40 protein-coding genes and 2 tRNA genes (2 of these 42 only partly in view) are annotated in these 57,671 nt (G+C 63.4%); 24 read left to right on the top strand and 18 right to left on the bottom strand.

Annotated features, from left to right (window positions below; all coding sequences use genetic code 11):
• Nucleotides 1-629, top strand: the 3' portion of a protein-coding gene (locus ABMC89_RS03820) for a DUF2855 family protein (protein ID WP_349565356.1). The gene continues 433 nt to the left of window position 1, outside the view; 629 of the gene's 1,062 nt are visible here — the last part of the coding sequence; the start codon falls outside the window, past its left edge; it ends in the stop codon at nucleotides 627-629.
• An 8-nt stretch (nucleotides 630-637) separates the two neighbouring features.
• Here the strand turns inward: ABMC89_RS03820 and ABMC89_RS03825 are convergent, their stop codons facing one another.
• Entirely contained in the window at nucleotides 638-1,585 is a 948-nt protein-coding gene (locus tag ABMC89_RS03825; RefSeq protein WP_349565358.1) for a radical SAM protein, read from the bottom strand.
• A 210-nt stretch (nucleotides 1,586-1,795) separates the two neighbouring features.
• Between ABMC89_RS03825 and zwf the strand changes: the two genes are divergently transcribed.
• The 3 genes from zwf to pgi are packed head-to-tail and all read left to right on the top strand — an operon-like array spanning nucleotide 1,796 to nucleotide 5,522.
• Nucleotides 1,796-3,265, top strand: coding sequence for a glucose-6-phosphate dehydrogenase (gene zwf / locus ABMC89_RS03830; protein ID WP_349565360.1), 1,470 nt, complete (start codon nucleotides 1,796-1,798; stop codon nucleotides 3,263-3,265).
• Nucleotides 3,262-3,933: a 6-phosphogluconolactonase gene (gene pgl / locus ABMC89_RS03835; RefSeq protein WP_349565362.1), complete on the top strand. Its 672-nt coding sequence runs from the start codon at nucleotides 3,262-3,264 to the stop codon at nucleotides 3,931-3,933. Before zwf ends, pgl begins: the two co-directional genes overlap by 4 nt.
• Nucleotides 3,933-5,522 carry a glucose-6-phosphate isomerase gene (gene pgi, locus ABMC89_RS03840; protein ID WP_349565364.1) on the top strand — a complete coding sequence of 530 codons (1,590 nt, stop codon included), beginning with the start codon at nucleotides 3,933-3,935 and terminating at the stop codon, nucleotides 5,520-5,522. The genes pgl and pgi overlap by 1 nt, the downstream gene beginning before the upstream one ends.
• 13 nt (nucleotides 5,523-5,535) lie before the next feature.
• On the opposite strand, the gene ABMC89_RS03845 is transcribed toward pgi, so the two are convergent.
• From ABMC89_RS03845 to speB, 5 genes are all read right to left on the bottom strand, one after another.
• Nucleotides 5,536-6,018, bottom strand: coding sequence for an acyl-CoA thioesterase (locus ABMC89_RS03845; protein WP_349565366.1), 483 nt, complete (start codon nucleotides 6,016-6,018; stop codon nucleotides 5,536-5,538).
• 50 nt (nucleotides 6,019-6,068) lie between these two features.
• Nucleotides 6,069-6,142 (bottom strand) — tRNA-Gly (locus ABMC89_RS03850).
• A gap of 34 nt (nucleotides 6,143-6,176) precedes the next feature.
• Nucleotides 6,177-7,019, bottom strand: coding sequence for a class I SAM-dependent methyltransferase (locus tag ABMC89_RS03855; RefSeq protein ID WP_349565368.1), 843 nt, complete (start codon nucleotides 7,017-7,019; stop codon nucleotides 6,177-6,179).
• On the bottom strand, nucleotides 7,016-9,064 hold the full coding sequence (locus tag ABMC89_RS03860) for an ASKHA domain-containing protein (RefSeq protein ID WP_349565370.1): 2,049 nt from the start codon (nucleotides 9,062-9,064) through the stop codon (nucleotides 7,016-7,018). Before ABMC89_RS03860 ends, ABMC89_RS03855 begins: the two co-directional genes overlap by 4 nt.
• A 158-nt stretch (nucleotides 9,065-9,222) precedes the next feature.
• Entirely contained in the window at nucleotides 9,223-10,182 is a 960-nt protein-coding gene (gene speB, locus ABMC89_RS03865; RefSeq protein WP_349565372.1) for an agmatinase, read from the bottom strand.
• A gap of 139 nt (nucleotides 10,183-10,321) precedes the next feature.
• On the opposite strand from speB, the gene guaB reads away from it, so the two are divergent.
• The 3 genes from guaB to ABMC89_RS03880 all read left to right on the top strand — a co-directional run bounded on the left by guaB (nucleotide 10,322) and on the right by ABMC89_RS03880 (nucleotide 15,409).
• A complete protein-coding gene (guaB, locus tag ABMC89_RS03870; RefSeq protein ID WP_349565374.1) occupies nucleotides 10,322-11,770 on the top strand; it encodes an IMP dehydrogenase in 1,449 nt (482 codons plus the stop codon).
• A gap of 45 nt (nucleotides 11,771-11,815) precedes the next feature.
• Nucleotides 11,816-12,982, top strand: a complete 1,167-nt coding sequence (locus ABMC89_RS03875; protein ID WP_349565376.1) for an RsmB/NOP family class I SAM-dependent RNA methyltransferase — start codon at nucleotides 11,816-11,818, stop codon at nucleotides 12,980-12,982.
• A gap of 120 nt (nucleotides 12,983-13,102) precedes the next feature.
• On the top strand, nucleotides 13,103-15,409 hold the full coding sequence (locus ABMC89_RS03880) for an ATP-binding response regulator (protein WP_349565378.1): 2,307 nt from the start codon (nucleotides 13,103-13,105) through the stop codon (nucleotides 15,407-15,409).
• Nucleotides 15,410-15,436: 27 nt separating this feature from the next.
• On the opposite strand, the gene ABMC89_RS03885 is transcribed toward ABMC89_RS03880, so the two are convergent.
• Nucleotides 15,437-16,036 (bottom strand): gamma-glutamyl kinase, encoded by a 600-nt coding sequence (locus tag ABMC89_RS03885; protein ID WP_349565380.1) that lies wholly within the window; start codon nucleotides 16,034-16,036, stop codon nucleotides 15,437-15,439.
• 200 nt (nucleotides 16,037-16,236) lie between these two features.
• Between ABMC89_RS03885 and recA the strand changes: the two genes are divergently transcribed.
• From recA to ABMC89_RS03900, 3 genes are all read left to right on the top strand, one after another.
• On the top strand, nucleotides 16,237-17,307 hold the full coding sequence (recA, locus tag ABMC89_RS03890) for a recombinase RecA (protein WP_349565382.1): 1,071 nt from the start codon (nucleotides 16,237-16,239) through the stop codon (nucleotides 17,305-17,307).
• Nucleotides 17,308-17,450: 143 nt separating this feature from the next.
• Nucleotides 17,451-20,108, top strand: a complete 2,658-nt coding sequence (gene alaS, locus ABMC89_RS03895) for an alanine--tRNA ligase (RefSeq protein ID WP_349565384.1) — start codon at nucleotides 17,451-17,453, stop codon at nucleotides 20,106-20,108.
• Nucleotides 20,109-20,111: 3 nt separating this feature from the next.
• Nucleotides 20,112-20,399 (top strand): DUF1330 domain-containing protein, encoded by a 288-nt coding sequence (locus tag ABMC89_RS03900; protein ID WP_349565386.1) that lies wholly within the window; start codon nucleotides 20,112-20,114, stop codon nucleotides 20,397-20,399.
• 132 nt (nucleotides 20,400-20,531) lie between these two features.
• Here the strand turns inward: ABMC89_RS03900 and typA are convergent, their stop codons facing one another.
• From typA to ABMC89_RS03920, 4 genes are all read right to left on the bottom strand, one after another.
• Nucleotides 20,532-22,349: a translational GTPase TypA gene (gene typA / locus ABMC89_RS03905; RefSeq protein WP_349565388.1), complete on the bottom strand. Its 1,818-nt coding sequence runs from the start codon at nucleotides 22,347-22,349 to the stop codon at nucleotides 20,532-20,534.
• A gap of 71 nt (nucleotides 22,350-22,420) precedes the next feature.
• Complete coding sequence (locus ABMC89_RS03910) at nucleotides 22,421-23,353, bottom strand: mechanosensitive ion channel family protein (RefSeq protein WP_349565390.1); 933 nt, start codon at nucleotides 23,351-23,353, stop codon at nucleotides 22,421-22,423.
• Between the two features lie 45 nt (nucleotides 23,354-23,398).
• On the bottom strand, nucleotides 23,399-23,731 hold the full coding sequence (locus ABMC89_RS03915; protein WP_349565392.1) for an SMR family transporter: 333 nt from the start codon (nucleotides 23,729-23,731) through the stop codon (nucleotides 23,399-23,401).
• Nucleotides 23,732-23,751: 20 nt separating this feature from the next.
• Entirely contained in the window at nucleotides 23,752-24,210 is a 459-nt protein-coding gene (locus ABMC89_RS03920) for an Lrp/AsnC family transcriptional regulator (protein ID WP_349565394.1), read from the bottom strand.
• A gap of 114 nt (nucleotides 24,211-24,324) precedes the next feature.
• Between ABMC89_RS03920 and ABMC89_RS03925 the strand changes: the two genes are divergently transcribed.
• On the top strand, nucleotides 24,325-24,531 hold the full coding sequence (locus ABMC89_RS03925) for a DUF6356 family protein (RefSeq protein ID WP_349565396.1): 207 nt from the start codon (nucleotides 24,325-24,327) through the stop codon (nucleotides 24,529-24,531).
• Nucleotides 24,532-24,533: 2 nt separating this feature from the next.
• Here the strand turns inward: ABMC89_RS03925 and ABMC89_RS03930 are convergent, their stop codons facing one another.
• The 5 genes from ABMC89_RS03930 to ABMC89_RS03950 form a co-directional block, all read right to left on the bottom strand.
• Nucleotides 24,534-25,148 carry a YitT family protein gene (locus tag ABMC89_RS03930; protein ID WP_349565398.1) on the bottom strand — a complete coding sequence of 205 codons (615 nt, stop codon included), beginning with the start codon at nucleotides 25,146-25,148 and terminating at the stop codon, nucleotides 24,534-24,536.
• A gap of 175 nt (nucleotides 25,149-25,323) precedes the next feature.
• Complete coding sequence (locus ABMC89_RS03935) at nucleotides 25,324-26,538, bottom strand: NADP-dependent isocitrate dehydrogenase (RefSeq protein WP_349565400.1); 1,215 nt, start codon at nucleotides 26,536-26,538, stop codon at nucleotides 25,324-25,326.
• 95 nt (nucleotides 26,539-26,633) lie between these two features.
• On the bottom strand, nucleotides 26,634-27,218 hold the full coding sequence (locus ABMC89_RS03940; protein WP_349565402.1) for an HD domain-containing protein: 585 nt from the start codon (nucleotides 27,216-27,218) through the stop codon (nucleotides 26,634-26,636).
• Entirely contained in the window at nucleotides 27,215-27,448 is a 234-nt protein-coding gene (locus tag ABMC89_RS03945) for a hypothetical protein (protein ID WP_349565404.1), read from the bottom strand. Before ABMC89_RS03945 ends, ABMC89_RS03940 begins: the two co-directional genes overlap by 4 nt.
• Nucleotides 27,448-28,101, bottom strand: coding sequence for an alpha/beta hydrolase (locus ABMC89_RS03950; protein ID WP_349565406.1), 654 nt, complete (start codon nucleotides 28,099-28,101; stop codon nucleotides 27,448-27,450). The genes ABMC89_RS03945 and ABMC89_RS03950 overlap by 1 nt, the downstream gene beginning before the upstream one ends.
• 176 nt (nucleotides 28,102-28,277) lie before the next feature.
• Between ABMC89_RS03950 and iscR the strand changes: the two genes are divergently transcribed.
• The 12 genes from iscR (at nucleotide 28,278) to ABMC89_RS04010 (ending at nucleotide 37,421) form a co-directional block, all read left to right on the top strand.
• Nucleotides 28,278-28,736: a Fe-S cluster assembly transcriptional regulator IscR gene (gene iscR / locus ABMC89_RS03955; protein ID WP_349565408.1), complete on the top strand. Its 459-nt coding sequence runs from the start codon at nucleotides 28,278-28,280 to the stop codon at nucleotides 28,734-28,736.
• Between the two features lie 106 nt (nucleotides 28,737-28,842).
• Complete coding sequence (locus ABMC89_RS03960; protein ID WP_349565410.1) at nucleotides 28,843-30,015, top strand: cysteine desulfurase family protein; 1,173 nt, start codon at nucleotides 28,843-28,845, stop codon at nucleotides 30,013-30,015.
• Between the two features lie 22 nt (nucleotides 30,016-30,037).
• Entirely contained in the window at nucleotides 30,038-31,558 is a 1,521-nt protein-coding gene (gene sufB / locus ABMC89_RS03965; protein ID WP_349565412.1) for a Fe-S cluster assembly protein SufB, read from the top strand.
• A complete protein-coding gene (locus tag ABMC89_RS03970; RefSeq protein WP_349565414.1) occupies nucleotides 31,555-31,734 on the top strand; it encodes a hypothetical protein in 180 nt (59 codons plus the stop codon). The genes sufB and ABMC89_RS03970 overlap by 4 nt, the downstream gene beginning before the upstream one ends.
• A complete protein-coding gene (locus ABMC89_RS03975) occupies nucleotides 31,731-32,045 on the top strand; it encodes a heavy metal-binding domain-containing protein (protein WP_349565416.1) in 315 nt (104 codons plus the stop codon). Before ABMC89_RS03970 ends, ABMC89_RS03975 begins: the two co-directional genes overlap by 4 nt.
• Nucleotides 32,046-32,094: 49 nt before the next feature.
• Nucleotides 32,095-32,913, top strand: a complete 819-nt coding sequence (locus ABMC89_RS03980) for a polysaccharide pyruvyl transferase family protein (RefSeq protein WP_349565418.1) — start codon at nucleotides 32,095-32,097, stop codon at nucleotides 32,911-32,913.
• Between the two features lie 56 nt (nucleotides 32,914-32,969).
• Nucleotides 32,970-33,725: a Fe-S cluster assembly ATPase SufC gene (gene sufC, locus ABMC89_RS03985; RefSeq protein WP_349565420.1), complete on the top strand. Its 756-nt coding sequence runs from the start codon at nucleotides 32,970-32,972 to the stop codon at nucleotides 33,723-33,725.
• A complete protein-coding gene (sufD, locus tag ABMC89_RS03990) occupies nucleotides 33,725-35,008 on the top strand; it encodes a Fe-S cluster assembly protein SufD (protein ID WP_349565422.1) in 1,284 nt (427 codons plus the stop codon). Before sufC ends, sufD begins: the two co-directional genes overlap by 1 nt.
• Nucleotide 35,009: 1 nt before the next feature.
• Entirely contained in the window at nucleotides 35,010-35,495 is a 486-nt protein-coding gene (locus ABMC89_RS03995; RefSeq protein ID WP_349565424.1) for a YIP1 family protein, read from the top strand.
• Entirely contained in the window at nucleotides 35,492-36,082 is a 591-nt protein-coding gene (locus ABMC89_RS04000; protein ID WP_349565426.1) for a YIP1 family protein, read from the top strand. The genes ABMC89_RS03995 and ABMC89_RS04000 overlap by 4 nt, the downstream gene beginning before the upstream one ends.
• Entirely contained in the window at nucleotides 36,075-37,295 is a 1,221-nt protein-coding gene (locus ABMC89_RS04005) for a cysteine desulfurase (RefSeq protein ID WP_349565428.1), read from the top strand. The genes ABMC89_RS04000 and ABMC89_RS04005 overlap by 8 nt, the downstream gene beginning before the upstream one ends.
• A 49-nt stretch (nucleotides 37,296-37,344) precedes the next feature.
• A tRNA-Arg gene (locus ABMC89_RS04010) sits at nucleotides 37,345-37,421 on the top strand.
• A 367-nt stretch (nucleotides 37,422-37,788) separates the two neighbouring features.
• On the opposite strand, the gene ABMC89_RS04015 is transcribed toward ABMC89_RS04010, so the two are convergent.
• Entirely contained in the window at nucleotides 37,789-38,598 is an 810-nt protein-coding gene (locus ABMC89_RS04015) for an efflux RND transporter periplasmic adaptor subunit (protein WP_349565430.1), read from the bottom strand.
• A gap of 7 nt (nucleotides 38,599-38,605) precedes the next feature.
• Nucleotides 38,606-39,388 carry a SapC family protein gene (locus tag ABMC89_RS04020; RefSeq protein ID WP_349565432.1) on the bottom strand — a complete coding sequence of 261 codons (783 nt, stop codon included), beginning with the start codon at nucleotides 39,386-39,388 and terminating at the stop codon, nucleotides 38,606-38,608.
• Between the two features lie 156 nt (nucleotides 39,389-39,544).
• Here ABMC89_RS04020 and ABMC89_RS04025 point away from each other — a divergent pair, with 156 nt between their 5' ends.
• Nucleotides 39,545-57,671: the 5' portion of a CLIPPER-2 domain-containing protein gene (locus tag ABMC89_RS04025; protein WP_349565434.1), read on the top strand. 6,371 nt of this gene lie beyond the right edge of the window; 18,127 of the gene's 24,498 nt are visible here — the first part of the coding sequence; the start codon lies at nucleotides 39,545-39,547; its stop codon lies off the right edge, out of view.

The following is a 57,671-nucleotide window of genomic DNA, read 5'->3' on the forward strand; positions in this document are numbered from 1 at the left end:
TGCAGCCGCTGCTGGCGACATCCTATCTGCTGTTCGACTGGTTGATGGACAACGATCTTTTCGGCGCGCGCCAGATCATCGTCGGGTCGGCCTCGTCCAAGACCGGTCTGGGCCTGTGCAAATACCTCGCCGAACCGCAGGAGCGGGACTATTCCATCGTCGGGCTGACATCGCAGCGCAACCGCGCTTTTGTCGAAGGGCTAGGTGCCTGTGACAGGGTGCTGACCTATGACGCCGTTGACCAGCTGCCCCGCGAGCCTTCCGTCTATGTCGATATGTCGGGCAACGGTCAGGTTAAACAGGCGGTCCACGCGACGCTGGGCGACCATCTGAAACATTCCTCGGCCGTGGGGATCAGCCACTGGGACCAGTTCCAGCCCGGTATCGCGCTGGAAGGGGTGAAGCCGCAGTTCTTCTTCGCCCCCGCGCAGATCGCCAAACGGCGCGAGGACTGGGGACCGGGGGTGATGGAAAAGAAGATCACCGCCGCATGGAAGCGGCTGGCAGAAGATGCGGCGGCCTGGCTGGAGGTCAAACCGCAGGCCGGGCTGGCGGCGGCAGAGGCGGTCTATCTGGATCTGGCCCGTGGCACAGCCGATCCGCGCCACGGTCACGTCATCACGCTCTAGCGCCGCCCTCAGGCGGAGCAGCTGGCCCCGCCGAGCACGCAGAACTTGGCGCAATGGGGGTGGTTGAGGGCGACATCGCGTTCGGCCTCCTCCAGCGTTTCGCCCAGTTCGAATTCGGGCGCGTAGGGCAGCAGCGTGCAGGCCAGAACGGCGGGTTTCGCCGCGCCGCGCCGTTTGACGACCATCCGCGAGCTTGAGCACATGACCGCATCGGGCGATTTGTCCAGAATACCCCAGCAAGCGGTGGTGATTTCGGGCACTTCCACGCTTTCGTCCATTTCCGGAAACAGCACAGTCATGCCGGGATCGTTGGCGTCGATGTCAAAGCCGTGTTCGGCGTAGAACGCGCCGTATCCCGCGCGGCTTTCGGCATCGCTGTCGCCAAAGACCGACCGTCCCGCGACCGCCATGCGAAAGCCGTTCTCGGACAGCCATTTCATGCCGGTCAGCGTCTTTTCGAACGCGCCCTTGCCGCGCTCGGCGTCGTGCAGATCGGCGCGGTAATGATCCACCGAAATGCGCAACGTCAGCTTGCCGGGGTAGGCGGCATTGAGCCGCAACAGTCCCGCGCGCATGTGTTTGCGCATCATCGGCAGCATCGCGTTGGTAAGGATCAGCACCTCGTATCCGCGCTCCAGCGCCGCCTCGGTCATCTCGATCATCTGCGGGTTCATGAAGGGCTCGCCGCCGGTAAAGGCGATCTCGCCCACGTTCCAGGCGCGGTCCTCGAGCTGGTCGAGATAGCTGCGCACCTCCTCGGCGGTGATATAGACCAGCGCGTCGTTCGTCGGGCTGGACAGGATATAGCAATTCGCGCACTCGATGTTGCACAGGGTGCCAGTGTTGAACCAGAGGGTTTCGGGATGGCTCAGCGCCACACGCGCGCGCGGCTCGCCCTTGGCGGTCACGCCGGGGTCAACGAATTTGCCCGCGTTGGCCAATACGTTGTCTTTCATACCGGATTACTTTCAGTCACAGTGTCGATCATTACAACTGACTTGGTACGCTATCGCAAAAGGCAAGAAAAGGGCGTGCACACTCTTGTGATATGGGAAGGATTCGCTAGGGTGCACGCGCATGTTTGCGCTAACACTTTTCCGCTGGCATGATCCGCATGGCACGGTAGATTTGAGCAACAAGGCAGGGCAAGGCCTGAGGGGGACGGCATGGTTTCACGCGTCATTCCGGTGGATACTTTCGATCTGGTGATCTTCGGCGGCACCGGTGATCTGGCGCGGCGCAAGATCCTGCCCGGTTTGTTCCGGCGGTTCTGCGCAGGCCAGATGCCTGCCGACGCGCGGATCATCGGCGCTGCGCGCAGCGAGATGGACAGCGCCGGCTACCGCGACATGGTGCGCGCGGCCATTGCCGAGTTCGGCGGCGAACAGGCCTGCGACGATGCCACGCTGGGCCGCTTTCTCGAACAGCTGTCCTATATCGCCATAGACGCGCGCGGCGATGGCGGCTGGGCCGAATTGCAGGAGGCGATGAAGGGCACCGACCGGGTCGAGGCCTATTATTTCTCGGTCGCGCCCGCGCTCTTTGGCGATATTGCGGAGCGTTTGCAGAAATGGGGCATGGCGGACGCCGGCGCGCGGATCGTGGTGGAAAAGCCCTTCGGGCGCGATCTGGAAACCGCGCGCGCGCTGAACAAGACGCTGGCGACCTATTTCAACGAGGACCAGATCTACCGGATCGACCATTATCTGGGCAAGGAAACGGTCCAGAACCTGATGGCGGTCCGCTTTGGCAACATGCTGTTCGAACCGCTCTGGAACAGCCAGTACGTCGATCACATCCAGATCACCGTGGCCGAAACCGTGGGTGTGGGCGGGCGCGGCGAATACTATGACAAATCGGGGGCGATGCGCGACATGGTGCAGAACCACCTGATGCAGCTTTTGTGCCTGATCGCGATGGAGCCGCCCGCGCGGTTTGCCCCCGACGCGGTGCGCGACGAAAAGCTGAAGGTCATCCGCGCGCTGGACCAGCCAGAGCCGCACCATGTGGTGCGCGGCCAGTATCAGGCCGAACCGATGAACGAGGCCGAGAACCCCGGCTATCGCACGGCGGTTGAAAATGCCCGCTCGCGCACCGAAAGCTTTATCGCGCTGCGTACCGAAATCAGCAACTGGCGGTGGGCGGGCACGCCGTTCTACCTGCGCACCGGCAAGCGGATGAGCGCGCGCAGCTCCGAAATCACGGTGGTGTTCAAGGACACGCCGCATTCGATCTTCGAGGAGGACGCAGGCCGCCACCGCAACGTGCTGTCGATCCGGCTGCAGCCGAACGAAGGCATCACGCTCGGGGTGACCATCAAGGAGCCGGGGCCGGGGGGGATGCGGCTGATCGACGTGCCGCTCGACATGACATTCGCCGAGGCGCTCAACCCCGAGGAGGTCGAGCAGGTCGACGCCTACGAGCGGCTGATCATGGACGTGATCCGTGGCAACCAGACCCTGTTCATGCGCGGCGACGAGGTCGAGGCGGCCTGGGCCTGGACAGATCCGATCATCGAAGGCTGGGAGGCGCGCAACGATGTGCCAAAGCCATATGACTTCGGCAGCGCCGGTCCCACGGATGCCGACCAACTGCTGCGGCGCGAAGGCCGCGCATGGCGTGAGGTGACGACATGAAGCTATCCGAATACGCAGACCGGGAAATGATGGCGCTGGACGTGGCAAATCGGCTGGGATCCGAGCTGCGCGCGGCACTGGCGCAGAACGACACGGTAACCTTTGCGGTGCCCGGCGGCAGCACTCCCGGACCGGTCTTTGATGCGCTGTCGGCCGTGCATCTCGACTGGGAGCGGGTAGAGGTGATCCTGACCGATGAACGCTGGGTGCCCGAGGCAAACGCGCTGTCGAACGCGGCGCTGGTCCGGCGCAGGCTGCTGACCGGTCCGGCGGCGGCGGCACGGCTGAGAACCTATTACTCCGAACGCCAGACCATCGCCGAAGCGGCGCGCACGCACGCCGAAGCGCTGCGCGACCTGCTGCCGGTGGATGTCATGGTCCTTGGCATGGGGGCGGACATGCATACCGCGTCGCTTTTTCCCGGCGCGCGGGGCTTGGAGCAGGCGCTTGCGCATAATGCGCCCGCCTGCCTGCCGATCCTGATTGACGGGCAGGAGATCCAGCGTTTCACCCTGACCGCACCGGTGTTGCGCGCGGCGGGCGAGGTTCATGTGCTGATCACCGGTCAGGACAAGCGCGACGCGCTGGAACGCGCGGCCGATATGCCCGACGAGGATGCGCCGATCCGCACCGTTATGGACCTTGCCACCTTCCACTGGAGCGCCTGATGACCGCCTGGAGCACCCTGCACGCGCTGCATGAGGCCACCGCGAAACGCCCGATCACGGAGCTTTTCGGGGCGGCGGACCGCGCTGCCGCCTTTTCCGCGCAGACCGGTGACATGCGCCTCGACTATTCCAAGACCAATATCGACGAAGACACCCGCACGGCCTTGCTGCGGCTGGCCCGCGAGTGCGATGTCGCCGCAAGGCGCGATGCGATGTTTGCCGGCGAGCGGATCAACGACACGGAAAACCGCGCCGTTCTGCACAGCGCGCTGCGCAACCTCGACGGGGGCGCGGTAGAGGTGGACGGCAAGGATGTCATGCCGCCCGTGCGCGACACGCTGGCCGCCATGCGCCGCTTTGCCGACGAGGTGCGCAGCGGCGATATCACGGATGTGGTCAATATCGGCATCGGCGGCTCCGATCTGGGCCCCGCAATGGCGGTCAAGGCGCTGAGCCCCTACCACGACGGGCCGCGCTGCCATTTCGTGTCGAATGTCGACGGCGCGGATATCGCGGACACGCTGGCGCGGCTCGACGCGCGGCGCACGCTGGTCATCGTCGCCTCCAAGACATTTACCACCATCGAGACGATGACCAATGCCCGCACGGCGCGCGCGTGGATGGGTGACCACGGCGGCGACCCGCAACGCCAGTTCGCGGCGCTGAGTTCGGCCACGGACAAGACGGCGGATTTCGGGATCGACCCTGCCCATGTCTTCGGGTTCGAGGATTGGGTCGGCGGGCGCTATTCCGTCTGGGGGCCGATCGGCCTGTCGCTGATGATCGCCATCGGCCCCGCGGCTTTCGACGCGTTCCTGCGCGGCGGGCAGGCGATGGACACGCATTTCCGCCACGCCGAGCTGCACGAAAGCCTGCCGGTGATGCTGGCGCTGGTGGGGATCTGGCACAACCAGATCTGCGGTCACGCCACCCGCGCCGTGCTGCCCTACGACGAGCGGCTGGGGATGCTGCCGGCCTATCTGCAACAGCTCGAGATGGAATCGAATGGCAAGGGCGTGCGCCACGACGGCACCGACAGCCCGCGCGACACCGGCCCGGTCGTCTGGGGGGCGGCGGGCACCAACGGGCAGCACGCGTTCTACCAGCTGATCCATCAGGGCACGCGGGTCATCCCTTGCGAATTCCTGCTGGCGGCAGAGGGGCACGAGCCCGACCTCAGGCACCACCACCGGCTTCTGGTGGCCAACTGCCTTGCGCAGTCCAAGGCACTGATGGAAGGGCGTGATCTGGGCGCGGCGATGAAGATTGCCGCCGACAAGGGGTTTGAGGGCGCGGAGCGTGAGCGGCAGGCCCGCCACCGGGTGTTTCCGGGCAATCGCCCGTCGACCACGCTGCTCTATCCCAAGCTCGATCCGTTCACACTGGGCCAGATCGTGGCGCTCTACGAACACAGGGTCTTTGTCGAAGGGGTGATCCTCGACATCAATTCATTCGACCAGTGGGGCGTGGAGCTGGGCAAGGAGCTTGCCACGTCCCTCCAGCCGGTGGTCGACGGGGAGGCGGGGCACGAGGGGCTGGACCCGTCGACGGCGGCGCTGGTGGATTTCATCCACCGCCACGGCGGCTAGAGCTCAGGCGGACTCAGGCGGGCGTCGCCCCGTCCACCGCGACGAACCGTTCGCGCACGGCATCGGGAATCGGCATCCGCCGCCCGCTGCCATCCGGATACAGCAGCACCAGCACGCAATCGAACGTGCAACGGATCGTGCCCCCCGACCAGATTTCCTGTCGCAGCGTGTAGGAGGTATTGCGAAAGGCGGTACAGCCGCAGGTCGCCACATAATCCTCGTCCATCACCATTTCCTGGCGGTAGTGGATTTCGCCGGAGCGGATCACGATGCGGGGCGCTGCGCCTTCGCCGCCGTAGGTCGAAATCCCGCATTCCTGCGAATAGCGCACGCGCATCCTCTCGAACCACTCCATGTAGCGCGAGTTGTTGACGTGGTTGAGCGTATCGAGTTCCGAGAACCGCACGCGGTCGGCCATCGCAAGCGGCTGGGGTGTTTCGATGCCAAGGCTGCGTTGCTGATCGGCGCTGAGCGGGGTGTGATAGGGAATTGTCATGCGCCCACATCTAGCCCCGCGTTCGGGGAAGGGCAATGTGGGGATGCGCATGGAGCGGGTAACGAGAATCGAACTCGTAACTAAAGCTTGGGAAGCTGCCGTGATACCTTTTCACCATACCCGCGCAGGGGAGTGACTATGCCCGCCCCGCGCCTGCGTCAAGCGGATTTGGTGGCGGTGAAGTAGTGGATCTGCGATCCCAGCACGATGCCCTGCGGTGTTCTGTGCTCCTCCAGCGCCTCGCGCAGGGCGGCGAGGGTCGCCGCGCGGTCGGCGGCAGAGGCGTTGTGGTGGCGAAAGGCGCCGGGGATGGGGCCGATCTCTTGCAGGGTGTCCGCGATCCGGCCTGTGTCCTGTCCCAAGGGCAGGGGTACGTTCACGGTATCCACCGAGGCCGCAAGGCCCGCACCGCGCAGCATCGCGCAGACCGCATCCGCGTCGCGCAGCGCGAAGGGGCCGGGCGCGTCCGGATCGCTTTTGGGGACCGGGCCCAGAACCTCGCGGGCGACGCGCGCGGGCAGGGTGAAGAACGGGTTTTCGGGGATCGCCCCCCATGTGGCAAAGACCATGCGCCCTGCGGGCCGCAGCGCGCGGGCCATATTGGCAAAGGCGGCGGCGGTGTCGGAAAAGAACATTACCCCGAACCGCGACAGCACTGCATCCGCGGATTGCGCGTCGAAGGCGTAGGATTGCGCATCGGCGATGAGGTATTCGGCCCCGCCGTTCTGCGCGCGCGCCTGCGCCAGAAGCGGCTCGGAAATGTCGAGCCCCGTGACATGCCCCGTCTCGCCAACGGCGGCGGCGATGGCGCGCGTGCTCGCCCCCGCACCGCAGCCGATATCGTAGACGCGCGCGCCCGTGGACAGCCGCGCGCGGGCCAGGAGCCCGTCCAGCACCCCCGCCAGCGTGGCATCCATCGCCTGCGCCTGCCGGGCCCAGACGTCGCCTACGTCCTCGCTCCAGAACTTGCGCTGCTCGGCATTCGTCGCGGGATCGGTCATCCGCGCCGGCGCCTGCGGCCACCGCCGCGACCGTTGCTTTCGCCACCGCCGCCGGTGTTGAACGTGCGGCTCGGCAGGGTGACGATGGAGTTGAGGATCGGGAAGGGCTCGACCGCGTTGGGGATCGCGGAGGCATTGACGAAATGCTCCTGAAAGCGCGGCTCGATCGCGGTTTCGACCTTGTGGATCTGGCGCACCAGTTCCTCGATCTCGGCGCGGGCATCGTTGTTGAGCAGCGCGATGCGCGCACCGGTGCCTGCGGCGTTGCCCGCCGACGAGACCTTGTCGAGCGGCGCATCGGGGATCATCCCCAGCACCATCGCATGCTTGGGAGAGATATGCGCACCGAAAGCCCCCGCGAGCACCACGCGGTCCACCTTGTCGACGCCGAACTTGTCCATCAACAGGCGCGCCCCCGAATAGAGGGCCGCCTTGGCCATCTGGATTTCGCGGATGTCGCGGTTGGTCACCGTGATCCGCGGCCCGCCCGTGGCGGTGCCGTCGTGCACCAGATAGCTGTAGGTGCGCCCGTCCTGGAACACCGCGTCCGATCCCGTCTGTTCGGGCGAGCCGATCAGGCCCGGCGCGTCGAGAATACCGTGGATGCGCATTTCGGCGACCATTTCGATGATCCCCGATCCGCAGATGCCGGTGATGCCGGTGCGCGCTGTCGCGGCCTCGAAGCCGTCTTCGTCCGACCACAGGTCAGAGCCGATCACCTTGAAGCGGGCGCGCTTGGTCTCGGGGTCGATCTCGACCCGTTCGATGGCTCCGGGTGCGGCGCGCTGGCCCGAGGAAATCTGCGCCCCCTCGAAGGCGGGACCGGTGGGCGAGGAGCAGGCCAGCACCTTTTCGCGGTTGCCCAGCAGGATCTCGGCATTGGTGCCCACGTCGACCACCAGCACCAGATCCTCGGATTCGTTGGGGTGTTCCGACAGGGCCACCGCAGCGGCATCCGCGCCCACATGGCCCGCGATGCACGGCAACATATAGACCCGCGCGGACGGGTGGATGTTGAGGTCCAGATCGTCGGCCCGGAGCCGCATCGCGTTGGAGGTGGCCAGCGCGAACGGCGCCTGTCCAAGCTCGTAGGGGTCGATGCCCAGAAACAGGTGGTGCATCACCGGATTACACACGAAAACCGCATCCACGATCAGCTGCTTGTCGATATTCGCCTCGATCCCGATCTGGGTGAACAGCGCGTTCATGCCCTCGCGCACCGCGCGGGTCATCTCGTTCGCGCCGCTGGCGTTCATCATGGAATAGCTCACCCGGCTCATCAGGTCCTCGCCGAAGCGGATCTGCGGGTTCATCACCCCGGCCGAGGCCATGACCTCGCCGGTTTGCAGATCGCACAGATGTGCTGCGATGGTGGTGGAGCCCAGATCGACCGCCAGCCCGTAGATCGTGCCATCGTAGAAACCGGGCCAGACATGCATGATGCGCTTCTTGTTTTCGTGATCGCCCAGATGGATCGCCACGGTCACCTTCCAGTCGCCCTTGCGCAGGACCGGCTGCATCATTTGCAGGATGTGCAGATCGGCGGTCACGTCTTCAAGCTCCCACTGCTCGAACAGGGCCGCGCGCAGACGTTCCAGATCACCCGAAGGGTCGTGCATGTCGGGCTGCGCGACCTCGACATAGTAAAGCTTGGTCGACGGGTTCAGGACGATATCGCGCAGCTCGGCGCGTTTGCGCACGACCTGCTTGTGGACTTGGGACTCCGCCGGAACGTCAATCACCACGTCCTTCTGGACCGTGGCCTGACAGCCCAGCCTGCGGCCTTCCTTCAGCCCGCGCTTGCTGTCATAGCGTTCCTCGACCTTGTTCCACGGCGAGAGCGCATCCGCCTCGACCGTGACACCATGTTTCGAGAATTCGCCGTAGCCGGGGCTGATCTGGCATTTCGAGCAGATGCCGCGCCCGCCGCAGACACTGTCGAGGTCCACGCCAAGCTGGCGTGCGGCGGTCAGTACAGGGGTGCCGACGGGAAAGCGGCCACGCTTGCCCGAGGGGGTGAAGATGACCAGTGGATCGTCGCTCATGTTCTTGCGTCCAATTTGCAGTCAGGTATTTCAGTTGCCCGCACCATAGCGATGCGCGGGCCGCAGGGAAGGCCAGCGGCGGCACAAATCGTCGCAAGGGCGGCATTTTACGGCAGCGGCGCAGAGGGGTCCCTCTGCGCAGGGGCGGCAAACCCGTCTCAGGCCTGCCTGCGTGCGTGAAAGATGAAGCCCAGCGTGTTGAGCAATATCTGTGCCGCAAGGATCGAGGTTGAGCCGGTCGGGTCGTAATCGGGCGCGACCTCGACCAGATCGAGGCCCACGATCTCGTGGCGCTTGGCCGTGGCCTGAAGCAGTTCGAGCACTTCGTAGTAGAGAAATCCGCCGTGGCTGGGCGTGCCGGTGCCCGGTGCGATCGACGGGCAGAAGGCGTCGATGTCGAGCGTGACATAGACGCGCGCGCCGTCGGGAATATGCGCCAGCACGCCGCTTGTCCCCATGCGGCGCGCCTGCCTTACGCTGATGATGTCCGATCCCATGGCGCGGGCGTCGTCGTATCCCTCGCGGGCGGTGGAGCTGACGTTGCGGATGCCCACCTGCGTCAACCCTGTGACGTGGTCCTGTTCAGCGGCGCGGCGCATCGGGTTGCCGTGGCCGTGGCGCACCCCGTGGCGTTCGTCGACAAAATCGAGATGCGCGTCGATCTGCAGGATATGGATGTCGCCCTGATCGTGAAAGGCGCGGATGCAGGGGATGTTGACCGAATGATCGCCGCCGATCACCACGGGCAGGGCGGCGGCATCGAGTGCGGCGCGCACGCCTGCCTCGATATTGGCGTGGCTGGCTTCGGTATCGGTGTGGATGATATCGGCATCGCCCATATCCACGATGTTCACATCGCCCGGCAGATAGATCGCATCATCCTCGTGATCGTAGGCGCCCGCATGGCCGAAGCTGAACAGGGTCGACGCCTCGCGCACACCGCGCGGGCCGAACCGCGCACCGCTGCGCCATTGGGTGCCAGCGTCGAAGGGCGCCCCGAGGATCGCCACATCGGCGTCGAGCTTCTGCCAATCGGGCTCATAGGGGCGCTTGCCGAAGGTCGAGATCCCCACGAAGGGCAGGTCGAGCCTGCCACCGTCGTATCCGTGCCGCGCCATCCGAGCCTCCGCATCCGTTTGCACCAGCTTTCAGCAGCCGCGCGCGGAATGCAAGCCGGCACGCGCGGCGGCTCTTTCCAAAGCCGCGCATCCGTGAAATAGCAAAGCGCCAAATGAAGCTTGCCAAGGAGTGACCCCCATGGAGATTCGTGAGGCCCTGACTTTCGACGATGTGCTGCTGGTGCCTGCCGCCTCGTCCGTGCTGCCTTCCACCGCAGATACCCGCACCCGTGTCACGAAATCCATCGCCTTGAACATACCGCTGCTCAGCTCGGCCATGGATACCGTGACCGAAGGCCGGATGGCGATTGCCATGGCCCAGGCCGGCGGCATGGGGGTGGTCCACCGCAACCTGAGCATCGAAGAACAGGCCCGCGAGATCCGCCGCGTGAAACGCTTCGAAAGCGGGATCGTCTACAATCCGATCACGCTGCGCGCCAACCAGACGCTGGCGGACGCCAAGGCGCTTCAGGAACGCTACAACGTCACCGGCTTTCCGGTGGTGGATGAAAGCGGACGTGTCGTGGGCATCGTCACCAACCGCGACATGCGGTTCGCGGTGCAGGACGACACACCCGTCCGGGTGATGATGACATCTGACAATCTGGCCATCCTGCAAGAGCCTGCCGACCGCGAAGAGGCGATCAGCCTGATGAAGGCGCGGCGGATCGAGAAGCTGCTGGTCACCGACGGCAAGGGCAAGCTGACCGGCCTGCTGACGCTCAAGGATACCGAACAGGCCGTGCTGAACCCGACCGCGTGCAAGGACGGGCTGGGCCGTCTGCGCGTGGCGGCAGCGACCACCGTGGGGGATGCGGGCTTTGAACGCTCGCAGGCACTGGTGGACGCGGGCGTCGACATGATCGTGATCGACACGGCGCACGGACACTCCGAAGGGGTGGCGATCGCCGTGGAGCGCGCCAAGAAGCTGAGCAACGAGGTACAGGTCGTGGCCGGGAACGTGGCCACGGGCGAGGCCACCCGCGCGCTGATCGGCGCGGGGGCGGACGCGGTGAAGGTCGGCATCGGTCCCGGGTCCATCTGCACCACCCGTATGGTCGCCGGTGTCGGTATGCCGCAGCTGACCGCGATCATGGATTGCGCGCAGGCCGCGGGCGATGTGCCGGTGATCGCGGATGGTGGCATCAAGTTCTCGGGCGACTTTGCCAAGGCGATCGCGGCAGGCGCGTCCTGCGCCATGGTCGGGTCGATGATTGCGGGCACCGACGAAAGCCCCGGCGAGGTCATCCTGTATCAGGGCCGAAGCTTCAAAAGCTACCGTGGTATGGGCAGTCTGGGCGCGATGGCGCGCGGATCGGCAGACCGCTATTTCCAGAAAGATGCCGCCAGCGACAAGCTGGTTCCCGAAGGCATCGAGGGGCAGGTGGCCTACAAGGGATCGGCGGGCGCGGTCGTGCACCAGCTGGTCGGCGGCCTGCGTGCCGCGATGGGCTACACCGGCTGTGCCACCATCGAGGAAATGCGCAACAACTGCACCTTCGTGAAGATCACCGGCGCGGGGCTGAAGGAAAGCCATGTGCACGATGTCCAGATCACGCGCGAATCCCCGAACTACAGAATTGGCTAATAGTCTCTTGATCTTACGGGATAGAGTTCACGCAGTGGCAGGGCGATGACACCGGCGGCGCAATATGCGGCGGCGATCGAGATCATCGACGCGATCGAAGCCGGCCAGCCCGCCGAGCAGGCACTGACACGCTGGGCGCGCGGGCACCGTTTTGCGGGATCCAAGGACCGCGCCGCGATCCGCGATCACGTCTTTGACGTGCTGCGCTGCTGGCGCAGCAGCGCCTATCTGGGCGGCGGCGAAGAGGGCCGCGCACGGATACTGGGCAAGCTGCGGCGCGACGGCACCGATCCCGGGACGGTGTTTACCGGCGTCGGCCACGCGCCTGCGCCCCTGCAGGCCGACGAACTGGACCCGCCCGCAGACCCGCCCGATCTGCCGGTGCGCCTTGATCTGCCGGACTGGCTGGTGCCCCCGCTCGAGGCGTCGCTGGGGGAGGCCGGGTTGCACGGCTTTGCCGAAACCTCGCAGGGCCGCGCGCCGGTGACGCTGCGTGTGAACACGCTGAAGGCGACCCCTGCGGAGATGATCCAGCGGCTCGCGGAGGAGGGCATCACTGTGACCCCCAATCCGTTGAGCCCCGTCGCGCTGACCGTGACGGAAGGCGCGCGCAAGCTGCGCAATAGCGCCGCCTACCAGCAGGGTTTCGTTGAATTGCAGGACGCGAGCAGCCAGGCCGTAGTCGACCTGCTGCCCGGGGCGAGCAGGGTTCTCGATTACTGCGCGGGCGGCGGCGGCAAGGCGCTTGCGATCGCCGCGAAAGGGTCGGGGCAGGTGTTCGCCCACGACATCGATCCCGCGCGGATGAAGGACCTGCCAGCGCGCGCCGAAAGGGCGGGCGTTGAGATCACACAGCTCGAAACAGACGGCCTCGCCGATGCCGGTCCCTTCGACCTCGTGCTGGTCGACGCTCCCTGTTCGGGCAGCGGCGCGTGGCGGCGTGCCCCCGAGGGCAAATGGCGTTTGACGGAGGACCGTCTGGACGCGCTCTGCGCCATACAGGACGACGTCTTGGAGGCGGCCAGCGATCTGGTCGCACCGGGGGGCACGCTTGCCTATGCCACCTGTTCGGTGCTGCGGTGCGAGAACGAAGAACGGGTCGCGCATTTTCTCGACAGCCACCCCGATTGGCTGTGTCAGCGTCAGGACCGTCTGGACGTATCGGCGCAGGGGGACGGATTTTTCACCGCCCACTTGACGCGGCGCGGCTGACTGCGGCCTACTCAATCCGCGCGGGAATTCGCCTCATCAAACGCTGGCGCCGTTAATCCCAGATTAACCCTATGGGTGGAAGACTGCGCCGGAGCGAAACTGGTGTACTGAAGGGATTCCATGCAGCACAGCATCGAAGGGGGGGTGATGCGGCGCTTGTCGTCCGCAACGCCGGGTCGGCTCGGCGTGGTGATCGCCGGGGGTGTCTTGTTGGTGATCCTCGCCTTTTTCGCGCCCTCCGCGACCGCGCCGATGGTCCTTGCGGCCGGTTGCGCGCTGCTGGTGCTTTCCACGGCGCTGGCGCTGTTGCGGCTTCGGCAGGGGCCTGCGCCGGTGACTGCACCGCAATCTGCCCGCGATTTCATCGAGGCCGACAGCACCCCGACAATCCTCGCGCTGGGTGACGGCGCAATTACCCACGCCAATCCGGCCGCGCGCGGTGCCTTTGGCGCATCGCGCGACCAGACCGTGGCACGGGTGCTGTCGGACCGGATAGCGAACCCCGGACCGGTGCTGTTCCGGCTGCAATCGCGCGCCGAAGCGGTCGGATCGGCCCGCGAGGAACTGGTCACCGCAAGTGGCACGCTGATGATCTGCGTTCACCGCGTGGCCGACAGCTTTGCCTGGCGGATCGAAACCCATAACGCCCAACCCACGGGGCAACTGCCGACCGACAACCGTATTCTGCCGATGATCATGGTCGGGCGCAGCGGCGCGATCCTGTCGATGAACCACGCGGCACGGCAGTTTGTCGGCGCGCGGAGCAAATCGCTCGACATGCTGTTTACAGAACAGCTGATCGCGCCCGGTCGGGTGTTGCAGGTCGCGACCACCTCGGGCCCGCGGCCCGCGCTGATCGCGCAGACCGATGCGGGCGCGGGGCGCCGGGCGATCTATCTCCTGCCGCCCCCCGATGACAGCGATGCCGCCGATGCACCGGAATGGCAGGTGTTCCAGAACATGCCGATCCCCATGGTCAAGATCGCGCCGGACGGGTCCGTGCAGGATTTCAACAAGCGCGCACAGGCGCTGATCGGAACCGGCCTGCGGCAGGGGGTGCATCTGTCCGCCCTGATGGAGGGGTTGGGCCGCGCCATCGGCGACTGGCTGGAGGATACACTTGACGGACGGCTGGCGCAGAAATCCGAATTCCTGCGTCTGTCGCGCGGCGACAGGGAAACCTTTGTCCAGGTCACGCTGAACAGGATCGAGGAAGACGGCGCGCCCGCGCTGGTTGCCGTGCTGCACGATGCGACCGAGCTGAAATCCCTCGAAGCGCAGTTCGTCCAGAGCCAGAAAATGCAGGCAATCGGACAGCTTGCCGGTGGCGTTGCCCATGATTTCAACAATCTGCTGACCGCCATTTCAGGCCATTGCGACCTGCTGCTGCTGCGCCACGATCCGGGCGATTCCGACTACGATGACCTGATCCAGATCAACCAGAACGCCAACCGCGCCGCAGCGCTCGTGGGCCAGCTTCTCGCGTTCTCGCGCAAGCAGACCCTGCAACCCGAAACGCTGGACATGCGCGATACGCTGTCGGACCTCACGCATCTGCTGAACCGGCTGGTCGGAGAGAAAATCACCCTGACACTGCGACATGACCCGGTGCTCAAACCCATCCGCGCGGACAAGCGACAGCTTGAGCAGGTGTTGATGAACCTCGTCGTGAACGCCCGCGACGCCATGCCGTCGGGCGGGGAGGTGCGCATCGTGACCGAATGCACCACGCTCGAAGAGCCGCTGTTCCGCGACCAGGTGACCGTGCCGAAAGGCGAATATATCACGATAAGGGTGCAAGACGACGGAACCGGGATCCCGAACGAGAAACTGCAAAAGGTGTTCGAACCCTTCGTCACCACCAAGCGGACGGGCGAGGGGACGGGGCTCGGCCTGTCGACGGCCTACGGGATCGTCAAACAGACCGGCGGCTATATTTTCGTCGACAGCAAGGTCGGCGTCGGAACCTGTTTCACCCTTTATTTCCCGGTCTATTCCGGCCGTGCATCTGCAGCGCAGGCAAAATCCGCCGCAGTACCCAAAACGCTCGGAAAACCCCACGAGGGGGGCGTTATCCTTCTGGTCGAGGACGAGGCACCGGTGCGTGCATTTGCCAGCCGCGCCCTGCGCCTGCGCGGCTATACGGTGCTTGAGGCGGAAAATGCCGAAGCAGCGCTCGAGACCCTTCAGGACAAGGAATTGCAGATCGACTGTTTCGTCACCGATGTGGTGATGCCGGGAATGGATGGGCCGAGCTGGGTCCGCGAAGCGCTGAAGCTGCGCCCCGATGTGCGCGTTGTCTTCGTGTCGGGATATGCCGAGGACAGCCTGGGCGAAGCGCAAAAGAAAATCCCCAACTCGGTCTTCTTGCCCAAGCCTTTCTCGCTCAACGATCTGACCGACACGGTGAACCGGCAGCTGCATTGACCCAGACCGCCCTGGCGCAAGACCCTGTCAGCCGGTCGGGATGCTGTCATAAAGGGCGAATTCATCGGCAAACTTGCGCTGGAACCGCTCGCGAACCTCCGGCGACAGCGCCAGATCCATGGGGGGCGAGACATTCTCGCGTTCCAGCGTCAATTCGATGCCGAGCCGGGTTTCGAGGAAGGCGGTCAAACGCGCCTGATCCTCGTAGCGAAAGAGATGTGTCACACCGGTCCCGTTCGGCTGGCGTTCGAGAAATTTCAGCTGGCTACCGACCTCCGCAAAGCCGGGACGCTTGCCCTTCATATAGGCCAGAACGAATTCATCGAAGCTGACCTCGTGGGTGCTGTTAGGCTTGTCCTTCATGAAGGGCCTGCTCCGGTAGCGATACCAGCTGCCCAGCCAGCTGACCGGTTCGCGCATGACCGCCATCAGCTCCATCTCGGCGTCGCAGACGTTCAGATACATGGGCCGGATAAACCTGTTGTAGCGGTACACAGGCGCATGTTTCAGCAGCGGCGGATCGCTGATCGCCAGATCCGCCCGCGCGGCGAGCGCGCTGTGATAGGCTGTCGTTCCGGTTTTGGGCACCGACAGAAACGCCAGACGTTCCTTGAAGAAAACAAGCACCTGCACCGCCCTCCGGATTATCTGCGGCCTGAACGCACGCTTAAATATCTTATTAACCAATAGAGGCCAAAGATGAAATGTGAAGAATTCGATTGAAATGTTCTCTTTTTGATCTCATAAGAACATTAATAGAACAACCCCATCAGGGCAAAGCGGCGATTGCCGCCGCCGACCCCCTGTGACAGTAAGGGAACTGAATGATGGCAACGGCAGATCTTTTGAACATGGACAAGAAATCGACAGACAAGCAGAAGGCGCTCGACAGTGCACTGGCGCAGATCGAGCGGCAGTTCGGCAAAGGGTCGATCATGAAGCTCGGAAACGGCACCGCGATGCGCGACATCACCGCATCCTCGACCGGATCGCTGGGCCTTGATATCGCGCTGGGGATCGGCGGCTTGCCAATGGGCCGCATCATCGAAATCTACGGCCCCGAATCGTCGGGCAAGACAACGCTGACGCTGCATTGCGTGGCCGAACAGCAAAAGGCCGGCGGCGTCTGCGCCTTCGTCGACGCCGAACACGCGCTTGATCCGCAATACGCGCGCAAGCTGGGCGTGGACATCGACGAATTGCTGATTTCGCAGCCCGATACCGGCGAACAGGCGCTGGAGATCACCGATACGCTGGTCCGCTCCGGCGCGGTGAACATGGTCATCGTCGATTCGGTCGCCGCGCTGACCCCGAAATCCGAGCTTGAGGGCGAAATGGGCGACAGCTCTGTCGGGGTTCAGGCCCGTTTGATGAGCAAGGCGATGCGCAAGCTGACCGGGTCGATCAGCCGTTCGAACTGCATGGTGATCTTCATCAACCAGATCCGCATGAAAATCGGCGTCATGTTCGGCTCTCCCGAAACGACGACGGGCGGCAACGCGCTGAAATTCTACTCCTCCGTGCGCCTCGATATCCGCCGCATCGGCTCTCTGAAGGATCGTGACGAGGTTGTCGGCAACCAGACCCGCGTCAAGGTTGTGAAGAACAAGGTGGCGCCACCCTTCAAGCAGGTGGAATTCGACATCATGTACGGCGAGGGCATCTCGAAGATGGGCGAATTGCTGGATATGGGTGTGAAGGCGGGGATCGTCGACAAATCCGGCAGCTGGTTCTCTTACGGGGATGAGCGGATCGGGCAGGGGCGCGAGAACGCCAAGACCTACCTGCGCGAAAATCCCGAGATGGCGCATGAGATCGAAGACAAGATTCGCGCGTCCCACGGGCTTGATTTCGACGGCTCGGAAAATTTCGAGGATCCCGATATCCTCGAAGGGTAACGCGGGTCGCAAACGGACCGTCAAAAGCTTCGAAAGGGTGTCTGCCGGCAGGTAGGCACCCTTTTCGTTTCGCCCCGGTGGACAGCCCTGCCGTGCGCTAGTATCTGACATGCAAGCAAAACGCCCGCCCAAAAGGACATTTCATGCAGACGCTCAATGACATTCGATCGAGTTTCCTGGGATACTTCGAAGAGAACGGACACGCGATCGTGCCGTCGAGCCCGCTTGTCCCGCGCAACGATCCGACGCTGATGTTCACGGCCGCAGGTATGGTGCAGTTCAAAAACCTGTTCACAGGGGTCGAGACCCGCGACTACAACCGCGCCACAACCGCGCAGAAATGCGTCCGCGCGGGCGGCAAGCACAACGATCTCGACAACGTCGGCTATACCGCCCGCCACCACACGTTCTTCGAGATGCTGGGGAATTTCAGTTTCGGCGACTATTTCAAGGAAGACGCGATCCCGCTGGCGTGGGATCTGCTGACCAAGGTCTTCGGGATCGACGAAAAACGTCTGCTCGTGACCGTCTATCACACCGATGACGAGGCTGTGGCGATCTGGAAAAAACACGCGGGCCTGTCGGACGACCGGATCATCCGCATCGCCACGGACGACAATTTCTGGTCGGCGGGGCCGACGGGGCCCTGCGGGCCTTGCACGGAAATCTTCTACGACCACGGCGATCATATCTGGGGCGGCCCGCCCGGATCGCCCGAGGAAGACGGCGACCGTTTCGTCGAGATCTGGAACCTCGTTTTCATGCAATACGAACAGTTCGAGGACGGCACACGCCGCGACCTGCCGAACCAGTCGATCGACACCGGCATGGGGATCGAACGGGTCGCTGCGCTGTTGCAGGGCACCAACGACAACTACGCCACCGACCTGATGCGCAGCCTGATCGAAGCCTCGGCCAACGCGACCAGCACCGATCCAGACGGCCCCGGCAAGACGCATCACCGCGTAATCGCCGACCACCTGCGGTCGACCTCTTTCCTGATGGCTGACGGTGTGATGCCGAGCAACGATGGCCGTGGCTACGTGTTGCGCCGCATCATGCGGCGCGCCATGCGTCACGCGCACCTTCTGGGGGCGAAGGATCCGCTGATGCACCGGCTCGTTCCCGCGCTGGTCACCCAGATGGGCGCGGCCTATCCCGAACTGGGCCAGGCGCAGCGGATGATCGGACAGACGCTGCTGCAGGAGGAAACACGGTTCCGCCAGACGCTGGAGCGTGGACTGAAACTGCTCGACGATGAAGTTCAGGGCCTGCCGGAGGGCGCGAACCTGTCCGGTGCGTCGGCGTTCAAGCTTTACGATACCTACGGATTCCCGCTGGATCTGACCCAGGACGCCCTGCGCGAGAAGGGCCGCACCGTCGATACCGACGGGTTCGACGCGGCCATGGCCGAACAGAAGGCCAAGGCGCGCGCCGCATGGGCCGGATCGGGCGAAGCCGCGGATGCGACCGTGTGGTTCGACGTCGCCGACAAGTTCGGGATCACCGAGTTTCTGGGCTATGATACCGAAACCGCCGAGGGCAAGATCTCGGCCCTGGTGCGCGACGGTGCGTTGATCGACAAGGCAGAGGCCGGAGAGACGCTTCAGATCGCGCTGAACCAGACGCCGTTCTACGCCGAGAGCGGCGGGCAGGTGGGCGACACCGGCATCCTGCGGACGGCCTCCGGCACCGCGCGCATCACTGACACACGCAAGGCGGCAGGTGTGTTCATCCATTTCGCAACGGTCGAGACCGGCAGCGTCGCGGCCGGCGAAGCCGCCGTGCTGGAGGTCGATCACGCGCGCCGCACGGCGATCCGCGCCAACCACTCGGCCACGCACCTTTTACACGAGGCGCTGCGCCACGCACTTGGCGATCACGTGGCACAACGCGGCTCGCTCAATGCCGAGGACCGTCTGCGGTTTGATTTCAGCCACAACGAAGCCATCGATCCGGCCGATCTGGCGCGGGTGGAGGCGGAAGTGAACGACTACATCCGCCAGAACACCCCCGTCGAGACACGCATCATGTCGCCCGACGACGCCCGCGCTCTGGGGGCGCAGGCCCTGTTCGGCGAGAAATACGGCGACGAGGTGCGCGTGGTTTCCATGGGCCAGCAGGAGGGATCGGAGAAGGGCACCGACGGCAGCACCTATTCGATCGAGCTTTGCGGCGGCACCCATGTGGTGCGCACCGGGGATATCGGCGCCTTCGTTGTGCTTGGCGACAGTGCCAGCAGCGCGGGCGTGCGCCGGATCGAGGCGCTGACAGGCGCACCGGCACTGGCCTATCTGCGTGCGCAGGACCAGCGACTGGCGCAGATTGCGCTCGACCTCAAGGCACCGGCTGCCGATGCCGGGGCGCGGGTGCGCGCGCTGCTGGACGAGCGGCGCAGCCTCGCCAACGAAGTGGCGCAACTGCGCCGCGAACTCGCGATGTCGGGCGGCGGTGCTGCCTCGCCCGAAGCGCAGGACATCGGCGGCGTTTCGTTTCACGCCCAGATCCTTCAGGGGGTCACCGGCAAGGATCTGCCCTCGCTCATCGACGAGCACAAGCAGCGGCTCGGGTCGGGTGCGGTGCTGTTGATCGCCGACACGGGCGGCAAGGCTGCCGTGGCCGCAGGTGTCACCGATGATCTGACCGGCAAACTGTCGGCCGTCGATATCGTGCGCGCCGCCGTGGCCGAGCTTGGCGGCAAGGGCGGCGGGGGCCGCGCCGACATGGCACAGGGCGGCGGCGCCTCTGCCGAAAACGCAGAGGCCGCCATCGAAGCAGCCCGCACAGTCTTGAAAGGATAAGAAATGCCCGCACTCTGGATCGCCCACGTCACCGTCACGGACGAGGAAGCCTACAAGAAATACGCAGCCGGAGCGACCGTCGCCATCGCCGAGCATGGCGGTGAATTCATCGCCCGCGGGGGCCGTTTCGTGCAACTCGAAGGACGGGAGCGGCCCAGAAACGTCGTCGCCCGCTTTCCCGACGTGGAAACCGCGGAACGCTGCTATCATTCCGATGCCTATCAGGCCGCGCTGGAACACGCCCGTGGCGCGTCAGAGCGTGAACTTCTGATCGTCGAAACCACCGAATAGCTGCGCATCTTCCGGCTTCGCCCGCTGGGGGGAGCCATCGACGTCTTGACGGGCGCACGACCGGAAACAGCAGTTGAGCAAACGAAAAAAGGCGCCCCCGGGGGGCGCCTTTTCTATTGGATCGACGGTGGCTCAGCCCGCCTTGGCCATCCGCTTGCGCTCGTGCGGATCGAGGTAGCGCTTGCGCAGACGCACGGCATTCGGGGTCACCTCAACCAGTTCGTCATCGTCAATATAGGCAATCGCCTCTTCCAGAGACAGGCTCATGGGAGTGGTCAGGCGAACGGCCTCGTCCGTGCCGGAGGCACGCACGTTGGTCAGTTTCTTGCCCTTCAGCGGGTTCACTTCCAGATCGTTCTCGCGGCTGTGTTCGCCGATGATCATGCCGGTGTAGACGTCTGCCTGCGCGCCGATCATCATCTTGCCGCGCTCTTCGAGGTTCCACAGGGCATAGGCAACCGAGGTACCGTTTTCCATCGAGATCAGAACGCCCGCGCGACGGCCCGGGATCGGACCCTTGTGCGGGGCCCAGCCGTGGAACACGCGGTTCAGAACACCGGTGCCGCGCGTGTCTGTCAGGAATTCACCGTGATATCCGATCAGCCCGCGCGAAGGGACATGCGCGACGATGCGTGTCTTGCCCGCACCGGCCGGTTTCATCTCGACCAGTTCGCCGCGCCGTGCACCGGTCAGCTTTTCGATGACCGCGCCGGAGTATTCGTCGTCCACGTCGATGGTGGCTTCTTCGATCGGCTCATGGCGGACACCGTCGATGTCCTGGAACAGCACCTGCGGGCGCGAGATCGAAAGCTCGAATCCCTCGCGGCGCATGTTCTCGATCAGAACGCCCATCTGCAATTCGCCACGGCCCGCGACTTCGAAGGCTTCTCCGCCGGGGGTGTCGGAAATCTTGATCGCGACGTTGCTTTCGGCTTCCTTGTGCAGGCGTTCGCGGATCACGCGGGACTGCACCTTCTTGCCGTCGCGGCCCGCCAGCGGGCTGTCGTTGATGCCGAATGTCACGGTGATGGTCGGCGGATCGATGGGCTGCGCGGGAATCGCTTCGTTCACGGACGGGTCCGCCAGCGTGTCGGCCACGGTGGCTTTCGTCATGCCCGCGATCGAGACGATATCGCCGGCCTCGGCGACCTCGATGGTGGTTTGCTCAAGACCGCGGAAGGCGAGGATCTTGGTCGCGCGGAAATTCTCGATCAGCTTGCCGTCGCGCGACATCGCCTTGATCGACTGGCCGGATTTCAGCGTGCCGGATTCGACGCGCCCCGTCAGCATCCGCCCCAAGAACGGATCGGCGCCCAGCGTGGTGGCCAGCATGGTGAAGGGCGCATCGCGCTGCGCGACCTGTGCGGGGGCGGGCACGTGTTCGATGATGAGATCGAACAGCGCATCAAGCCCGTCACGCTTGCCGTCCAGCGTATGATCGGCCCAGCCCGAGCGGCCCGACGCATACATATGCGGGAAATCAAGCTGCTCTTCGGTAGCGTCGAGGTTGGCGAAAAGATCGAAACATTCGTCCAGTGCACGGTCGGGTTCGGCATCCGGCTTGTCGACCTTGTTGAGCACGACGATGGGCCGCAGGCCCAGTTTCAGCGCCTTGGAGGTCACGAATTTGGTCTGGGGCATCGGGCCTTCCGCTGCGTCGACCAGCAGAACGACCCCGTCAACCATCGACAGGATCCGCTCGACCTCGCCGCCGAAATCGGCGTGGCCGGGGGTGTCGACGATATTGACACGCACGCCTTTCCATTCGACCGACGTCGGCTTGGCAAAGATCGTGATGCCGCGCTCGCGCTCCAGATCGTTGCTGTCCATGGCGCGTTCGGTCGTCGCCTGGTTTTCACGGTAGGTACCGGATTGCTTGAGAAGCTCGTCCACCAGCGTCGTCTTGCCGTGGTCAACGTGAGCGATGATTGCGATGTTGCGCAGTTCCATTGGATCAGCCTTTGTCAGGGAGTTGAGCAGCGCTTACCGTGCAGGCGCAGCAAAAGCCAGCCCAAAAGCAATTACCGGGCGTCGGCTTGCGCGCTGTCGCCGGGCGCCTGGTCGCGATCGGGGTCGCGGTGGATCGACAGGGGTTCCTTGAATGTCATCGTGCGGTAGGGGAAGGGGATCTCGATTCCCGCGTCGTCCAATGCGCGTTTCACGGCCGAGACGACCTTGTCACGGCTCGACCGGATGTCGATGGGGCGGGAGCCTGTCCACCACGTCACCTCGAAATTGATCGAGCTGTCGGCAAACTCCTGTGCGAAGATCTGGACGTCTTTCACATCGTCGCGCACGGCATCGACACCGCGCACCGCCTGCGCGATCACCTCGCGGGCGGCATCGACATCCTCGCCGTAGGCAACGCCGCAGATGATCGTGGTCCGGCGCACGTCGCGCGCCGTGCGGATGGTGACCGGATTCTTGAAAAACATCGCGTTCGGGGCCACGACAAGCTGCCCGTCCGTCTGGCGCACATGGGTATCGCGGATCGTGATCTCCTCGACCTGTCCCTCGATGTCCTCGCATTCGATATAGTCGTCGATGGAAAACGGCTCCCGGATCAGCAGCAGAACACCGGCGAGAAAGTTTTCGAACACATCCTTGAAGGCAAAACCGATGGCGACACCGCCGACCCCGAGCGCGGTCAGCGCGCGGCCCGGTGTGATCGTGGGAAAGGCGATGGTCACGGCGATCAATGTGCCGAACAGCCAGATGCCCACGGTGACAAGCATGATCACCACGTCGCGCAGGCCCCGGCGCACGCGCGCGCGGCGCAGCATTTTCGGCAGCATGAACTGAACCAACCTGACAACGCCCCAGACGAAGATCAGGAACACCACGGACAGGATCAATTGCGGCAGGACGGACCAGAAGCCGACGGTATAGCCTTCCAACTGGTCACGAAGCGGGGCGGGAAGATTCTCCCAAAGCGCGGTCAGATTCAAATCCATGCGAACGAACGCATAGGCCCGCGGCTTTGTTCCGGCGCTCTGCGATCAGTGCGGGGTGGTGGCGGAGTAAAGATGTATCACCGCGATCCCCGCGATGATCAGCCCCAGACCCAGAAGCGCCGGCAGATCAAGCTTCTGGCCGTAGATGAAATAGCCCATCGCCGAGATCAGCACGATCCCCAGCCCCGACCAGAGCGCGTAGACAATGCCCACCGGCAGCGATTTCAGCGCGACAGCCATGAAATAGAACGACAGCGCATAGGACACGACAACCAGAACCGACGGCCAGAGCCGCGTGAACTGCTGGCTGGCTTGCAGCGCGGTCGTCCCGATTGTTTCGGTCAGCACCGCAAGGGCAAGGGCGACATAGACTGGCACGGCATCTCCTTTGCGAACAGCTACAACGGCAGTTGCGCTGTTTCCTTGATTTCTTCCATCACGAAGCTGGCGGACACATCCGAAAGCGGCACCTTGCGGATCAGCCGCTGGTAGAGCGCGTCATACCCCGCCATGTCCGCAACCCGTGCGCGAATGAGGTAATCGAGATCACCGCTCATCCGGTAGACGCCTTGTATCTCCGGCATCGCCCTGGTCGCGTTCGAAAATTTTTCGAGCCAGTCCGGCGCGTGGGCATTGGTGCGCACCTGCATGAACACCTGCAACCCGAAGCCCAGCCGCGCGGCATCCACCGTCACGATCCGGCCGGTGATGATATTGGCCTGCTCCAGCGCGCGGATCCGCCGCCAGCAGGCGTTGCGCGACAGGCCAACCGTTTCGCCGAGCACCTCTAGCGATTGCCCTGCGTCACGCTGCAAAGCGACCACCAAACGGCGGTCTATTTCATCGATATCATTCATTTCGTCAATCCAGTGGGAAAATATCCCACATTTCCTTGTGGATGGCGTACATTTGGGAAAATTGCAACCCGCAGGGCGGGTATCCTGCCGGAAACCCACCAACAGGAGCCAGACATGATCAACCGTATTTTTCTTGAACACCCCGCATCCGTGGACGAGAGCTTTCTGGAGCATATGGCGTTTGCCGGAAAATTCTCGGGCAAGCTGTTTCTGGCGGGCGGTGCGGCGCTGGTGCATGCGTTCATCCCCTGCCTGTTCGAGAAGACGGCCAGCACGATCATCGCGGAGCTCTACGCCAAAACGCATAATCGCGGCGCCTGACCTCAGGTCGCGCGATACCTGTCGCGGCGGTGGTTGATCGCGATGATCAGGTTCAGCACAACCGCCCCCAGCAGCGAATAGAACACCACCGTCGCAGGGAATAGAAACAGCGCCGTGCCGAAAATCACGGCGTCGAACATCAGCTGCACCCAACCGGCGCGAAAGCCTGTCGTGTCCTGCACCATCAGCGCCACCACGCCCAGACCGCCGAGCGATCCGTTGTGCCGGAACATCGCCAGCAACCCGAGCCCCACGGTCGAGCCGAAGGCGAGGGCGGCAAAGGCGGGATGCAGGCTTTCGATCGTGATGCCCAGCGGGATCAGTTCGGTCACAACCGACAGGGCCGTGACCGACACCAGCGATTTGATGGTGAACTCGGCACCCAGCCGCTTCCACGCCAGCAGGTAGAACGGAAGGTTGATGACGAAAAACACCGTGCCGAAGGAATACCCGGTGAAGTAGGACAGGATGACGGCAACACCGGCGGTCTGGCCGGTAATCAACCCCGCGCTCGTCAGGATGTGCAAGCCAAGGCTGCACAGGAACACACCCACCGACAGGCCCTGTGCATCGTCTAGCTTGGTGTGGGGGACGGCGTTGCCGGAGGTCCGCTGCATGGAGCAGGTCTAGCGGCTGGGGCGCCCGCGTCCAACGGATAATGCATTTCTCGGCAGGCCGCCGCGCCGCTGCGCGCGCCCCTGCACAGTTTTTCCGCGAAAACGGCCTGCGAGACTTCGCAGAACGAAAAAGGGCCGCCCGGATGGACGGCCCTTGGTGTCTGGGTGTTCAGGATCAGCCCTGAAGCGCCTTGTTGAGGTTTTCGTCGACTTTTTCGAGGAAACCCATCGTGGTCAGCCACTTCTGGTCGGGGCCGACCAGCAGCGCGAGGTCTTTCGTCATGAAGCCGCTTTCGACGGTATCCACGACTGTTTTCTCCAGCGTTTCGGCAAAGTTGGTCAGTGCCGCATTGCCGTCGAGCTTGCCACGGTGCTTGAGACCGCCGGTCCACGCGTAGATCGACGCGATGGAGTTGGTCGATGTCTCTTCGCCCTTCTGGTGCTGGCGGTAGTGGCGTGTCACGGTGCCGTGCGCCGCTTCTGCCTCGACGATCTTGCCATCGGGGGTCATCAGCTGGCTGGTCATCAGGCCGAGCGAGCCAAAGCCCTGTGCCACGGTGTCGGACTGCACGTCGCCGTCGTAGTTCTTGCACGCCCAGACGTAACCGCCGGACCATTTCATCGCCGATGCGACCATGTCGTCGATCAGGCGGTGCTCGTAGGTCAGGCCCGCTTCCTTGAACTGCTCCGCGAACTCGGCGTCAAAGATGCGCTGGAAGATCAGCATGAACTGGCCATCGTACTGCTTCATGATGGTGTTCTTGGTCGACAGATACACCGGATAGCCGCGCTTGAGACCGTAGTTGAAGGAGGCGCGGGCAAAGTCCTCGATGCTCTTGTCGAGGTTGTACATCGACATGAACACGCCCGAAGAGGGGGCGTCGAACACTTCGTGCTCTTCCACGGTGCCGTCTTCGCCAACGAATTTCATCGACAGCTTGCCCGGTCCGGGGAATTTCATGTCCGTGGCGCGGTACTGGTCGCCGAAGGCGTGGCGGCCGATGACGATGGGCTGGGTCCAGCCGGGGACAAGGCGCGGCACGTTCGAGCAGATGATCGGCTCACGGAAGACCACACCGCCGAGGATGTTGCGGATCGTGCCGTTGGGCGAGCGCCACATCTTCTTGAGGCCGAATTCCTCGACCCGTGCTTCGTCCGGGGTGATGGTCGCGCATTTGACGCCGACGCCGTATTTCTTGATCGCTTCGGCAGCGTCGATGGTGATCTGGTCTTCGGTCTCGTCGCGGGCCTCGATGCCAAGATCGTAGTACTTCAGATCGACATCCAGATAGGGAAGGATCAGTTTCTTCTTGATGAAATCCCAGATGATCCGGGTCATCTCGTCGCCGTCGAGTTCGACGACAGGATTTTCGACTTTGATCTTTGACATGCGTTTTCCTTTGGCTAGGGGCGAATTGTGGCTGCTTTAGCGCATCTCGCGCGGAAGGGGAAGGCGGTATACGATGGTATGCAGAGTGCGTGCCGTCACGATGCGCGCGCGGCGAAAAAGGCGCTGATGCGAGTGCGGGCGTAGTCCCAGAGCGCAGGTGCGCCCCGTGCGATCTTTGTCCCGACCTTCTGCGCGATCTGGTCTTCGCTCACGTCGTAGTCGGTCCAGCTGCCACCGCCCGACACCAGATTTTGCATCGGCGGCTGGAACCTGTCGAGCGATTTGGCGAATTGCGCGCTCGGGGTTTCGGCGGCTTCGAATTCTTCCCAGATCGGGCGCAACTCGTCGCGCAGATCGTCGGGCAACAGCCCGAAGATACGGTCGGCAGCGGCCGCTTCCTGAGCCTGCATCTGGCTGACGTCGTGATCGCCGAAGATCGGATTGTCGCCTGCGTCGATCTCCACCAGATCGTGCAGGATGAGCATCCGCAGCACGCGATTGATGTCGACCTCCGGTCCCGCCTGATCCGCCAGCACCAGCGCATAGAGGGTCAGGTGCCACGAATGCTCGGCCGAATTTTCGTATCTCGACGCGTCACACAGGGTGGTCCCGCGGACAACCGACTTGAGCTTGTCGGCCTCGTTCAGAAACGCAACCTGCCGGTCGAGCCGCGCCGTCATTCGGACGCGGCCCTGTGCGCCTTGAGCTTTTTGGCCAGAAACGCGCGGCCCTGCTGTTCGGCCATGCGCGTGCGGATCGCGGTCAGGAACGCTTCTTCCAGCGTTTGCGAGGACGCGCCAAGCACGCCCGCGACTTCCATGAACAAGCGATCCTCGCCGGTTTCCTTTTGCACCGCCAGACATTCCTCGGCCAGCTTGTTGGCCATGAGATTGACGTGCTCGTCGGCCATCAGCGGCTGCTTTCGGTCAGGCGGCGGCGCACATATTGCGTCGTGGTGTCGATCAGCGTGTCCATATGCGGCTCTTCAAAGAAGTGGCCCGCGCCCTCGACCTGCTCGTGGGTGATGGTGATGCCCTTCTGCTCGTGCAGCTTGTTGACCAGACCGATCGTATCCGCCGGCGGTGCCACGCGGTCACCGGTGCCGTTGATGATCAGGCCGGAGGCGGGGCAGGGGGCGAGGAACGAGAAATCGTACATGTTGGCGGGCGGGGCGACCGAGATGAAGCCGGTGATCTCGGGGCGGCGCATCAGAAGCTGCATGCCTATCCACGCGCCGAAGGAGAATCCGGCGACCCAGCAATGCTTGGAATTATTGTTCATCGATTGCAGGTAATCGAGCGCGGATGCCGCATCCGAAAGCTCGCCCACGCCTTGGTCGTATTCGCCCTGGCTGCGCCCGACACCGCGGAAATTGAACCGCAGCACGGTGAAGCCCATCTTGTAGAAAGCGTAGTGCAGGTTGTAGACGACCTTGTGATTCATCGTCCCGCCGAATTGCGGATGCGGGTGCAGCACGATGGCGATCGGCGCGTCACGTTCGCGCTGGGGATGGTAGCGGCCTTCGAGGCGGCCTTCTGGTCCGGGAAAAATCACCTCTGGCATGGACGGTCCTTCAACAGGGATCCTCAGGCACGGCGGATATTCTTGACGAATTCGCTCGGATACCTTAGAACGTTTCTAAATCACTACTCCACAGGGTGCGGAGCCAGCACTTGGGATGTAGGCATATACGCCCGCTGCGTCAAACAAAAGACGGCGGGCCGGAGTGGAGACTGGCGATGAAGCTATCGACAAAAGGCCGCTATGCGATGGTGGCGCTTGCGGATATCGCGCTGCAGCCGGCCGGCGAGCTGGTATCGCTTGGCGATATTGCGGAGCGTCAGCAGGTGTCCTTGCCCTACCTCGAACAGCTTTTCGTGAAACTGCGCCGCGCCGATCTGGTGCATTCGGTGCGCGGCCCCGGCGGCGGATACCGTCTGGCACGGCCCGCGGCCGAAATCAGGGTCGTCGACATCCTGCGGGCGGTGGATGAAACCGTAGACGCGATGCACAAGGGCGCGGGTGCCTCCGGCGGTCTGTCGGGCAGCCGCGCGCAGTCGCTGACCAACCGTCTGTGGCAGGGGCTGTCGGCGCATGTCTACGTGTTCCTGCACCAGACGCGGCTTTCGGATGTGATCGAGAACGAACTGACGCCCTGTCCGGCGGTGCCGAACCTGTTTGCCGTGGTGGACGAATGACTGTCCGGGCGGCGGCCAGCCTCCATCCCGCGCGGGACGCGGGAGGATCGCGCAGGATCTGCGACCGGCAGGGATTGCCGCGCGCGGCGCGCAGGACGGTGATGCGATGACGCGGGTGTATCTGGATCACAACGCGACTACACCGCTGCGCGCACCGGCGCGGGACGCGATGGTTGCCGCGATGGATGTGGTGGGCAACCCGTCTTCCGTCCACGCCGAAGGGCGCGCGGCGAAGATGCTGGTCGAAGCCGCGCGTGCACAGGTGTCTGAACTGGTCGGATGCCGCCCGCAACAGGTGATCTTCACCTCTTCGGCGACAGAGGCCGCGGCACTGGCCGCCGCGCAGCGCGCCCGCCACGGCGGTGTTTTCGCAGCCCTGCCAACGGAGCACGATTGCCTGTCGGTCTGGAGCGACCGACCGCTTGAAGCGCTGCACGACCGGGACGGGCAACCGTCGGCTCAGGGCGAAGAACGACTGCGCGAGGCCCTTGTCGCACTGGCCGCCGGATCGGCAGAGCAGGGACCGGTGGCGCTTGTGGCCATTTCTGCGGCCAACAGCGAAACCGGGATCATGCAGCCCGAGGCCCGTGTCGTGGGCAGCGCGAATGCTGTCGGGGGCGACCGGCCGATGCCTGCCTATTCGACGGTCTGCGATATCACCCAGATGGCCGGCAAGATGCCGGTGGTCTACGATGATGTGACACCCTCCTACGCGATCCTGTCGGCACACAAGCTTGGCGGCCCGAAGGGGGTCGGCGCGTTGATCAATTTCACCGCCGACGATCCGGAGCCTTTGTTGCGCGGCGGCGGGCAGGAGATGAACCGCCGCTCGGGCACGGAGAACGTGATCGGCATCGCCGGGTTCGGCGCCGCCGCCGAGGCCGCGAGCCGCGATGTGGCCTCGGGCCGCTGGGAAGAAGTGGCCCAGTTTAGAAATATTCTAGAAAAGACCATTGCGGCTGCCTCTCCAGAGACTATTTTTGTCGGGAATGGCGCGACACGCCTGCCCAACACCAGCTGCATGGTGACGCCCGGATGGAAGGGCGAGACGCAAGTGATGCAGATGGATCTGGGCGGCTTCGCGATTTCCGCCGGGTCCGCGTGCTCCAGCGGGAAGGTGAAGGCATCGAAGGTGCTGGGCGCGATGGGATACAGCGAAGCGCAGGCCGCCTCGGCGATCCGCGTCTCGCTGGGGTTGGAAACGACGCAAGACGAGGTTATGCGGTTCGCTGAACGCTGGATCGCGCAATACGAAAAACACGCAAAGCGGGCGGCATGACGCCGCCGGAAGGGTAGAGACCATGAGCTTGGACGAGCAAAACGTAAAAGAGGGTGTGGATCAGGAAACCGTCGACGCGGTGCGCGAGGTTGGCGGCGCCTACAAACACGGCTGGTCGACCGATATCGAGATGGAATATGCGCCCAAGGGCCTGAACCCCGATATCGTCAAGCTGATCTCGGAGAAGAACGAAGAGCCGCAGTGGATGACCGACTGGCGTCTGGAAGCCTATGAGCGCTGGCTGACCAAGAAAGAACCCAAATGGGCCATGGTCGATTATCCCGAAATCGATTTTCAGGAGCAGTATTACTACGCCCGGCCCAAGAGCATGATGGTCAAGCCCAAGTCGCTGGACGAGGTCGACCCGAAGCTTCTGGCGACCTACAGCAAGCTGGGCATCCCTCTGCAGGAGCAGAAGATCCTTGCCGGTGTCGAAGGCGCGGGCGAGATGCCGGCGGAGTCGCGCAAGGTCGCCGTGGACGCGGTTTTCGATTCCGTTTCGGTGGGCACCACCTTCCAGAAAGAGCTGCGCGAGGCGGGGGTTATTTTCTGCTCGATCTCCGAGGCGATCCGCGACCATCCCGAACTGGTGAAGAAATACCTCGGATCGGTCGTGCCGGTATCGGACAACTACTACGCGACGCTGAACTCCGCAGTCTTTTCGGACGGATCGTTCGTCTACGTGCCGCCCGGCGTGCGCTGCCCGATGGAGCTGTCGACCTATTTCCGCATCAACGCCGAGAACACCGGCCAGTTCGAGCGGACGCTTATCATTGCGGACAAGGGGTCTTATGTCTCCTACCTCGAAGGGTGTACCGCCCCGCAGCGTGACGAGGCGCAGCTGCACGCAGCCGTCGTCGAGATCATCGTCGAGGAAGACGCGGAGGTGAAGTATTCCACGGTCCAGAACTGGTATCCGGGCGACGAGAACGGCAAGGGCGGGATCTATAACTTCGTGACCAAACGTGCCGATTGCCGCGGCGACCGGGCCAAGGTGATGTGGACGCAGGTCGAAACGGGGTCCGCGGTGACGTGGAAGTACCCCAGCTGCATCCTGCGCGGGGACGACAGCCAGGGCGAGTTCTACTCCATCGCCATCGCCAACAACATGCAGCAGGCCGATACCGGCACCAAGATGGTGCATCTGGGCAAGCGGACCAAGTCGCGCATCGTGTCCAAGGGGATCAGTGCCGGCAAGGCGCAGAACACCTATCGCGGCCTCGTGTCGATGCACCCCAAGGCCAAGGAATCGCGCAACTATACCCAGTGCGACAGCCTGCTGATCGGGGACAAATGCGGCGCGCATACGGTGCCCTACATCGAGGTGCGCAACAACTCGAGCCGCGTTGAGCATGAAGCGACCACATCGAAGGTGGACGACGACCAGCTGTTCTATTGCCGCTCGCGCGGGATGGACGAGGAAGAGGCCGTGGCCCTTGTCGTCAACGGGTTCTGCAAGGACGTGCTTCAGGCGCTGCCGATGGAATTCGCGATGGAAGCGCAGGCGCTGGTGGCCATCTCGCTCGAAGGGTCTGTCGGGTGATCGCGCAGGTCGCAAAAGAAACAGCCATCGCCGTTGTCTTGTTCTTTCTCGTGTCCCTGCTGTTCAACTTCGGCGGGGACACGATTACCGAAAAGCTGACGGGGACGGTGCTCTTTGGCGTGATCTACGCCCTTCTGGGCCTTGTCATCAAATGGGTACGGAGCCGCAACTCATGATTCTGACCACCACGAACACTGTCGAAGGCCAGAAGATTACCGCCTACCACGGCATCGTGGTGGGAGAGGCAATCATGGGCGCCAACATCGTGCGTGATCTTTTTGCGCGCGTGACAGACATCGTCGGCGGACGGTCGGGCCAGTACGAGAACAAGCTGCGCGATGCGCGCGAGGCGGCGATGCGCGAGATCAAGGAAGAATGCTATCACGTAGGCGGCAATGCCATCGTCGGCATGGACATCGATTACGAGATCATCTCGGACAGCATGATGATGGTGTCGGTTTCCGGCACGGCGGTCACGCTGGGCTGACATGGGATCCGTACACTTCCGGGCGCCGCCCGCATCCAAGGAGCAGTCGATGACCGCAACCGACACCATAGAGGCCAAGACAGCGCAGCCGCTGGCGATGCACTGGTGGCGGTCGCAGCCGAACTTCGGCGATGCGATCAATCCTTTCGTGGTGGCCCATGTGTCGGGGCGCGAGGTACGTCATGCGGCACCCCGCGCATCCGATCTGTTCGCGATCGGGTCGATGCTGCAACTGGTCAAGCGCAAGTTTCAGGAGCCGCGCCCGCAACTCGGACCGATCCATATCTGGGGCACCGGCCTTCTGCATCCGGTGTCGGGGTCCAAATGGATGGACAATATGGAGATCGCAGCAGTGCGCGGGCCGGTCACCGCCGGGCTGCTGAACAAGCCGGTGACGAATTTCGGCGATCCGGGCCTGCTGATCGACGCGGTCTGGCCCTTCGAGGCCGAGCGCACCGACCGCATCGGCATCGTCCCGCACCACAGCGGCGTCCACGCGCCCGAGGTCGAGGCGCTGCTGGCCAGCGATCCGGCATATATGCTGATCGACCCGGCGGACGACCCCAAGACGGTCTGCCACCAGATCGCATCCTGCGCGCAGGTCTTCGCGTCTTCGTTGCACGGGTTGATCGTGGCCGATGCCTACGGCGTGCCCAATACATGGGTGCGCACCAACAACCAGATGACACTGAAATACCTCGACTACGCGATGTCGGTGGGCCGGACGGACATGCGCGCGCCGATCTCGTGGGAGGACGTGCCGGACGCACCGTTCCCCGGCGCGATTTCCTACAACGACGGGATCGCGCGCTGCCGCGAAACCCTGCTGGACTGCTTTCCGGCCACACTCAAATCAGGGGCGTCCTGACGCCGCACTTCACATTCCGCCCCCGTGGCGACACATACAGACAAAAGGAGACCACCATGCTGAGCATCAAGAACCTCGCGGTCAAACTCGCAGACGAAGACAAACAGATCCTGAAGGGCGTAGACCTCGAAGTCGAAGCCGGAAAGGTCCACGCGATCATGGGTCCGAACGGGTCGGGCAAGTCGACACTATCCTACGTTCTGTCGGGCAAGGACGGCTATGAAGTGACCTCCGGCAGTGCCGAGCTGGAAGGCATCGACCTGCTGGATCTGGAGCCCGAAGAGCGCGCGGCAGCGGGCCTGTTCCTGGCATTCCAGTATCCTGTCGAAATCCCCGGCGTCGGCAACATGACCTTCCTGCGCACCGCGGTGAACGCACAGCGCAAGGCCCGCGGCGAAGAGGAAATCTCGGCGGCCGATTTCCTGAAGGTGATCCGCCAGAAGGCGAAGGATCTCAAGATCGACGCGGACATGCTGAAGCGGCCCGTGAACATGGGCTTTTCGGGCGGCGAGAAAAAGCGCAACGAAATCCTCCAGATGGCAATGCTTGAGCCCAAGATGTGCATTCTGGACGAGACCGACTCCGGTCTGGACGTGGACGCGATGAAGCTGGTCGCCGAAGGGGTGAACGCCCTGCGCACCGAAGGACGCGGTTTTCTTGTGATCACTCACTACCAGCGTCTTCTCGACCACATCAAACCCGATGTCGTGCACATCATGTCAGACGGTCGCATCATCAAGACCGGCGGCCCCGAGCTTGCGCTCGAAGTCGAGAACAACGGCTACGCGGACATCCTGAGCGAGGTGGCGTAATGGCCGACGCAGTTCAGAAAACCGACCCGACCGAGGCGATGATCGCAGGGCTGACGATGCCTGCGGGCGGCGCATGGGCCACGGCAGCCCGCGAGGACGCGCTTCAGCGTCTGCTGGCCGTCGGCCTGCCCAACCGCCGTGACGAGTACTGGAAATACACGCGCCCCGATACGCTGACCGCGCCGGATGCAATTCTGGCGGCGGTTCTCGAAACCGACGAGGCGCCGATGTTCGACGAGGTCGACCGGCTAAAGATCGTGTTCGTAGACGGCGTGTTCGACGCGGAGGCCTCGGACGATCTGAGCCTTGAGGGTATCACCATCGAACGGCTTGCCGCAGCGGATAGTGATCTGCACTGGGCAAAGGGCCTTTACGGTGTGCTTGAAACGCGCGGCCAGACACCCGTCGCGCGCCCCCTTGCGACGCTGAACACCGCCTTTGCGACCGATGGCGTATTGATCCATGTAAGCGGCAAGCCGTCAAAGCCGGTGAACCTGATTTATCGCCACGAATCAGACAGTTCCGATGCGATCCTGCACCACTGCATCAAGCTTGATGCCGGTGCGGAACTGACGCTTCTGGAAAATGGTCCGGCAGCGGCACGGTTCAACAAGGTCATGGAAGTCGAAGTGGCGGACAACGCGTCCTTCCACCACATCCGCGCGCAGGGCCGCGACCACGAGCGCCGCGCGGCGACCCATATCTTCGCGCGTCTCGGCGCCGAAAGCGCTTTCCGGTCCTTTACCATGACCGTGAACGGTGTGCTGACCCGCAACGAATGCGTGATCGAACTGACCGGCGACGATGCGCTGGCCCATGTGGCGGGTGCCTGTGTGGGAGATGGCGATTTCCACCACGACGACACGGTATTCATCACCCATGACGCGGTGAACTGCGAAAGCCGTCAGGTCTACAAGAAAGTGCTGCGCAACGGGGCGACCGGTGTGTTCCAGGGCAAGATCCTCGTAAAGGCGGGCGCGCAGAAGACCGATGGCTACCAGATCAGCCAGTCCCTGCTGCTCGACGACGACAGCCAGTTCCTCGCCAAGCCCGAGCTTGAGATCTACGCCGATGACGTGGCCTGTTCGCACGGCTCCACCTCGGGTGCGATCGACGAGGACGCGCTCTTCTACCTGCGCTCGCGCGGTGTGCCCGAAGGCGAGGCGACGGACCTTCTGACGCTCGCCTTCCTCGCCGAGGCCGTGGACGAGATCGCACAGGAAGACCTGCGCGACGGGATGACCGAGCGTCTTGGCGCATGGCTTGTGCGGCACCGCAGCTGACATGGCGCTGACACAGGATATCGTGGCGACCTACCGTGGGCCGCAGCGCATCTTTGCGCGGTTCCTCTCGCAGGGCCGCAACGAGGTGCGCGGGCTGCTGTTTGTCTTGATCGCTGGTATCCTGATGTTCATCGCGGCTACCCCGTATCAGGCGCGCGAGGCGGCACTGGATCCGGAGATTCCGTTGCTGGCACGCATTTACTGGAGCGCTTTCTTCGCGATCTTCATCGTGCCGATCATGGTCTACCTCTTTGCCGCGCTCATCTGGGTGCTGGCGCGTCTCGGCCGGCGGCGGGTGACGGGCTACCAGATCCGGTTCAGCCTGATCTGGTCGCTGCTGGCCTCGACGCCGGTCCTGCTTCTTCTGGGTCTGACAGCGGGCTTCGTCGGGCCGGGGGTGCAGGTGCAGCTGCTCTCGCTCGTCTGGCTTGTGGTCTTCGTCTGGTTCTGGATCAGCGGCCTCACTACCGCCGAGGAGACCGCATGACACAATCGGACACCGTCAAGGCGCTGGCGCTGGAAACCCTGCAAAGCCCGGCCACCGCCGCAGAGCGGATCATCGGGTACCACTTCAGCCGCGATACGCTGTGGTCGGGGCTGGTGCTGGTCTCAGCGATCAATTGCATCATCTACAGCTTCTCGTTGCTTCTGACCGACACCAGCCTGCTGCCGCCGTTCCTGCGCAACCCGCTGATGTTCTTTTTCATCGTCACCGGGATCTTCGTACTGACCATCCACGCCTTCTACTGGGCGGGCCGGGCGATGGGCGGGCACGGCGATCTGGGCGATCTGCTCAAGCTCATGGTGTGGTTGCAGGGCTTGCGCGCAATCGCGCAGGCGGTGCTTTTCGTGCTGATGCTGGTGGCACCGCTGCTCGGCAATCTCTTCTCTCTGGCCGTGGGGATCCTGGGGCTGTGGATCACGGTCCATTTCATCACCGTGGCCCTGAACCTCGGCTCTGTCTGGCGGGGGTTCGGCGTGATGCTTGTGGCGGGCATCGGCCTTGTGTTCGGTATTGTTTTCCTGATCGGGCTGATCGGCCTGACCGCCATCGGAGTTCCCGCAAATGTATGACGTTCAAGCCATCCGCGCAGATTTCCCGATCCTCAAGCGCGAGGTCAACGGCAAGCCGCTGGTCTATTTCGACAACGGCGCGTCGGCGCAGAAACCGCAGGTCGTCATCGACGCGATCACCCGCGCCTACGCCGAGGAATACGCCAACGTCCACCGCGGGCTGCATTACCTGTCTAACCTTGCAACCGACAAATACGAGGCGGTGCGCGGCACCGTTGCGCGGTTCCTGAACGCAGGATCCGACGACGAGATCGTGTTCAACTCCGGCACCACCGAGGGGATCAATCTGGTCGCCTACGGCTGGGCCATGCCCCACATGGAAGCGGGCGACGAGATCATCCTGAGCGTCATGGAACATCACGCCAATATCGTGCCCTGGCATTTCCTGCGCGAACGCATGGGCGTGGTCATCAAATGGGTAGATGTGGACAGCACCGGCGCGCTGGACCCGCAGGCGGTGATCGATGCGATCACCCCCCGCACCAAGCTGATCGCCGTCACCCATATGTCGAACGTGCTGGGCACCGTGGTCGACGTGAAAACCATCTGCACCGAGGCGCGCAAGCGTGGCATCGCCAGCCTTGTGGACGGCAGCCAGGCCGCAGTTCACCTGCCCGTGGACGTGCGCGATATCGGGTGCGATTTCTACTGCGTGACGGGTCACAAGCTGTACGGGCCATCGGGTTCCGGCGCGATCTACATCACCGAAGCGCGGATGCGCGAGATGCGCCCCTTCATCGGTGGCGGTGACATGATCCGCGAAGTGACCAAGGATGCCGTCATCTACAACGATCCCCCGATGAAGTTCGAGGCCGGCACACCCGGCATCGTCCAGACCATCGGTCTGGGTGTCGCAATCGACTACATGACCGGTGTCGGCCTCGACCAGATCGCGGCGCACGAGGCCGGTCTGCGCGATTATGCCCAGCAGCAGCTGGCTGGCCTGAACTGGGTTCAGGTGCAGGGCAACGCATCGGGCAAGGGCGCGATCTTCAGCTTTACGCTGGACGGGGCGGCGCATGCCCATGACATTTCGACCATCCTCGACAAGCGCGGCGTGGCCGTGCGCGCGGGCCAGCATTGCTGCGGGCCGCTGATGGAGCACATGGGCCTGACCGCCACCTGCCGCGCGTCCTTTGGCATGTACAACACCCGCGAAGAGATCGACACATGGATCGACGCGCTTCAGCTTGCGCATGAGTTGTTCGCCTGAGGCGTTTTTGAATTGCAGGGGCAGGTCGGGCCGATTATACGGGCCACGTGGACCCTTAGCTCAGCTGGATAGAGCGCTGCCCTCCGAAGGCAGAGGCCAGAGGTTCGAATCCTCTAGGGTCCGCCACCCTCCGAAAATAATCCGCAAGATACCAGTCGGTTATGCCGATATTCTGGAAGGCTCTTGAGGCGGTTTCCATCATTCTGATGTGTTCTGTTCTGTCGAGCATGGTTCGGCGGTCGGACTGCGTTTTGGCTAAGGTGATTTCCGAAAGGCTTTCGTGGCACGAACACGCGCCGATCTGGTGGGTAGATACAACGAGTTAGGCGAGGGCGGCGCGGGCCTTGCGCAGGCCATCGAAAGTGCAGATGTCGGACAGACTAGATTTCGTTGTCACCTTTTTGATCCACGAAATACGCCTGCGACGGATCAAGGATGTTCGAATCCCCGAGCACCGGGATCATCGCCCAATGAACGAAGAGCGCGCAGTCCGTTACCCGCCGCCGGGGGATCGCGGGCCGAAGTCCACCTTGCAGCGCAGCCCGGCCGGTATCTCCAGATCGGGGTTGTCTAGCCGCAGGTGCAGGCCGAAGGTGCCGCTGGCCACGTCGAACACCTTGTCGATCCGCGTGATTTCGGCGGTGTGTTCGCCGTCGACGGGCGGGGCGGGGCGCACCTGCGCTGTATCGCCTTCCTCAATCGTTCCGAATTCACGCACCGGCAGGAACGCCACCACATCCAGCGGGTCCAGCTGTACGATGGTGGCAAGCCGGCCTTCCTGCGGAAGATATTCTCCGTCCTCCAGATGCCGTTCGAGCACGATGCCGTCAATCGGGCTGTGGATTTCCAGCAGGGACAGCAGGGCCTCGGCCCGCTTCAACTCCTCCATCGCGACACGGCGCGACAATTCGGCCCGCGCCAGCATCGCGCGGCTTGCGTCCACAGCGCTCTGGATTTCCTCCAGCCCCTCGCGGGTGACGACGCCGCGATCCGACAGCTCCTGCGCGCGTTCGAGCCTGCCTTCGAGAAACGCAAGCTGCGTGCTCTGGGCTTCTATTTCGGAGGTGTCACTGGCGCGAAGGCGCAGCATGTCCGCCGTTGCCAGCTGTATCGTTGAATCGAGGGTCGCCAGAAGCTGCCCCTTCGACACCTCGTCGCCCGGCTGGACAAAGACACGCGACACGACCCCGCCCGAAGAACCGGCGACCTCGACGGTCTGGGAGGGGTCGATGACGCAATCGAATGTCTCGGCCGCCGCAGGTGCCGCGCAGAGTGCGAAGGCCAGAGCGAAGCGGAACTGCATCGGCCCGTTACGCGCTCTCGACGGGTTCTGCCTCGGCTACGGGTTCCTCATCCGAGACGGCGGTGTCGCCGGACGTATTGGTCTGCTCCAGCATCCGGCGGAAGTGGCGCAGGGACGACAGGTGGAGGAAAATGCATTCCATCTCGTCGCGGCGGCACAATTCGCCCAAGGTTTCATCGGACAGCGCCTTGAGCTTTTCGCGGTCCACCACCTGAAAACCGCCCAGCGTCCGCTTTTCACCCGCCGCAAGCGAGAATTGCGCCTGCATCGGGGTCAGAAGGTCCAGTTCCACCAGACGCTTGCAGAAGGCCTGCGTGCGAACGAAACCGGCCTGATAATCCTGCAAGAAGCGCAGGAGCGATTTCAGATAGGAAGTCTGTTCTCCGTCGGAATCGAACAGACGCTCGCCGCGTCCGTCGCGGTTCGCGCCCTCGAACTCCTCGTCGATCAGCAGCGAGAACCGCTTCTGATCGTTATCGAGCGAAAAGATGAAAGGATACCGGCGCGCGAAGGCGGGAATATAGGTGCCTGTCCATTTGCCGTCTGCGTCCACGGCAAGGTTTTCGTTGTCGCGTGTCCCAAGAATAACAGCCGGTACGATTTCGTCACCGGTACCGGCGAACACGATGGGGTGGTCACCCGCAGCCGGTCCGAATTCTACAGCCGTGACCGGAATCGAATTCGTCGATCCGGCAAAAGCGTAGGTTTTTCCAGTGCTCACAGAGAGGTCACCGTGGCGCTGTGCACTGACCGGAACGGCGGTTTTATAGAACAATTGTTGCACTGGCATAATCAATCAATCTCCTTCGAGAGTATCGTTCAAGATGTCATATAATAAATAAACCGTAGCCAGATGCCCTCTATAAGTCTAAGGTTTTCTTATAGATTTTTAAACGTTGACGTTTTCAAGAGTTCATTTTGGTCTGCTGCGACCGGGGGCTGCTTTATGTCATTTCCATTTTTTTCGGCCAAAGCGCGTCATCGCGCTGTTTCCGCTGCGTCAAGAAAATCGAAAAATTTCAAGGGGTCTAGCAAGCGTCGATTGCACGTCGAACAGTTGGAGCCGCGGCTTCTTCTGGCGGCCGATTTCGCGGTTTCGATGACCGATGCGATGCTGGTCGACACAGGCATCCTGCGAATCGAATCCTTCGACGCCGAGACCGGTTCGGCGCTGCGCACCCTCAATTCCAGCGGCTCCCAGCTGGTCCAGCCCTTCAATGCGACCGACCCCGCCCCAATTCGCATCACCGTGGCCCAAGGCCAGAGCGTTGACCGCGTGCAGGTCGACGCCGTCGCCTTTTTCGAAATGGCGCGCGACGGCGCGGATGTCTCCGATCTGTTGATTTCGAGCGGGGCCGGGGAGGATGATCTCTCCATTCTCGGCGGCACGTTGGAAGACGGATCGTACACCTCGACCGACTGGTTGATTTCGGAGGTCACGGCCGAGGGCGCCTCGGGCGTGGCGAGAGTTACCCTCGAAAATGCCAACGGGGTCGAGACAGCCTCGGTCGAGATCGGGTTTGCGGGCTTTGACGTGCTGATCGGTGCCGAGGGCAACGATACCTTTACCCTTGCCGCGAACGAAATGGGCAAGGAGATCGAGATCGACGGCGGAGACGGCATCTTCGACAGCCTCGTGCTCGACGGAACTTTCGCCAAGACCGAATACCTCGCGCACAATGCCAACGATGGCGAGATCCGTCTGGACGGCACCGCGCTGGTCTATCGCGGCCTCGAACCGATCACCCAGAACAATGCCTCGGACGATCTGGTCATCGACCTCTCCGAAGGGGCGGATACAGCGGTTCTGCGCGCGTCGGGCACCGGTTCGATGTATATCGGGACAGAGTCAGGGATTGTACCGACATTCGAAAACATCACCTTCGTCAATCCGACCTCGTCGTTGACGGTCAACCTGCGCGGCGGGTCCGACAGCCTGACGGTCGAAAGCCTGTCCACCGATTGGGACGCGTCGCTGAACATCTACGGCGAATTCGACGGGGCCGAGACATTCGCGGCAGATGGTGGCGAGGATTCAGTCACCTTCTCGGGCTCCATCAATCTTGGCGCCAGCGGTTCCATGCAGGTCATCGCGGAGACGATCACCGTCAACGACAACGTGTCCATCACCGGGGATGTGTCCGACGAGGGTTTCATCGAATTCCGCAGCCGCCGTATCGGAACCGCCGAGCTGGAAAATCTCGCTCCGATCTTCCCGTCGGTCAAGACCGCGACCGTGGACATCGGGGACGGTGCGCGTATCGAGGCGGGGGGCGTCTATCTGATCGCGCAGGCCGAGGAGCGGACCTTTGCCGAGCAGCTGGAAATCTCTTCCGCGCTGAACACCAATCTGGTGGGCCCGCTGCTGGATCAGGTGGCGTCGGTCCTGACCTTCCCGTTCCAGGTTCTCGTCAAGAAGACTGACTCCAGCGTCACCGTCGGCGAGAATGCCAATATCAAGGGCCATTCCGGTGTCGGCATCTACGCCAATTCGGTCACCGACGCGTCGGGGGCGGCGGGTTTTTCCATTGCCAGCCTCGGCTGGGCGGATTCCACCGCCAACGCCAGTGTCGATATCGGGCGTGGGGCGAACATCTATTCCGACGGCTTTGTCGTCGTCACCTCCGATGCGTCTTCAACCGCGAACATGTCCGCCGAGACGGATACCGGCCTGGGGGTTGTGCCGACCGATCCCAATTCGCAGGTTTCGCTGTCGCTCGCCGTGGCCCGTTCGACCCTGTCCTCGACCCTGAAACTTGCCGAAACCGCGCGCGTCGAGGCGGGTCTGACCGCCAACCTCAAGGCAGGGGGTGCCGTCGATTCACAGGCGTCGGCGTCCTCAGGCATTTATTCCAGCGGTGCGGCCGGCGCGGCACTGTCGATCGAGCTGTCGGATGCGGATGTGCATACCGACATCCATGGCACCGTCATCAGCCGGAACGAGGCGGGCGCCGCCGTCAAGCTGGAGTTCGACCCCCGTGTCGGCCCCGGGGAGCGCGGATACGTCGATCTGGCCAACGACAGGATCTACGTGGGGCCCAACGCCCTCGCGACCGAGGATATTGTCACCTATACCTCCAGCCGAGGGGCGAATATCGGCGGCCTTGTCGACGGCGCCAGCTATTTCGTGCTGAAGGATCCCGCCGATCCGGACTATATCCAGCTTGCCGGCTTCGAGGACAGCGTCTTTCGCGGCGAAGCGATCGACCTGACCGCGTTCAACGGCACGGCGAGCTCGCCGATCTACGTCGATACGAACAACAAGAGCTTCACCTCCGGCGACGTCGATTCAGACGCAAACGAAATCAGCCTGCCCAACGGGGCCCTGACCGGCACGGGCGTCAGCTTCTCGCTTGTCGACCAGACCTACCCGTTGGGGCAGGCCGTGATCTATCAGGCCGGCACGGGATCATCGATCGACGGTCTGGTGGACGGAAACACCTATTACGTCATCACCGGCACCAACGAATTCAATCTCGACGGGGGCGCGCGCACGGGCGTCGGTGCCGACGGCCAGACGATCCAGCTGGCCGAGACCGAGAACGAGGCCCTTGCCGGTGTCGCCATCGACCTCGGTGCCGTGACCGGCGACGACTTTACCCTCAGCGCGGCCCATATTCTGGATGCGGGCTTTGCCACCGGCGTGGGCATCGGCGCCACGCTGGAGGCCGAGACCGTGACCGAGGCCGGTGCGGGGCTGAGCTCGGCGGATTCGGACGGATCGAACTCTCCGGACGGCTATAACGTCAATGACAGCATCCTGGGCAATGCGTTCTCGTCGCTGATGGGCAGCCTGACGACGCAGGCAGCGACCAACGCCGCGATGAGTGCTGCGGGCGCGTCGCCCAACAGCCTCAACGCCGCCGTGGCGCTGGCATTTTCCTACAACGATCACGACGTCTCGACCGAGATTCATCCGACGGCTGTCCTGACTTCGGGAGAAGACCTGGAAGTCACCGCGGAGATCGAGCATCTCAACAAGGCCTTCGCGCAATCCAGCACCGAGCCGCAGGAAGAGAACGAAACCGGCCAGCAAAGCGCGCCAAATACCGTCAGTGCCGCCGTTATCGTCACGATCACGAACAATGACGCCCAGTCGACCGTCCACGGCGGTGCGGAGCTGAACGCCAAGCGTGCCACGCGCGTCATCGGCGGTGTCACCTATCCCTTTGCCCAGACGCTCGACCAGTTCCTGCCGACCACGGCGGGCGAGGTCGTCGATCTGTTCAAGACCGAAGGGTACGGCGCAATCACCCAATACGCCGACGACACACTCGGTCTGTCGGGCTTCCTGAACTCGTGGTCCGCCTCGACCGCGAAAGGCACCAACATCTCCATCGCGGGATCGATCAACTTCCAGGTCCAGGAAACGACTGCCAAGGCAACGGTCAAGGACGGCGCGCTGATCAACCAGGACGAAGGGTTCAACAGCGATCCCGCCGATGACTATTTCGGGCAGGAGACAGTCTCGATCGAGGCGACGTCCTACATGCAGCAGATCGACATGGCCGGTATTTTCGGCTGGTCGCTCGGCTCGCTGGGGCTGAACGATCTTTATGTCTCGTCCGGCGGTGCCTCTTTTGACGGCGGTTCGGCCTTCGACACCGACGGCCCCAGTGTCGCGGGCAACAGCGGCGGCAAGGGCGGCATCGGTGGGACGCTTTATGTAAAACTCATCGACAACACCACCATGGCCATCGTCGAGGATAACGCGCGGATCTTCACCGGACGGTCCGGCGGCTTCAACATGAAAGCCGAAGAGGCGCTGTTCAATCTCGGCTTTGCCCAGTCCGGCGCTTCGTCGGAGTCGGGGTTTGGCGTTGGTGGAACCGTCTCGGTCATATGGCAGGACAGCGACACGCTGGTGCAGCTGGGCAATCGCGCCCATGTCGAGGGCGAGGATGCGCGCCTTTATGCGGGATCGCTCGACACCCATATCGGGATTACCGGCGGGCTGTTCATGGGTGAATCCGTGGGTGTCGGCGTGTCGGTCGCCGTCAATGACGTCACCCGCAACACCCGCGCCGTCATCGGCCCCGACGAGCCGGACCCCGATGCCGCCTATACGGTGGGTAACCGGAATTATCTTGATCTTGCGGGCGCGCTGTCGGTGCGTGCCATCAACGATGGCGCGATCTGGGGCTTTTCCATCGCGGGCGCGATCCAGTCGAACGACCGGTTGCCCGACCGCTCGGACGATCCGCTCGACGGTCAGTCACTGGGTATTCTGTTCGGTGACACGCCGGTGGAAAATCCGGTCACCACCGGGGTTGGCGTATCGGGGTCGGTCGCGCTCAACTTCGTTGACGATACCACCCGCGCGGCCATCACGGATGCGGGCATCGTAAATGCGGGGTCGCTCGAAGTGACCGCCAACAACGAAACGCAGATCGTGTCCGTTTCGGGCGCGTTTGCCATCGCGGTTTCGCGCGGCCAGACGGGTGGCAGCGGCACGCAAACCGGTGTCGGCTTTGCCGGCGCGGTCAGCGTGAACGACCTTTCCGGCAATACCGATGCCCTCGTTCTGGGCACCGGTTTCAACATCGCCCAAGACCCCGATCCACTGGATTCGGCAGTCAATGCCACGGGCGCCGGCGGCATGATCATCGACGCGCTGCGTACCGGCGATATCTTCTCGCTCGCGGGAAGCCTCGGTGGCTCGGTCACGACCTCGCAGTCCAACAAGACGATCTCCGCCGGTGTCGCGATTTCGGTAGGTGTCAATCTGATCTCGGGCAAGGTCCGGTCGCATTTCACGGATTCCGTGGCCAATGTATACGCCGGATCGGCCGAGGTTGTGGCCACGGCGGAGCCCGACATCCTGTCGATTTCGGGGGCGCTGGCCTTCTCCTATTCCAGCGGGTCCGTCGGCAGCAGCACGGCAGCCGCTGTCGGCATCGCGATCAGTGTCAACGAAATCGGCAATGGCGAAAATCCCTTCACCGTCGGCGCGCGGGTGCGCGACGGGCAGATCACCGTCGACGATGGCGACATCACGATCAGGGCAGAGGATCTGTCCGAGATCGAAAATTACACCTACGGCGTGGCGCTCGCGATTTCCAACAGCTCGAGCGGCGACTCCTACGCCTTCAGCGGTGTGGGATCGGTGTCGGTCAACACGCTGAACACACAAGTCCATGCCGAAGCGACCGAGGCGGATGGCACCACGACGCTGACCGCGGAGCGTGGTGCGGTTTCGGTTATCGCCGACAGCGACGGGACGGTCGACGCGGATGCAGGCGGCTTTGCCATCGCGCTCGCGCTTGCGGGCTCGAGCGGCGGCGGCTTCGCGGGCGGATTGGGTCTGTCTGTCGGGGTCAACAACCTGACAGCAGACACCATGGCAAAGGTCCACGACGCCACGATTACCGCCGGGACAGTGGCGAACACGGGCGAGAAGGACGTTGTGATCCGCGCCAATCTGGACGCGGAAATAACCGCGTTGACGATTGCAGGCGCGGGAACCGCGTCGCAGGGGGATGCGGCCCTCGCGCTGGCGGGGACAGGATCGGGCAACCAGATGCGGGTGCGCGCGCTGACGGATGTGGACAGTGCGACCATCAACGCCGGCAAAAAGGGCATTCGCGTGGAGGGGGGCCTCGGCGACGGCACGAAGATCAAGGCCGATGCAGGCGGCGTCGGGATCGCGATCGGCCTGTCGTCTACCGCCTCGGTATCTCTGGGCGTGGCGGTTGCAGTCAACGAGATCACAGGCCTCGAAGGGGCGAACGGCGCCGATGTCGGGGCAACTGTCGTCAACTCGACCCTCACGGCCTCGGACGGCGATCTTTCGATCGGGGCGATTTCGGGTGCGGAGATCGATACATTCGTTCTCGGCGTCTCGGTCAGCGCGAATTTGGGGCTGTCGGGGGGCACGTCCATCGGTTTTTCCGGCGCGGGCAGCATCGCGATCAGCCGCATCGAGTTTGACACCGAAGCATCGCTGACGGACTCTTCCTTCACGAGCACAGGCGGTGGCAATGCCACGCTGCACGCGGTGGACGGTTCAACCATCGACACTTTCGCGCTTGCCGGTTCGTTCACGCTGGCGCTCTCCACCGGCGGCACCGCAGTCGCGGCGAGCCTTGCAGCATCCGTTTCGGTCAACGAAATCGCCAATGGCGTGACCGCGCGTGTGGACGGATCGGACATCCTGACCAGTGGCGATGTGACGGTCAGCGCAACCACAGTGCCCTCGACCGCGGCCAATGCGCAGGCGCAGCTGTCGGGTGTCGCTGATTTCGACTACACGCGGACAGAAAGCGCGTCGATCAACGCCATCGCCATCGGGGTGGCCGGCGCGGTCGGTATCTCGACCGGCGGCACCGGGATCTCCGCCGGGCTGGCGGGCGGGTTTGCCTTCAACGACATCGACAATTCGATCACCGCAGAGATCACCGGTGACAGCGTCGTGGCCGGTGTCGCGGACGGTGGCAAGGTCGGATCGGTGGATGTGCTGGCCTACGATCAGGCAAATATGTTCGCCAGCGCCGATGGCGGTGCGATCAGCTTCTCCTACGGCAATCCAGCGGTGTCCATCGCACTCGCGGCGTTTGTGTCGATCAATGACATCTCGAACGAGATTACCGCTCGGATTTCGGAGGCCACCGTTCAGGCAAAGGACACGATTAGTGTCCATGCCCGTGCCACATCCTCGATCGATACGATCTCCGTCGGTGCTGCGGCTTCGATTTCGATCGGCACCAATACGGCCGTGGCCATCAGCGGCGCAGGCGGCTTCGTCGGGAATACCATCGGCAATACAATCACGTCCGAAATCATCGGATCCGGCAACGATGCGGCAGGCAATCCGCGTATTTCCGGCGGTGCGGTCGATATCTTTGCCGAAGACATCTCCAGCATGGACGGTGTCGCCGTTGCGGCATCGCTGGCCTTCAGCGTCGCCACAAACGTGAAGGACGGCATTTCGGTCTCGCTGTCGGGCGCGGGGGCAGGGGTCTACAACACGCTGTCTTCGACGCTTGATGCCAATATCACCAATTCGTCGGTCCGCGCCACCGGTACGGCACCCACGGACGAGCTGTCGGGCGATGTCCGCGTCCGGGCGGTATCGGACGTCGATTTTGACGACACGACAGTCGCGGTGTCCGTGTCGGTCGCGATCTCCCTGATCTCCATCACCCTGAATGCGGCGGTCGTGATCGTGGAAAACAGCGCGCTCGGCTCCGTCGATGCGACAATCAGCGCCAGCACCGTGGATGCGAGCGGCGATGTGTCCGTCTCGGCCACCGATACCACCAACCTCGACACCGAAGCCGTCGGCGTAACCGTTTCGGTCAGCATCGCGGGCCTTGCCGGGGCCGGTGTGGTCGTCGATAACGTGATCGACCGCGACGTGACCGCGCGGATCTCTTCCGCCAGCACGGCGACAGCCGGGGATGACGTCCGCGTGCTTGCGACCGCCAGCCAGAACATCAACAAGGCCACGGGAACAGCTGCATCGATCGCGGTGGTGCCGATCTCGATCTCCGGCGCAGGGGTCTTGGCAAAAGCGACCATCGAAAGCGACGTTCAGGCCGAGATCGTAAGCTCGACAGTGACCGCCACCGAAGGCGATGTGGTCGTCGACGCACATATCGACAGCCTTGCCTACGCAACCGCGCAGGGCGGGGCCTTCGGCGCTGTGTCGATTGTCGTGATGTTGGCGGCTGCGGATGTATCGGGGCTGGTACGCGGCGCCATTCGCGGAACATCGACCGTCGAGGGACGAAACGTGCGCGTGCTGTCCGACAGCGACGTGACCGCCGAGGGCACACTGATCTCGGTCGGGGTCGGCCTCGCTGCTGGCGCGGGACTGGGGCCGGGTGTGGATGACAATACCGGTAGCGGCAAAGGGGCCGAAGGCACCGTAAGCATCACCCGCAACGTCGAAGCCCTGATCGGCATCGAGGCAGGTACTGCGCGCCAGACGGTCACGGCAAATGGCACCGGCGAGAATTCGGGGGAAGTCGAGGTTGACGCCGCTGCCACCCACGACGCGGATGCCGACGGCACCGCGGTAACGGCTGGCGGCGGGGCAATTTCCGCTTCGGTGTCAGGTGTGACAATCTCGGGAAATACCCTTGCAGTCGTGGACGAAGGCGCGATCATCAATGCGCGCGCGCTGATCGTCGACGCTTACGCCTATCTGGACGGCTATACCGAAATGACTGCGGCGGCGGTCGGCATCCTTGCGGGCGCCGGATCGAACGCCTCGACGACTGTCGGCGGTGACGTCCGCGCCACTGTCGGATCGGCGCTGAACCGAGGATCCTCCGTGGCGCCCACCAGCCTGACCATCGGCGCGGGCGGCACATCGGTGACCGCCGAGGCCGATGTCTATTCCGACAGCCTTGCCGATGGCGGGTCCGGCGGCGGGATTTCGATCGCAGCCATGCTTGCCTCGGCGACGATCACCACCAATGTCGTCGCCAATGTCGGGCAGGGCACGCAGATCACCGGTGGTGATCTCGATGTGACGGCCGATGCCTTCCGCGATGCCGACAGCGAGATACTCGTCGCCGGCGTTGCCGCGGTCGCGGGCTCGGGCGGGTCCTCGACCAGCGCGATTTCCGGCAAGACGGTTGCGACCTTCGGCCTTGGCGATGGCACCACGCTGGGATCGGGCGCAGCGGCGACCACGATGACCGACGGTGGCGATGTGACCATCAAGGCCATCGAGGACAGCAATGCCTACAGCTATGCCCATGGCGGAGCGGGCGGTGCTGTGGCTATCGCCGTGTTGTTGCCGACCTCGTCGGTGACCACGACGCTCGACGCCTACATCGGTGCGGGCACGGATGTGGCAGCCAACAGCGCCACCGTCTGGGCCGAGGCCAAGCAGCGCAAGGCGGATGTCGATCTGCTGGTCGTCGCTGTTGCCGTTGGTACCGCTGGTGGCTCTACCGCCACGGCCTATGTCGGGTCCTCCGACAACAGCAGCTATGTCACCTCGAACGCGTGGATCGGAAACGGATCCGTCTTTGACCTCGGCGGTGACATGACGGTCAAGAGCACCACGGCAAACGACTACGTCTCGATCGACAGCGATGTCGGGTCGGGCGGGGGCCTCGCGTTCTCTGTCCTGATCTCCAATGCGGACCTCAGCGCGACATCGCTGGCATGGGTGGGCGAAAACGTCGAAATCACCGGGCGCGCGGTGACGGTCGAGGCGACAAGCCAGGCAGGCACATCTACCGACGGACTGGTTGGCGTCGGCGCGCTTATCGCGGGGCAGGGCACGAACAGCACTTCGAATACCTACACAAGGACTGCGGCCTTCACGGACGCCAACAGCGCGCTCGATCTGACCGGCGATGTCATCGTGACCGCGCGCAACATCGTCGGAGAGGCCAAGGCAAAGTCAAGCGCTTACGGCGGCGGCGGAATCGCTGTCGGCGCGGCAATTGCAAATGCCTTTGCCGACAATAATGTCGAAGCCTTCCTTGGCAAGGATTCCACCGTGATCGCCGATGACGTGACGGTGGGCGCCGTGGTCATTGACGGCGACAGCGACGCGCCCAGCGACCTGCTGAGCATGAACGGCACGACCGACACCATCAATTTCCAACGCCATGGCCTGCAAGAGGGTGACACGATCCGCCTGACCGGTGCGGGGGGCGCCAGTGGCGACTATACGGTCATGGAAATCGCCGGTATCACGCAAGAACCGGATGCCGCCGACAACTTCCGTTTCGGCGCGGCGCTGCTGGTCAACGGCTCGGAAAGCTTTACGGGTACAGCGGCGGAGTTTCCCTTCGTCGGTTTGCCCGCCACGGTCTCTTCGGTCGATACGGCCGAAAGGCACATCATTTTCGGCGCGGCCCACGGTCTGACGACGGGCAGCCTTGTCGCGACAGACGCGGTCGAGAGCGGCGCGGCCTACGTGCGGGTCATCGACGATGTCACGATCGCGCTGTTCGATACCCGGATCAATGCCCTCGCTGTGGACTCGGATTCCGAGAACTTACCGCTTGAGCTTATCGCGCCCTTCGGCAGCGGCGCAGCGCTTCCGACCATCGGCATAGCCGCAGGCGTGTCGGGCATCGACAGCGATACCGATGAAATCCGCTTCTCCGACAGCCATGGGATGCAGACCGGCAACTTCATCGCAAGCGACGCCGTGCCGGACGGCATCGCCTACGTGCGCGTGCTCAACGATTTCACGGTTCAGCTCTTTACCACCGAGGCGCAAGCGCTTGATACTGCGTCCGAAAACGGTCTGGTCGATGTCGCACCGCCCGTGGGCGTCGATGCGGCGACCAACCGGATCTATCTGGGGGCCGACACAGATCTCTATACCGGACAGAAGGTCGGCTATGACGCGGGCGGCGCGACCGCCATCCTGCCGGAAGGGCAGTTTTATTATGTTCGCGTGGTCGATACGAACCTTAACGCGATCGAGCTTTATACCAGCGACGCAGACGCGGAAAACGGCACCGGCACGCCGGAAACCCTGACCGCATCGACAGGCGCGCACAGCCTCTACGAGGCGGCCACCGAAGGCGCGGCACAGGTGGACGGTGTCAGCGACACCATACGCTTCGGCTATGCCCACAATTTCGAAGACAACGTCCAGATCATCTATCAGCCGACGGGCGACGCGATCTCGGGTCTCGTGGCGGGGGGCACCTACAAGGTGCGCGTCGTGGATGATTTCACGATCCGGCTGGCGACATCCGATTTCAACGCGGCCACCGACCGGTTGACCTTTGACGGCAGCGATATCAGCGCGGGCGTGATTGATCCCGGCTCCATGCCCTTCGTCGCCGGTGACAAGGTGACGTACAGGAATGCGGGATCCGCGCGCGATTTCGATGCCAGTTTTATCGATCTACGCGGGACCGGGGAGCAGCCTGACGTCACCGAAGACGGCAATCTGGTCATTCAGGACAACAACACCATCTACCTTGGTACGGATGTCGACCGGAACGGTATCTTCGAAGGTCACGGGTTCAACACCGGCGATCTTGTCCTCTACACGGTCGAGGACGACGGCACCCCCGTGGGCGGCCTGACGGCGGACCGCGGATACTATGTCATCCGCGTCGACGCGTTCCGCATCCAGCTGGCCGCGACCTATCACGAAGCCGTCGGGTTCGAGCATCCGAGCGATGACAGCCTCGACATCGAAGTGACGCCGCTTGAGCTGTCGCGCTCTACTTCCGACGACGATGACGATGACGACGACGATGGTGTCCAGACGCTGGCGCGGGTCGCTGACCTTCCGGTGGAAGGTCTTGTGCAGGGGCCGACCTATACAGTGACAAGCACGGGCGGGCCGCTTGCGGATGGCTTCACGCTGGTCGACGGGTCGGGCAATGTCGCCAGCTTCAGCGGCACCCGCACGGTCTTGCTGTCGAACGGCCTGACGACGGTGGTGCAGACACTTGGCAATGTGCAATTGCTTGAGCGCGTCGAGGTCGATCTGGGCGCACCCAGCGAGGGCAGACATGAATTCCGCGTCGATCTGGAGGCGCTCTCCGGAGATCCGACCAACCAGACGGGCATGGGGCTGACGACGCCCGAGGGCCGCAATATCCGCGATGCGGTTTTCGTGTCTCTGGATGGCCAGACCAAAGCCGAGGCGCGCGGCGGCCAAGGCGGTGGTGTGGGGTTCACCTTCCCCACCGCCTTTTCCACCGTGCATGCGCAATCCCAGGCTTTCATCGATTCCGATCTGGTGCGCGCTTCCGGCGATGTGACGCTGTATTCGCTGACCGATTCAAACGCCGACCTTGTGGTCAGCAACATCGCGGGCGGTGTCGTCAACGTGCAGAATTCGGACGGGTGGCAGGAAGTCACAAGCTTTTCAACCACGGCGCTGGGTGGCCTGCAGCGGATCACCGATATCTCCGCGGACGCCGTGGCGGCAGACCCCGATCTAATTGTGGCACAAGGCCTTGTGCTGGAAGGCTCGGCAGAGCCTGACACTCCGGTTCAGGCCGAGAATGTGACCATCGAGGCCGCGGGCAACTACCGCCAGTATTCACAGCTTGATTTCAATCATACCGCCGAGGTTATCGCCGATGGTGGCGGTCTGATCGCCGGCGCGGGCGCCTATGTGGCCAATAATCACACTGCAAGAACGTTTTCCGTCGTCGGGGACGGTGCAGAGATCGATGCCGAAACGGTTGACATCAGCGGGAATGTAGGCTCGTTCAGCACCCCGTTGTCCAAGGACCTGACGGGCGATCTCTATATGAATACCTACAGCCGTGCCGAGGCCGGCGGCCTCTTTGGTGGAACGCGCGCCGAGGTGGACACCACGCTCGATATCGATGTGGGTACGATCATAGAAGGGCGCCTCGAAGAGGGCCGTGATCCTCTGGTCGACGGCACCCTGATAAAGGCCCGTCGCGGTGCGGATTTCGAAGTAGAACTGGCAACCTTCAACGTCGATGTCGACGTCCGCGCGGTATTCTGGGGCATCGGTCTCGGGACGAGCGATATCGACGACGCGATCACTGTCGGCACCCTTGTGGACGCGGACGCTGGCGCAACCGTATTTGCCGCGCCCCGGCTGATTGGCGGCAAGAACATTCACCCAGACGACGTGCCGCAGAACGCCCTGGATACATACACTGATTTAGCTCCCAACGGGGAGTACGATGATCTTGCTGTCTATGTCCGCGCCGACGCGGCGAACGAAGTCGACAGGCGCGAGATCTCGTACTTAACCACGATCGTATGGGACGCGGATATCGAAATCAGCGCGGGCCCGAGCCCCGAACTGGTGGTGGACGAAAGCGGCAAGATTCTGCGCGCGATCAATGTAAAGCTCAGATTGGACGACGGCAGCTATGACCTGAAAGCGATCGGCGACGATGCGTTCTTCGACGATGGTGGCACCGACCGGATCGAGGTCGAGGATATCGCACCCGACGATCTGGGGTCGGTGGTGTTCGACGCACCACGCGGGAATATCAGGCAGGACAACGGCTTGAATCCCTCGGACAAATTCTGGACCGAACTGCGTGTATTGCGCGGTTTCGGCGAAGTGCGGCTGACCAATCTGTCCGATCTCGACCTTGTGGTAAATAGAATCGACATGATCGCAAGTGACGGGCAGGCCCTGGTCAGGCTTTCGGATAGTGACGCCTTTCGCAGTTTCATGAATTTCTCGATCGTCGAAAGCTACGGCGATGCGCTGATCGATATCCGCAACCTCGGGGCGGGCAACATCGTGCTTTCGGGTGACAACGAAAACGGCGCCTCCATCGAGAACCCGTTGGGCGAGACGCGCATTCTCAATACCGGCGGCGATATCCTGACCGACGGCGCCGTGATCCGGACCAATACGATGGGCCGCGCGGATCTGGAACGGTCCTTCCGCGATACCGAATTCATGCCCGATGCCGTGGCCGAACTGGACGTCAGAGTGCAGACCGGCACGTCGGGTGCGATCGAACTGGTGCGGACCGACGGTCAGGACTGGGCCGATCTGGGCATCGCCGAACGTGGCTTGATCCGTGTCGATGACACGGCCCATCAGGTCGCTGTTGTGAACGGCGATACGCTGACCCTGACCCGTGCCTCGACGCTTCCCGCGGGAACCGCCACGCGCATCGTGTCGCTGTTCCACGGGATCGAGGCGACAGCGGGCGATATCGGCACGTCGACGGGTCAGATCACCGTGGATCTGGTGCGCCATGACACCGGACAAGAGGCGTTCAATGCAGCGTCCGGCGACAGCATCTGGATGGATCTGGGTCTGCGGGTCCGCGAGACACCGCGCGCCTCTCCGACGCCCGCCAATGCCGTGTCGGTTACCGCGGCGATCGGCGTTGTCGCAGCCGCGACCGAGGCCACGCTGTCCCTGCGCTCTGCCGTGCGCGAAGGGGTGGAGACTAACGGTCGCGGCGTGAGGGTCATTGGCGACGACTTAGACAACGGTACCTATTACCAGTACTTCTACGACGATCCCGATGATGTGTCGAATTCGCTCGGCTACGGCGCGGGATATCTCGCGGATGCGGCCGTTCTTGGCACAACGACCTGGAGTATCGGGCTTGTGGAAGCGGGCAGCCGGATCACCGTCAACGGCACCGATAACAATGGAACCAGCCTGCGCGGCCCCGGCGATCAAACCGTGCGCATCGTGGCCGATACCAATATCCGGCAGGGCGACGCCGACGGAACGGGGGCGCATTTCATAGATGCCGCCACCAACGGCGATATCGTCCTGACCGAGATTGACGCCGTGCTTGCCAGTGATCTCGATGATCTCAGGGTGGGGCGGATCACTTCCTCGGCGGCGGATGTCATCCTTGCCGCCCCGCGCTCGATCCTCGATTCCGATCCGTCAGACGCCAGCCCCGATCCGTGGGATATCGGCGGCGTCAACATTACGCTGACAGCGGGCACCGGCGGCATCGGCACCGATGCCGATTTTATCGAGACCAACCTTCTCGACACGGTCCAAAACGCCATTCAATCCGGTGTTGTGACAGCAACCGCCGAACGCACGATCCGTGTCGATGAGACCACGGGCGATCTGCGGGTGAACACCGTCGACAGCAGGCTGGGCGACGTGACGCTGACGACCCGCGCGGGATCGATCCTGGATGCGAATTCCGGCGCGGGCGAGGATGACAATGTCACCGGTCGCACCGTGGATCTGCGGGCGCTTGGCGGGACAATCGGCCTTGCCTCCGATGATTTCGATATCGACAGCGGAATCCTTGGCGATTTCTCGGGCGTTGTCACAGCGGAGGGCACAGAAGGCGTCTATCTCACCGAAACCGCGAACGAGCTGAACATCCTCTTTGCGCGCTCCACAGGAGGCGCAATCCGCCTGACCGTTCCCGACACCCCCGCGACCCCCAACATGCCGCGCGAGGTGCCCCGTGGCCTTCCGCGCTCGGTCCTGGCGCCCGCCGAAGACCTCTATATGCTGCCCGACGGCACACGTCTGGTCGTGCAGGGCGCGGTACAGACGTTCGGCAGCGCCACGATCAACGCAAACAGCTCTGTCAGCCTCTGGGTTGGCGACAACCTGTCGATGGAGCCCGACAGCCTGATCATCGCCGGCACCACGGTGACGATGCAGCTTGATACGACGCGCAGCGGCAACAGCCGCGCGGCCACTGACGCCGACCCCGATTACGGCAGCACAGCCGAACTGGCCGGCACAATCGCCACGCGCGGCACCGAAAACAGCGACAGGTTCGTTCTGCAATCGGGGGGTGACGTCGATATCGTGACGGTAAATTCGCTGCAACTGGACACGCAGGGCTTTATCCGGACCGGCGGTCAGGAAGACGAAATCACCGTCAATACGCTGATGAGCATGGACAGTTTCCGCAGCAGCGGCGCGCGCGATACGCTCGATCTGGACGGGCAGGCGGGTACCGATGTCTACGTCATCAATACCACGGGCACCTACGGGGCGCAGCGCGACTATGTAATCAACGTGCTCGATACCGGTTCGCCCGATGACGGCGCCGATACGCTGGCGATCACCGGCTCGGATGGGGCAGACATCTTCCTGCTGCGCCAGATCACGTCGATCGCGGACCGCAACAGCGACATGCCGTCGTTTGTCGCCCTGCTTCATGCAAATCCCGACGGCACGGACAGATCGCTCGATAACGCGATTGCACAGGCGCAGACATCGACGGACCGTCCGCTGGCCGTCCAGCGGATCAACTATGACCGCGCTGTGAACGGGCGGCTGTCGGTGTTTGGCCTTGGCGGTGCGGACCTCTTCGCGGTCGACGGCAACAGCGCGATGACCACGCTCGACGCCGGTGCCGGTGCCGACCGTTTCCAGATCGGCCAGTTCCACGGTGTTCTTGACGCCAGCGCTCCGGAAGGGGCCGCGTTCCACCTTGGCGCGGCGCCGGGTGACACCCCCGTCGAGGTCATCCGCACCACCCGTGGTTACCTGAGCGCAGGACCGTCGCAGGCGCTTGTCGCCAAGGGCGGCGATGGTGGCGACACCTTCACCGTCTATTCCAACAAGGCCGAGATCCGTCTCGAGGGCGACGACGGCAACGATATTTTCGTGGTTCGCGCCTTCGCGCTCGCGGATGAGGATTTCAATCCGATCCTCGACCGCTACTCGGTCGAGGGGCGCAATATCATCAATACCGGCACCGGAGAGGATCAGGTTTCCTACAACCTCAACGCGCCCGTCTCGATCGACGGTGGCGCGGGCTATGACAAGGTCGTCGTGCTGGGCACCGAATTCGGCGATGCCTTCGTGATCCGCGAAGACGGCGTTTTTGGCGGCGGCCTCAACGTCGATTTCGAGAATGTCGAAGTGCTGGAAGTCGATGGGCTTGAAGGCGACGACGAATTCTTCGTGGTCTCCACGCCGATTGGCGTGGCGGTCCGCGTGATCGGAAACCTCGGCAGCGACGTGATAAACGTCGCAGGTGATGTGACCAAGTCGATCAGCAGCGCGGGGCTCGAGGGCCAGAGTTCGGTGATCAACCACGGTGTGATCAGCGAAGGTCTCTATGCCGGGCTGACCGCCGAAGGGGTTGAGCTGACAGTCGCGGGCGAAGACAGCGGCCCCGTAAGCATCCGCGAAGTCGCCGAAGACGGGACCGAGGACGGATTTTCGGTCGTGCGCGAAGGTGGATTTGGCGACCGCTACGAAATCTCGCTGAACGAGGCGATCGCAGCCGGAACCAAGGTTTATATCACCGTCTCCGTCGCGCGGTCGTCGGATGATGAAGACGCGTGGGATGCGACGGATGCGCCGCGCATCTTCCTTGATCGTAACGGCGATGGCGTGCCCGATGGCGGCGATTCCGTCCTGCTTGGCACGGCCGCAGGCGATTTTGCCGATATCGTTCCGGTAAACGGCGTGGACGAGAGCGTTCCCACCCGCGACACGGTGCTGGTCTTCGACAGCACCAACTGGTCCACGGCGCAGAGCGTCTGGCTGTCGGCTGTCGATGACAGCCTCGCCGAAGGCACGCGCAAGGTCGTGGTCAGCCATTCGGTCAAGGCCGTGAACGATACCGGCGCCGATGCCGAAGCGGTCGCAATCTATGACGCGCTTGCGGTGCGCAATGTCGAAGTGACGGTGCGCGACAACGATCAGGCCGATGTGATCCTGACGCATGAGGGTTTCGATACACGGGTTCTGGAAGGCCCGGACGGGTTCACCGACCGCGTCGGCGTCAGCCTCAGCCGCGCGCCAGATGCGGGCGAAACCGTGACCGTGTCGCTGGCCGAGCTTCAGGCGCCGGATGCCGACCTGCAACTGGCCTTCTCCAGCCCCGTCCTGACCTTCGATGCCAGCAACTGGGACACGGTCCGCTACGTCACGGTCACGGCCGTGGACGATACCCGCCCCGAGGATCCGCGCGGATTGCAGATCGCGGCGCGCGTGGTGTCGGACGGTGCGGTCTTCGCCGATGTGGACGATGCCCTTCTTGCGGTCAAAGTGCTCGATAACGACACCCCCGGCGTGGTGGTCACCGAAAGCGCGGGCGGCACGCGCGTCACGCCGCTGTCGACGGACGACTATACCCTGCGGCTGACCAGCGCGCCCGCGCCGGGCGAGGTTGTAACCATTCCGCTGCTGACCGACGGGCAGGCCTCCGTGGTCAGCGCAACGAGCACCGGCGGCGACCGGTTGATTTCCGATATCGACGCGGGCCGGTTCGATGTGGCGGATTTCTTCACCGGACCTGTCCAGTTCGCCGGTGATACGATCACCCGCACCGATCTTGGATCATTCCTCGATGCGGGCGTGGCGCTTGGCGACCGGATCACCGTGACCGGAAGCGTGGCGAACGACACCGGCAGCGAAATCGCCTTTGTGGTGACCGGGGTCACCGATACGCAGATCACTCTTGCCGGTGCGTCCTTCACTGCGGGCACGGATACCGGCGTGACGTTGGGCGAAGCCACCGTCGATGCGCTGTTCAACGGCGACGTGATCTTTGCCGATGATCCGATCGGCGATACCATCACCCGCACCGACGGCGGCAGCTGGGTCGCGGACGGGTTCCTGCCCGGATACGAAATCCGCGTAGGCTCCGGCGCCAATGCCGGCATCTACCAGATAGCGCTTCTTGAACTGGACGGCGACGGGCGCGAATTCCTGCGCC

The organism is Sulfitobacter sp. HNIBRBA3233, from assembly GCF_040149665.1.
GTDB classification, from domain to species: Bacteria; Pseudomonadota; Alphaproteobacteria; order Rhodobacterales; family Rhodobacteraceae; genus Sulfitobacter; species Sulfitobacter marinivivus.

What these genes read in the sequence shown, in the direction of transcription:
- ABMC89_RS03940 (WP_349565402.1), bottom strand. Translation starts at nt 27,218, where the DNA reads ATGACGGCGCGGCTCGACCGGCAGGTTGCGTTTCTGAACGAGGCCGAC.
- ABMC89_RS03920 (WP_349565394.1), bottom strand. Translation starts at nt 24,210, where the DNA reads ATGAATGATATCGATGAAATAGACCGCCGTTTGGTGGTCGCTTTGCAG.
- ABMC89_RS03975 (WP_349565416.1), top strand. Translation starts at nt 31,731, where the DNA reads ATGATTCTGACCACCACGAACACTGTCGAAGGCCAGAAGATTACCGCC.
- ABMC89_RS03930 (WP_349565398.1), bottom strand. Translation starts at nt 25,148, where the DNA reads ATGCAGCGGACCTCCGGCAACGCCGTCCCCCACACCAAGCTAGACGAT.
- pgi (WP_349565364.1), top strand. Translation starts at nt 3,933, where the DNA reads ATGACCGCCTGGAGCACCCTGCACGCGCTGCATGAGGCCACCGCGAAA.
- ABMC89_RS04000 (WP_349565426.1), top strand. Translation starts at nt 35,492, where the DNA reads ATGACACAATCGGACACCGTCAAGGCGCTGGCGCTGGAAACCCTGCAA.
- pgl (WP_349565362.1), top strand. Translation starts at nt 3,262, where the DNA reads ATGAAGCTATCCGAATACGCAGACCGGGAAATGATGGCGCTGGACGTG.
- sufD (WP_349565422.1), top strand. Translation starts at nt 33,725, where the DNA reads ATGGCCGACGCAGTTCAGAAAACCGACCCGACCGAGGCGATGATCGCA.
- ABMC89_RS03960 (WP_349565410.1), top strand. Translation starts at nt 28,843, where the DNA reads ATGACGCGGGTGTATCTGGATCACAACGCGACTACACCGCTGCGCGCA.
- ABMC89_RS03880 (WP_349565378.1), top strand. Translation starts at nt 13,103, where the DNA reads ATGCAGCACAGCATCGAAGGGGGGGTGATGCGGCGCTTGTCGTCCGCA.
- ABMC89_RS03995 (WP_349565424.1), top strand. Translation starts at nt 35,010, where the DNA reads ATGGCGCTGACACAGGATATCGTGGCGACCTACCGTGGGCCGCAGCGC.
- typA (WP_349565388.1), bottom strand. Translation starts at nt 22,349, where the DNA reads ATGGAACTGCGCAACATCGCAATCATCGCTCACGTTGACCACGGCAAG.
- ABMC89_RS03945 (WP_349565404.1), bottom strand. Translation starts at nt 27,448, where the DNA reads ATGGCCGACGAGCACGTCAATCTCATGGCCAACAAGCTGGCCGAGGAA.
- ABMC89_RS03925 (WP_349565396.1), top strand. Translation starts at nt 24,325, where the DNA reads ATGATCAACCGTATTTTTCTTGAACACCCCGCATCCGTGGACGAGAGC.
- guaB (WP_349565374.1), top strand. Translation starts at nt 10,322, where the DNA reads ATGGAGATTCGTGAGGCCCTGACTTTCGACGATGTGCTGCTGGTGCCT.
- ABMC89_RS03950 (WP_349565406.1), bottom strand. Translation starts at nt 28,101, where the DNA reads ATGCCAGAGGTGATTTTTCCCGGACCAGAAGGCCGCCTCGAAGGCCGC.
- ABMC89_RS03935 (WP_349565400.1), bottom strand. Translation starts at nt 26,538, where the DNA reads ATGTCAAAGATCAAAGTCGAAAATCCTGTCGTCGAACTCGACGGCGAC.
- ABMC89_RS04020 (WP_349565432.1), bottom strand. Translation starts at nt 39,388, where the DNA reads ATGCCAGTGCAACAATTGTTCTATAAAACCGCCGTTCCGGTCAGTGCA.
- ABMC89_RS04005 (WP_349565428.1), top strand. Translation starts at nt 36,075, where the DNA reads ATGTATGACGTTCAAGCCATCCGCGCAGATTTCCCGATCCTCAAGCGC.
- zwf (WP_349565360.1), top strand. Translation starts at nt 1,796, where the DNA reads ATGGTTTCACGCGTCATTCCGGTGGATACTTTCGATCTGGTGATCTTC.
- ABMC89_RS03825 (WP_349565358.1), bottom strand. Translation starts at nt 1,585, where the DNA reads ATGAAAGACAACGTATTGGCCAACGCGGGCAAATTCGTTGACCCCGGC.
- ABMC89_RS03900 (WP_349565386.1), top strand. Translation starts at nt 20,112, where the DNA reads ATGCCCGCACTCTGGATCGCCCACGTCACCGTCACGGACGAGGAAGCC.
- speB (WP_349565372.1), bottom strand. Translation starts at nt 10,182, where the DNA reads ATGGCGCGGCACGGATACGACGGTGGCAGGCTCGACCTGCCCTTCGTG.
- ABMC89_RS03860 (WP_349565370.1), bottom strand. Translation starts at nt 9,064, where the DNA reads ATGAGCGACGATCCACTGGTCATCTTCACCCCCTCGGGCAAGCGTGGC.
- sufB (WP_349565412.1), top strand. Translation starts at nt 30,038, where the DNA reads ATGAGCTTGGACGAGCAAAACGTAAAAGAGGGTGTGGATCAGGAAACC.
- ABMC89_RS03845 (WP_349565366.1), bottom strand. Translation starts at nt 6,018, where the DNA reads ATGACAATTCCCTATCACACCCCGCTCAGCGCCGATCAGCAACGCAGC.
- ABMC89_RS03875 (WP_349565376.1), top strand. Translation starts at nt 11,816, where the DNA reads ATGACACCGGCGGCGCAATATGCGGCGGCGATCGAGATCATCGACGCG.
- ABMC89_RS03980 (WP_349565418.1), top strand. Translation starts at nt 32,095, where the DNA reads ATGACCGCAACCGACACCATAGAGGCCAAGACAGCGCAGCCGCTGGCG.
- iscR (WP_349565408.1), top strand. Translation starts at nt 28,278, where the DNA reads ATGAAGCTATCGACAAAAGGCCGCTATGCGATGGTGGCGCTTGCGGAT.
- ABMC89_RS03855 (WP_349565368.1), bottom strand. Translation starts at nt 7,019, where the DNA reads ATGACCGATCCCGCGACGAATGCCGAGCAGCGCAAGTTCTGGAGCGAG.
- ABMC89_RS04015 (WP_349565430.1), bottom strand. Translation starts at nt 38,598, where the DNA reads ATGCAGTTCCGCTTCGCTCTGGCCTTCGCACTCTGCGCGGCACCTGCG.
- ABMC89_RS03910 (WP_349565390.1), bottom strand. Translation starts at nt 23,353, where the DNA reads ATGGATTTGAATCTGACCGCGCTTTGGGAGAATCTTCCCGCCCCGCTT.
- alaS (WP_349565384.1), top strand. Translation starts at nt 17,451, where the DNA reads ATGCAGACGCTCAATGACATTCGATCGAGTTTCCTGGGATACTTCGAA.
- recA (WP_349565382.1), top strand. Translation starts at nt 16,237, where the DNA reads ATGGCAACGGCAGATCTTTTGAACATGGACAAGAAATCGACAGACAAG.
- sufC (WP_349565420.1), top strand. Translation starts at nt 32,970, where the DNA reads ATGCTGAGCATCAAGAACCTCGCGGTCAAACTCGCAGACGAAGACAAA.